The sequence below is a fragment of the Silicimonas lutimaris genome (genome assembly GCF_047314965.1).
In the GTDB taxonomy this organism is placed as follows: domain Bacteria; phylum Pseudomonadota; class Alphaproteobacteria; order Rhodobacterales; family Rhodobacteraceae; genus JAVJUV01.
Genome location: NZ_JBLBVK010000037.1, coordinates 1 through 52,807, shown reverse-complemented (window position 1 = coordinate 52,807; position 52,807 = coordinate 1). Strand labels below are relative to the sequence as shown.

46 protein-coding genes and 1 pseudogene are annotated in these 52,807 nt (G+C 60.2%); 24 read left to right on the top strand and 23 right to left on the bottom strand.

The features are described 5' to 3' along the window. The first annotated feature begins 6 nt into the window (after window positions 1-6). Complete coding sequence (locus ACKLNI_RS04245; protein ID WP_413716991.1) at window positions 7-135, top strand: integrase core domain-containing protein; 129 nt, start codon at window positions 7-9, stop codon at window positions 133-135. Here the strand turns inward: ACKLNI_RS04245 and ACKLNI_RS04240 are convergent. Further along, complete coding sequence (locus ACKLNI_RS04240; RefSeq protein ID WP_413717783.1) at window positions 94-327, bottom strand: hypothetical protein; 234 nt, start codon at window positions 325-327, stop codon at window positions 94-96. The two genes, ACKLNI_RS04245 and ACKLNI_RS04240, sit on opposite strands and share 42 nt — an antisense overlap. 34 nt (window positions 328-361) lie before the next feature. Next, the gene (locus tag ACKLNI_RS04235; RefSeq protein WP_413717780.1) at window positions 362-730 is read right to left on the bottom strand and encodes a putative quinol monooxygenase; all 369 of its coding nucleotides are present in this window, start codon (window positions 728-730) and stop codon (window positions 362-364) included. A 117-nt stretch (window positions 731-847) separates the two neighbouring features. Here ACKLNI_RS04235 and ACKLNI_RS04230 point away from each other — a divergent pair, with 117 nt between their 5' ends. The 8 genes from ACKLNI_RS04230 to ACKLNI_RS04195 all read left to right on the top strand — a co-directional run bounded on the left by ACKLNI_RS04230 (window position 848) and on the right by ACKLNI_RS04195 (window position 9,463). Continuing rightward, window positions 848-1,435 carry a TetR/AcrR family transcriptional regulator gene (locus tag ACKLNI_RS04230; RefSeq protein ID WP_413717779.1) on the top strand — a complete coding sequence of 196 codons (588 nt, stop codon included), beginning with the start codon at window positions 848-850 and terminating at the stop codon, window positions 1,433-1,435. Window positions 1,436-1,828: 393 nt separating this feature from the next. Continuing rightward, a complete protein-coding gene (locus ACKLNI_RS04225) occupies window positions 1,829-3,409 on the top strand; it encodes an ABC transporter substrate-binding protein (protein ID WP_413717778.1) in 1,581 nt (526 codons plus the stop codon). Window positions 3,410-3,535: 126 nt separating this feature from the next. After that, window positions 3,536-5,104 (top strand): ABC transporter substrate-binding protein, encoded by a 1,569-nt coding sequence (locus ACKLNI_RS04220; protein WP_413717777.1) that lies wholly within the window; start codon window positions 3,536-3,538, stop codon window positions 5,102-5,104. A gap of 23 nt (window positions 5,105-5,127) precedes the next feature. Next, entirely contained in the window at window positions 5,128-6,111 is a 984-nt protein-coding gene (locus ACKLNI_RS04215; protein ID WP_413717776.1) for an ABC transporter permease, read from the top strand. Next, on the top strand, window positions 6,111-7,067 hold the full coding sequence (locus tag ACKLNI_RS04210; protein WP_413717774.1) for an ABC transporter permease: 957 nt from the start codon (window positions 6,111-6,113) through the stop codon (window positions 7,065-7,067). Before ACKLNI_RS04215 ends, ACKLNI_RS04210 begins: the two co-directional genes overlap by 1 nt. After that, window positions 7,064-8,038, top strand: coding sequence for an ABC transporter ATP-binding protein (locus ACKLNI_RS04205; RefSeq protein ID WP_413717773.1), 975 nt, complete (start codon window positions 7,064-7,066; stop codon window positions 8,036-8,038). Before ACKLNI_RS04210 ends, ACKLNI_RS04205 begins: the two co-directional genes overlap by 4 nt. Continuing rightward, on the top strand, window positions 8,035-9,000 hold the full coding sequence (locus ACKLNI_RS04200; protein WP_413717772.1) for an ABC transporter ATP-binding protein: 966 nt from the start codon (window positions 8,035-8,037) through the stop codon (window positions 8,998-9,000). Before ACKLNI_RS04205 ends, ACKLNI_RS04200 begins: the two co-directional genes overlap by 4 nt. 97 nt (window positions 9,001-9,097) lie before the next feature. Beyond that, complete coding sequence (locus tag ACKLNI_RS04195; RefSeq protein WP_413717782.1) at window positions 9,098-9,463, top strand: hypothetical protein; 366 nt, start codon at window positions 9,098-9,100, stop codon at window positions 9,461-9,463. A 300-nt stretch (window positions 9,464-9,763) separates the two neighbouring features. Here the strand turns inward: ACKLNI_RS04195 and ACKLNI_RS04190 are convergent, their stop codons facing one another. The 4 genes from ACKLNI_RS04190 to ACKLNI_RS04175 all read right to left on the bottom strand — a co-directional run bounded on the left by ACKLNI_RS04190 (window position 9,764) and on the right by ACKLNI_RS04175 (window position 14,928). Further along, a complete protein-coding gene (locus tag ACKLNI_RS04190; RefSeq protein WP_413717771.1) occupies window positions 9,764-11,404 on the bottom strand; it encodes a winged helix-turn-helix domain-containing tetratricopeptide repeat protein in 1,641 nt (546 codons plus the stop codon). Window positions 11,405-12,099: 695 nt separating this feature from the next. After that, window positions 12,100-13,404 (bottom strand): TRAP transporter large permease, encoded by a 1,305-nt coding sequence (locus ACKLNI_RS04185; RefSeq protein WP_413717770.1) that lies wholly within the window; start codon window positions 13,402-13,404, stop codon window positions 12,100-12,102. Beyond that, window positions 13,391-13,885, bottom strand: coding sequence for a TRAP transporter small permease (locus ACKLNI_RS04180; protein ID WP_413717768.1), 495 nt, complete (start codon window positions 13,883-13,885; stop codon window positions 13,391-13,393). Before ACKLNI_RS04180 ends, ACKLNI_RS04185 begins: the two co-directional genes overlap by 14 nt. A 68-nt stretch (window positions 13,886-13,953) precedes the next feature. Further along, a complete protein-coding gene (locus ACKLNI_RS04175) occupies window positions 13,954-14,928 on the bottom strand; it encodes a TRAP transporter substrate-binding protein (RefSeq protein WP_413717767.1) in 975 nt (324 codons plus the stop codon). Window positions 14,929-15,067: 139 nt separating this feature from the next. Here ACKLNI_RS04175 and ACKLNI_RS04170 point away from each other — a divergent pair, with 139 nt between their 5' ends. Beyond that, on the top strand, window positions 15,068-15,847 hold the full coding sequence (locus ACKLNI_RS04170) for an SDR family NAD(P)-dependent oxidoreductase (protein ID WP_413717766.1): 780 nt from the start codon (window positions 15,068-15,070) through the stop codon (window positions 15,845-15,847). A 557-nt stretch (window positions 15,848-16,404) separates the two neighbouring features. Further along, window positions 16,405-18,126, top strand: a complete 1,722-nt coding sequence (locus tag ACKLNI_RS04165) for a dihydroxy-acid dehydratase (protein ID WP_413717765.1) — start codon at window positions 16,405-16,407, stop codon at window positions 18,124-18,126. Between the two features lie 66 nt (window positions 18,127-18,192). On the opposite strand, the gene ACKLNI_RS04160 is transcribed toward ACKLNI_RS04165, so the two are convergent. Together ACKLNI_RS04160 and ACKLNI_RS04155 are read right to left on the bottom strand one after the other, a co-directional pair. Then, window positions 18,193-19,194, bottom strand: coding sequence for a LuxR C-terminal-related transcriptional regulator (locus ACKLNI_RS04160; protein ID WP_413717764.1), 1,002 nt, complete (start codon window positions 19,192-19,194; stop codon window positions 18,193-18,195). Continuing rightward, complete coding sequence (locus ACKLNI_RS04155) at window positions 19,116-19,925, bottom strand: DUF1194 domain-containing protein (RefSeq protein ID WP_413717763.1); 810 nt, start codon at window positions 19,923-19,925, stop codon at window positions 19,116-19,118. Before ACKLNI_RS04155 ends, ACKLNI_RS04160 begins: the two co-directional genes overlap by 79 nt. Window positions 19,926-20,402: 477 nt before the next feature. Here ACKLNI_RS04155 and ACKLNI_RS04150 point away from each other — a divergent pair, with 477 nt between their 5' ends. After that, entirely contained in the window at window positions 20,403-21,596 is a 1,194-nt protein-coding gene (locus tag ACKLNI_RS04150) for a cytochrome P450 (RefSeq protein ID WP_413717762.1), read from the top strand. Window positions 21,597-21,849: 253 nt separating this feature from the next. On the opposite strand, the gene ACKLNI_RS04145 is transcribed toward ACKLNI_RS04150, so the two are convergent. The 5 genes from ACKLNI_RS04145 to ACKLNI_RS04125 all read right to left on the bottom strand — a co-directional run bounded on the left by ACKLNI_RS04145 (window position 21,850) and on the right by ACKLNI_RS04125 (window position 24,502). Further along, window positions 21,850-22,464, bottom strand: a complete 615-nt coding sequence (locus ACKLNI_RS04145; protein WP_413717761.1) for a hypothetical protein — start codon at window positions 22,462-22,464, stop codon at window positions 21,850-21,852. Between the two features lie 97 nt (window positions 22,465-22,561). Then, complete coding sequence (locus tag ACKLNI_RS04140; RefSeq protein ID WP_413717781.1) at window positions 22,562-22,735, bottom strand: hypothetical protein; 174 nt, start codon at window positions 22,733-22,735, stop codon at window positions 22,562-22,564. Between the two features lie 121 nt (window positions 22,736-22,856). Continuing rightward, entirely contained in the window at window positions 22,857-23,363 is a 507-nt protein-coding gene (locus ACKLNI_RS04135) for a GFA family protein (protein WP_413717760.1), read from the bottom strand. A 23-nt stretch (window positions 23,364-23,386) separates the two neighbouring features. Then, window positions 23,387-23,902: an OsmC family protein gene (locus tag ACKLNI_RS04130; protein WP_413717759.1), complete on the bottom strand. Its 516-nt coding sequence runs from the start codon at window positions 23,900-23,902 to the stop codon at window positions 23,387-23,389. A gap of 27 nt (window positions 23,903-23,929) precedes the next feature. After that, the gene (locus ACKLNI_RS04125; protein ID WP_413717758.1) at window positions 23,930-24,502 is read right to left on the bottom strand and encodes a hypothetical protein; all 573 of its coding nucleotides are present in this window, start codon (window positions 24,500-24,502) and stop codon (window positions 23,930-23,932) included. 242 nt (window positions 24,503-24,744) lie between these two features. On the opposite strand from ACKLNI_RS04125, the gene ACKLNI_RS04120 reads away from it, so the two are divergent. From ACKLNI_RS04120 to ACKLNI_RS04110, 3 genes are all read left to right on the top strand, one after another. Next, on the top strand, window positions 24,745-25,680 hold the full coding sequence (locus ACKLNI_RS04120; RefSeq protein WP_413717757.1) for a LysR substrate-binding domain-containing protein: 936 nt from the start codon (window positions 24,745-24,747) through the stop codon (window positions 25,678-25,680). Window positions 25,681-25,775: 95 nt separating this feature from the next. Further along, window positions 25,776-27,086 (top strand): MFS transporter, encoded by a 1,311-nt coding sequence (locus ACKLNI_RS04115; RefSeq protein WP_413717756.1) that lies wholly within the window; start codon window positions 25,776-25,778, stop codon window positions 27,084-27,086. A gap of 405 nt (window positions 27,087-27,491) precedes the next feature. Continuing rightward, window positions 27,492-27,944: a hypothetical protein gene (locus tag ACKLNI_RS04110; protein WP_413717755.1), complete on the top strand. Its 453-nt coding sequence runs from the start codon at window positions 27,492-27,494 to the stop codon at window positions 27,942-27,944. A 354-nt stretch (window positions 27,945-28,298) separates the two neighbouring features. On the opposite strand, the gene ACKLNI_RS04105 is transcribed toward ACKLNI_RS04110, so the two are convergent. Then, entirely contained in the window at window positions 28,299-30,977 is a 2,679-nt protein-coding gene (locus ACKLNI_RS04105; RefSeq protein ID WP_413717754.1) for a DUF3131 domain-containing protein, read from the bottom strand. A gap of 186 nt (window positions 30,978-31,163) precedes the next feature. On the opposite strand from ACKLNI_RS04105, the gene ACKLNI_RS04100 reads away from it, so the two are divergent. Further along, complete coding sequence (locus ACKLNI_RS04100) at window positions 31,164-34,661, top strand: trifunctional glycoside hydrolase family 18/polysaccharide deacetylase/glycosyltransferase family 2 protein (protein WP_413717753.1); 3,498 nt, start codon at window positions 31,164-31,166, stop codon at window positions 34,659-34,661. A 151-nt stretch (window positions 34,662-34,812) separates the two neighbouring features. On the opposite strand, the gene ACKLNI_RS04095 is transcribed toward ACKLNI_RS04100, so the two are convergent. The 7 genes from ACKLNI_RS04095 to ACKLNI_RS04065 form a co-directional block, all read right to left on the bottom strand. Continuing rightward, the gene (locus ACKLNI_RS04095; protein WP_413717752.1) at window positions 34,813-35,469 is read right to left on the bottom strand and encodes a hypothetical protein; all 657 of its coding nucleotides are present in this window, start codon (window positions 35,467-35,469) and stop codon (window positions 34,813-34,815) included. 1,256 nt (window positions 35,470-36,725) lie between these two features. Beyond that, complete coding sequence (locus tag ACKLNI_RS04090) at window positions 36,726-37,721, bottom strand: ABC transporter ATP-binding protein (RefSeq protein WP_413717750.1); 996 nt, start codon at window positions 37,719-37,721, stop codon at window positions 36,726-36,728. Beyond that, window positions 37,718-38,749 (bottom strand): Gfo/Idh/MocA family protein, encoded by a 1,032-nt coding sequence (locus ACKLNI_RS04085; protein ID WP_413717748.1) that lies wholly within the window; start codon window positions 38,747-38,749, stop codon window positions 37,718-37,720. Before ACKLNI_RS04085 ends, ACKLNI_RS04090 begins: the two co-directional genes overlap by 4 nt. Next, on the bottom strand, window positions 38,746-39,585 hold the full coding sequence (locus tag ACKLNI_RS04080) for a carbohydrate ABC transporter permease (protein WP_413717747.1): 840 nt from the start codon (window positions 39,583-39,585) through the stop codon (window positions 38,746-38,748). The genes ACKLNI_RS04085 and ACKLNI_RS04080 overlap by 4 nt, the downstream gene beginning before the upstream one ends. 10 nt (window positions 39,586-39,595) lie before the next feature. Beyond that, complete coding sequence (locus ACKLNI_RS04075; RefSeq protein ID WP_413717746.1) at window positions 39,596-40,510, bottom strand: carbohydrate ABC transporter permease; 915 nt, start codon at window positions 40,508-40,510, stop codon at window positions 39,596-39,598. Between the two features lie 69 nt (window positions 40,511-40,579). Beyond that, complete coding sequence (locus tag ACKLNI_RS04070; protein WP_413717745.1) at window positions 40,580-41,833, bottom strand: ABC transporter substrate-binding protein; 1,254 nt, start codon at window positions 41,831-41,833, stop codon at window positions 40,580-40,582. Window positions 41,834-41,859: 26 nt separating this feature from the next. Next, on the bottom strand, window positions 41,860-42,747 hold the full coding sequence (locus ACKLNI_RS04065) for an N-acetylmuramic acid 6-phosphate etherase (RefSeq protein ID WP_413717744.1): 888 nt from the start codon (window positions 42,745-42,747) through the stop codon (window positions 41,860-41,862). Window positions 42,748-42,905: 158 nt separating this feature from the next. Here ACKLNI_RS04065 and ACKLNI_RS04060 point away from each other — a divergent pair, with 158 nt between their 5' ends. The 7 genes from ACKLNI_RS04060 to ACKLNI_RS04030 all read left to right on the top strand — a co-directional run bounded on the left by ACKLNI_RS04060 (window position 42,906) and on the right by ACKLNI_RS04030 (window position 50,821). Continuing rightward, a complete protein-coding gene (locus tag ACKLNI_RS04060; protein ID WP_413717743.1) occupies window positions 42,906-43,784 on the top strand; it encodes a glucosamine kinase nucleotide-binding domain-containing protein in 879 nt (292 codons plus the stop codon). Beyond that, on the top strand, window positions 43,781-44,530 hold the full coding sequence (locus tag ACKLNI_RS04055) for a GntR family transcriptional regulator (protein WP_413717742.1): 750 nt from the start codon (window positions 43,781-43,783) through the stop codon (window positions 44,528-44,530). Before ACKLNI_RS04060 ends, ACKLNI_RS04055 begins: the two co-directional genes overlap by 4 nt. A 19-nt stretch (window positions 44,531-44,549) precedes the next feature. Then, window positions 44,550-45,578 carry an SIS domain-containing protein gene (locus tag ACKLNI_RS04050; RefSeq protein ID WP_413717741.1) on the top strand — a complete coding sequence of 343 codons (1,029 nt, stop codon included), beginning with the start codon at window positions 44,550-44,552 and terminating at the stop codon, window positions 45,576-45,578. Further along, on the top strand, window positions 45,575-46,714 hold the full coding sequence (nagA, locus tag ACKLNI_RS04045; RefSeq protein ID WP_413717740.1) for an N-acetylglucosamine-6-phosphate deacetylase: 1,140 nt from the start codon (window positions 45,575-45,577) through the stop codon (window positions 46,712-46,714). The genes ACKLNI_RS04050 and nagA overlap by 4 nt, the downstream gene beginning before the upstream one ends. Window positions 46,715-47,291: 577 nt before the next feature. Then, window positions 47,292-47,705, top strand: coding sequence for a DUF2924 domain-containing protein (locus ACKLNI_RS04040; protein WP_413717739.1), 414 nt, complete (start codon window positions 47,292-47,294; stop codon window positions 47,703-47,705). Continuing rightward, entirely contained in the window at window positions 47,705-49,357 is a 1,653-nt protein-coding gene (locus tag ACKLNI_RS04035; RefSeq protein WP_413717738.1) for a recombinase family protein, read from the top strand. The genes ACKLNI_RS04040 and ACKLNI_RS04035 overlap by 1 nt, the downstream gene beginning before the upstream one ends. A 636-nt stretch (window positions 49,358-49,993) precedes the next feature. Beyond that, on the top strand, window positions 49,994-50,821 hold the full coding sequence (locus ACKLNI_RS04030) for an ankyrin repeat domain-containing protein (protein WP_413717737.1): 828 nt from the start codon (window positions 49,994-49,996) through the stop codon (window positions 50,819-50,821). 195 nt (window positions 50,822-51,016) lie between these two features. Here ACKLNI_RS04030 and ACKLNI_RS04025 read toward each other — a convergent pair whose 3' ends face one another. Next, the gene (locus ACKLNI_RS04025) at window positions 51,017-51,430 is read right to left on the bottom strand and encodes an FMN-binding negative transcriptional regulator (RefSeq protein WP_488199638.1); all 414 of its coding nucleotides are present in this window, start codon (window positions 51,428-51,430) and stop codon (window positions 51,017-51,019) included. A gap of 415 nt (window positions 51,431-51,845) precedes the next feature. Here ACKLNI_RS04025 and ACKLNI_RS04020 point away from each other — a divergent pair, with 415 nt between their 5' ends. Continuing rightward, window positions 51,846-52,265 carry an ester cyclase gene (locus ACKLNI_RS04020; protein WP_413717736.1) on the top strand — a complete coding sequence of 140 codons (420 nt, stop codon included), beginning with the start codon at window positions 51,846-51,848 and terminating at the stop codon, window positions 52,263-52,265. 250 nt (window positions 52,266-52,515) lie between these two features. On the opposite strand, the pseudogene ACKLNI_RS04015 reads toward ACKLNI_RS04020, so the two are convergent. Beyond that, window positions 52,516-52,807 (bottom strand): annotated as a pseudogene (locus ACKLNI_RS04015) (mechanosensitive ion channel domain-containing protein); the annotation flags it as partial.

The window sequence follows — 52,807 nt, the reverse complement described above, 5'->3', positions numbered from 1 at the left end:
GCTCAGATCGTCATCAATCACTGGCTCAGGCAGTACAATCACACCCGGCCGCATCAGGCACTCAACATGCGCCCGCCCGTTCCTGAAACCCTATTAGAGAAACCCCTGATCAGTGGCCCATACACAGGGGGCTAGACAGCCGGGCTCATTGGCTTCAAGTATCTCGCCGACGGCTCCATAGGTGGCGACAAGCCGCTCCTCTTGCCCTTCGTGCGCTGTCCAAACGTAGGTGAGTGCGATTTCAGAACCGTTTTCGGCCATTGCAGGCGCACCCATCACAGCGATTATTGCAGCGGCGGCGGTCAATTTCAGGTTTGGGAAGGTCATTGGTCTATCCTTTTGGGTTTGGTCGTCGTTTGGTTCAGCGGTTGAAGCCAACTCTGTGGCAGGCGAATTCGGCAGCGAGCCCCATGGCTTTGGCCGCCTGCTGCATCTCTGCCGGGACATCGCCGAAGAAGAGAAAGGCACCCGGCGTTGCGACTTCGAGAAGGCTTGGGAAATGCGGGCCCGCCGTTTCGCTCAGGTGAAAGCCCAGTGCACCCGCATCAGCAAAGACGTCGCGCACATAAAGCGCGTTTTCATCTTCCGACACATAGATCTGCACTTCCAGAGCGCCGGGCTCATTCGCCTGCATGGCGTCGGTTACGCCGTCATAGATGCCTTTGAGCACGTCAAGCTGCCCCGGCTTTGCGGTCCATTTGTAGACGACTGTGATTGCGTTCGTGTCCATGATCTCTCTCCGGTTTTGGTTCCTAGTGGTCAGTTCCAGTATGGTAACTGATCGATTACCTTGACATAGGTAACTGATCGATTACCATGGAGTCAATAAGCATTCTTGAGGACGCCGATGCCCAGCCCAAAAGGATACAATCGCGAAGAGGTTCTTGACCGCGCCATCGAACTGTTTCGGCGGCAGGGGTATTCGGCGACCAGCACCGCTGAACTCGTTGATGAACTGGGGATGAACCGAAAAAGCATGTATGCTGAGTTCGGGTCCAAGCAGGAACTCTTCGAAGCCGCTCTTGATCGCTACAGCGAGATCAACTTGTCCCGCGTGCTGGCGCCAATTGAAGCGCCTGAAGCCAACGCGCAGACCATCCGTGATGCCTTCCTCGGCTATGCATCTGCCAGTGAGTCGAAGTTCCGTGGTCTTGGCTGTCTCATGGCTAATACAGCCGTTGAACGGGCCGCACTGGACCCGGGGAGTGCGAAGTATGTCGATGCCTATCTCAACAGACTAACTAAGGGGTTTCGAAACGCTTTAGAGAATGCCCGAAGAGATGGTGATGTCACCGAAGACGCGAGTCTTGATGACCTTGCCGCTCATTTTGTGAACGCGGTGGTGGGTATCTCAGCGCTGCTCCGGGCAAGGGCAACGCCAGAGCAAATGTATGCGGCGGGCCGTGGTGCGACCTGCATGCTGAGAGCGCACTGAACCACCGAAACTCAATAGCAGCCGTTCGCTCGAGCAGTTTCAACGGCAGCAAAGTCCCGCAACTCGGTCATTACCCAAATTTCTGCGAACGTCCGCTACTGTGAGAAGCAGCCATTAGGCGACGTCGAGCCGGACTGGGTGGTCGACCTGACCGTCCGGTTGTTCCGGAACAAGGGGCGTTCGAACGGGCGACGCGTGCGATCTGGGCTTTTCTGGAAGTTCGGGAATCGGTGCCGCTTCTGGCCGAGGCATAGAAGGTTCCGCTTGAGCATGGCTCAGGGAGCCTGGGGCATTTCTTGACGTTTATTGTCGGGAAAGCGCTTGTCGGCCTTGTGGTTTGTCCCGGTTTGTCGAAAAGTGGTGCATCACAAAAAAAGCCGACTGGGAGAATTCATGAGCATCGTAAAGAAAGTCGCATTGGCGTCTGTGGCCGCATTGATTGCGGTTCCGTCTTATGCCGAGACATTGCGCTGGGCGCGGGCCGGCGACGCCCTGACCCTTGACCCTCATTCGCAGAACGAGGGTCCGAGTCACACGATCCGCCACCAGATGTATGAGCCTCTGATCATCCGTGACACGACGGGCGCTTTCGAGCCTGCACTGGCGACGGACTGGGCGCCGAGCGCAGAGGATCCGAATGTCTGGGTCTTCAATCTGCGCCAGGGTGTGAAGTTCCACGATGGAGCTGACTTCACGGCGGAAGACGTGGTCTTCAGCTTCGAGCGTGCGAAACAGCCGAACTCGGACATGAAAGAGCTGATCGGCTCGATCACCGAGGTGCGCGCGGTAGACGACCACACGATCGAGATCGTCACCGACGGGCCGAACCCGATTCTGCCCTCGAACCTGACCAACCTCTTCATCATGGACAAGGGCTGGACCGAGGCGAACAACACGGTCAACGTGCAGGATTTCGAGGGTGGCGAGATCACCTTCGCGACCACGAATGCTAACGGCACCGGCCCCTACAAGCTGGTCAGCCGCGAGCCCGACGTGAAGACCGTGATGACGCGGAACGACGGCTATTGGGGACGCGACATGTTCCCGATGGAAGTGACCGAGATCGTCTACACGCCCATCCAGAACGCGGCGACGCGGGTGGCGGCGCTGTTGTCGGGCGAGGTGAACTTCCTGCAGGACATGCCGGTTCAGGATCTTGCCCGCGTCGATGCCGCCGATGGTCTGGTCGTCAAGCAAGCGCCGCAGAACCGGGTCATCTTCTTCGGGATGAACCAGGGCGCCGAGGATCTCGAAGCCGACAATGTCGACGGCAAGAACCCGCTGGCGGATGTGCGCGTCCGCAAGGCCATGTCGATGGCGATCAACCGCGACGCCATCCAGCAGGTCGTCATGCGCGGTCAGTCGCAGCCTGCGGGCATGATCGCGCCGCCTTTCGTCAACGGCTGGACCGAAGCGATGGATAGCGAGAGCACGACCGACATCGAGGGCGCCAAGGCGCTGATGGCCGAAGCCGGCTACGGTGACGGGTTCTCGATCCGGCTGGATTGCCCGAACGATCGCTATATCAACGATGAGGCGATCTGCCAGGCAGCTGTCGGCATGCTGGGCCAGATCGGCGTTACGGTGAACCTAGACGCCAAATCCAAGGCGCAGCATTTCCCGCTGATCACCGACGGGAAGACCGATTTCTACTTGCTGGGCTGGGGCGTGCCGACGTACGATTCCGAGTACATCTTCAACTTCCTGGTGCATGGCCGCGAGAGCGATATCGGCACCTGGAATGGCACCGGTTTCGACAACGACGAGCTGGACGCGAAGATCAAGTCGCTGGCGTCGAACACGGACCTTGAGTCACGGAGAGCGGATATCGCGGATATCTGGCGCGTCGTGCAGGACGAGGTTCTCTATATCCCGATCCATCACCAGGTCCTGAACTGGGGGATGGCGGACGGTGTCGGGATCGACGTCGATCCCGAGGATCAACCGAAGGTGAAGTATTTCACCATGAACTGACTGGCATTGCCGGTGTCAGGCCGGTCCCGCGCGGGGCCGGCCTGTTTCATGTTCCAGCCTCATGGCTTCATACCTTGCCCAACGTTGCGTGAGGTGAACTGCAACCCTGCCGGGGAGATTATCCAGATGCTTAGACTGACATGCGCAATCGCGATGAGTGCGGCACTTGCTGTGCCTGCCGTCGCCGAGGAATTCCGCTGGGCGGGCCAGACCGATCCGCAGACCATGGATCCGCATGCCGTCAGTTCGGCCCCGGTTCTGGGCTTTCTGAGCAATGTCTATGACGGGCTTGTGCGCATGTCGAAGGACATGAAGATCGAGCCCTCGCTGGCCGAAAGCTGGGAACCGATCGGCGCTGGCGATGGCTGGCGTTTCAAGCTGCGCCAGGGCGTGACCTTCCATGACGGCGCTGTTTTCGACGCCGATGACGTGCTGTTCTCCTACGAGCGCGCCTCCGACGAAAGCTCGGATGTTCGAAGCTGGTTTTCTCCGGTCACGGAAATTCGGGTCGTGGACGATTACACGGTTGAATTCTACACCAACGCGCCCAACCCGCTGTTCCCCGCTTCGATCGCGAATTGGATGATCATGGACAGGGGCTGGGCCGAGGCGAACAATGCCGAGCGGCCCGACAAGGAAACCGGGAATTTCGCGACGCTGAACGTGAATGGAACGGGCGCGTTCAGGCTGGAGGATCGCCAGCCGGGACTGACCACGACGCTTGTGCCGAACGAGGCATGGTGGGGCGAAGCGGAGCACAACATCACGCGCGCGATCTTCACGCCGATCCAGAACCCGGCGACGGCGGTTGCGGCCTTGCTTTCGGGGGATGTCGATTTCGTAGAGCCGGTTCCGATCCAGGATGCAGCGCGTCTGTCGGCGACGGACGGCGTGCGTGTGATCCAGGGCGTGGAGACCCGGATCATCATGCTTGGCTTCTCGCATGAGGCGGAAACCCTAAAGTATGGTGCCAGCGCTGGTGCGCCGAACCCGTTCCGCGATGTGCGCGTGCGCGAAGCGGTGGCGAAGGCGATCAATGTCGACGCGATCTTGCAGACGATCTGGCGCGGCAGCGCCGAGCCAGCGAGCCAGCTTGTGCCGCCGGCGCTGAGCGGGTTTTCAGCGGCCAACGCGGAGCGCCCGGCCCATGATCCCGATGCGGCCCGCGCGCTGCTGGCCGAGGCGGGCTATGCCGACGGTTTCGGGTTCGGGCTGAAATGCACCAACGACCGCTATCCAAACGACGAATCCGTTTGCCAGGCGATCACGGGGATGCTGGCTCAGGTGAGGATCACTGCCGATCTGGACGCGATGCCGGTCGCCAATTACTGGCCGGAGCTGCGCGCGGACAATTTCGACATGTATCTTCTTGGCTGGTCTCCCGGCGGATCGCTGGATCACGAGCATCCGCTGCGTTTCCTGGCCTCCACGCCAAACGAGGAAAAGCGCCTGGGCTCGTGGAACTTCGGCGGTTATTCCAACGCGCGGCTGGACGAGCTTTTGCCGATGATCCTGGCCGAGATCGATGCCGGCAAGCGGCAGGCGATGCTGGACGAGGTCACCGCGCTTTATCAGGCGGACGTGGCCTATGTTCCGCTTTACGTCCAGCCCTTGGTCTGGGGCACGCGCGACAATATCGAGCTGACGCAGCGGCCGGATAACTTCTTCATCCTGCGCTGGGTGACGGTGAACTGATCAAATTACAACGGTTGTCGTAGATGCTTGCCTTCATCATCCGACGGATCGGGCAGTCTATCCTCGTCCTACTGGTCGTGGGGCTGGTTGCCTTTTCCATGTTCCGTTTCGTCGGCGACCCGATCGACAACCTTCTGGGGCAGGAGCGGACGATGGAGGATGTGGAGCGCCTGCGCGCCCAGCTTGGCCTCGATCAGCCGTTTCCCATCCAGTATTTCAAGTTCTTGGAAGGCGCCTTGCAGGGCAATTTCGGGGTAAGCTATCGACAGGGCCGGCCGGTGGCGGAGATCCTGTTGGAGCGCGCTCCGGCGACGCTGGAACTTGCGGCTGTCTCCGGAATTCTGGCGATTCTGTTCGGCATCGCGCTTGGGGTATTCACCGCGATCCGGCGCAATGGTGCGACGGCACATATCATCATGGCGACCTCGCTGATCGGCGTGTCGCTGCCGACCTTCCTGATCGGGATTTTGCTGATCTACCTGTTCTCGGTCGAACTTGGCTGGCTGCCATCGTTCGGGAGGGGCGAGACGGTAGCGCTAGGCGGGTGGTGGACGACCGGCTTCCTGACCGAGAGCGGGCTGAAGGCGCTGATCCTGCCGTCGATCACGCTTGGGCTGTACCAGATGACGCTGATCATGCGGTTGGTCAGGTCGGAGATGCTGGAGGTGCTGCGGCAGGACTATATCCGCTTCGCCCGCGCGCGCGGACTGCGGGACAGGGTGGTGCATTTCCGGCATGCGTTGAAGAACACGATGGTGCCGGTGGTCACCGTGATCGGGTTGCAGTTGGGCGCGATCATCGCCTTTGCGATCATCACCGAAACGGTGTTTCAGTGGCCCGGGGTGGGGCTGTTGTTCATCAACGCGATCCAGTTCGTCGATATCCCGGTCATGGCGGCCTACCTGATGCTGATCTCGGTCATGTTCGTGGGCATCAACCTGATCGTCGATATCCTATATGTCCTTATTGATCCGAGGCTTCGAGTCGACCGGGCGGGAGGTCACTGATGAGCGATGCATCGAGGCCGATCGACTCGAAGCCCGTCGAAAAAGGGCGCTGGGCGCGGTTCCGGGACAGCGATTTCTACTACTCTTTCCGGCGGTCTCCGGTGGCCATGGTGTCGTTCGCGGTCGTCTGTCTTTTGGTTCTGTCATCGGTTCTTGCGCCGCTGATCGCGCCCACGAACCCGTTCGATCCGGCGAGCCTGAACCTGATGGACGGGTTCACTCCGCCGATGGAGCCGAACGCGTTCACCGGCAGCACCTTCCTGATGGGTACCGACGACCAGGGGCGGGACGTGTTCTCGACCATTCTCTACGGCATGCGGGTTTCTCTGTTTGTCGGGTTCTCGGCGGTTCTGTTCGCGATGGTGCTGGGGATCGTGCTGGGGTTGTTGTCGGGCTATTTCGGAGGCTGGACCGAGACCATCATCATGCGGATCGCCGATGTGCAGCTGACCTTTCCGTCGATCCTGGTGGCGATGCTGATCTTCGGCGTGGCCAAGGGCTTTACGCCGGTCGAGTACCGGGACCAGATGGCGATATGGGTGCTGATCCTGGCGATCGGGCTTAGCGACTGGGTCCAGTTCGCACGCGTGGTGCGTGGGGCGACACTGGTCGAGAAGAGCAAGGATTACGTCGCAGCCGCGCAGCTGATCGGGCGCAGCCCGTGGGCGATCATGATCCGGCACATTCTGCCCAATGCGCTGTCACCGGTACTGGTCATCGCGACGATCTCGCTTGCGCTGGCGATCATCGCTGAGGCGACGCTGAGCTTCCTCGGCGTGGGTGCGCCGCCCACCCAGCCTTCGCTTGGGACGCTGATCCGGATCGGGCAGGGTTTCCTGTTCTCGGGCGAGTGGTGGATCCTGTTCTTCCCGGCCTGCACGCTTCTGGCATTGGCTCTGTCTGTGAACCTGCTGGGGGATTGGTTGCGGGATGCTTTGAATCCGAGGCTGAGATGACCGGACCCGTCCTCTCCATTCGAGGCCTTACGGTCGAGATTCCGACGCGGCAAGGCATCGTGAAACCCGTGGACGGCGTAACCTACGACATCGGAAGGGGGGAAACCCTGGGCGTTGTCGGCGAGAGCGGCGCGGGCAAGTCGATGGCCGGGAATGCGGTGATCGGGCTCTTGAACCCGCCTGCGCATATCTCGGGCGGTGAGATCTGGCTGAACGGCAAACGCATCGATCCGCTGGAAGGCGAGGCGATGCGGCGGCTTCGTGGCAAGGAGATCGGCATGATCTTTCAGGATCCGCTGACCTCGCTCAACCCTCTTTTGACCATCGGGGATCAACTGGCGGAGACGATGCTGACGCATCTCCCCATTTCCCAGAAGGAGGCAGAGCGCCGGGCGGTTGCAGCTCTGGAAGAGGTCGGGATTCCGGGCGCGGCGGAGAGGATCGACAGCTATCCGCACGAGTTCTCGGGTGGCATGCGGCAGCGGGTTGTGATCGCGCTGGCGCTTTGCGCGGAGCCCAGCCTTGTGATCGCGGATGAGCCGACCACGGCGCTGGATGTCTCGGTGCAGGCGCAGATCATCGCGCTTCTGAAACGACTCTGCCGCGATCGGGGAACGGCGGTGATGCTGATCACCCACGACATGGGCGTCATCGCCGAGGCGGCGGACAGGGTGGCGGTGATGTATGCCGGGCGGCTGGCGGAACTTGGTCCGGTTCGCGAGGTTCTGACGGCGCCGGAGCATCCTTATACTCATGGGCTGATGGCCTCGACGCCGCTGGCATCGCTTGGGCAACGGCGGCTGCACCAAATTCCCGGCTCGATGCCCCGCCTTACGCAGCTGCCGGAGGGGTGCGCGTTTCATCCGCGCTGCCCGCGCGCCCAGGACAAGTGCCGGCATGCGCCGTGCCCCGTGAAGGGCGAGGGGCGGGCGGCCTGTTGGTTCCCGATGGTGGCGGAGGCGGCAGGGTGAGTTCTTACGTTTCGATCAAGGGGCTGACGCGTGTGTTCGATGTCTCGAAACCCTGGCTCAACCGGGTTCTGGAGCGGCGCGGCAAGGCATTGCTGACAGCCGTTTCGGATGTGAGTTTCGAGATCGAGGAGCGCACGACCTATGCGCTTGTGGGCGAAAGCGGGTCTGGCAAGTCGACGATAGGGCGGATGGTCGTTGGACTGCTGCGACCGACCGGAGGCGCGATCGAGGTCCAGGGCGTCAATATCGCGACCGAAGCGGATTCCGGGCGGGTCGCCGATGTGCGCTCGAACATCCAGATGATCTTCCAGGACCCTTATGCCTCGCTGAACCCGCGCTGGCGCGTCCGGGACATCATCGTCGAGCCGGTCGCGTTCCGGGGTGGCGACACGGAGGGTCTGGCCGAGCGGCTGCTGCAGCAGGTCGGCTTGCATCCAGCGGATGCCGGCAAGTTCCCGCACGAGTTCTCGGGCGGCCAGCGGCAGCGAATTTGCATTGCCCGAGCGCTGGCGTCGCGGCCGCGGCTGATCGTCTGCGATGAGCCGACATCGGCACTGGATGTCTCGGTTCAGGCGCAGGTTCTGAACCTGATGAGCGACCTGAAGGATGAGTTGGGCCTGACCTATCTGCTGATCACCCATGATCTGACCGTTGTGCGGCACATGGCGGACCGCATCGGCGTTCTGTACCTGGGGCGCCTTGTCGAGGAGGCGGATCCGGCCGCGCTGTTCGAGGCGCCCAAGCATCCCTATACGCGCATGCTTCTGGACGCCGCGCCGCGCATGGACGCTTTCGGTCGTGAGGTGGACCCGCCGAAGGGCGAGATTCCGGACCCGATCAATCCGCCTTCGGGATGCGCGTTTCATCCAAGGTGCCCGCTGGCCACCGATATCTGCCGGAGCGAAAGGCCAAAGACCCGCCGGATCGATGGGACGGTGGTGGCCTGCCACCTGGCTGAATGAGGCCGCCCAACGGCTTTAATGCTGTCCCGCGCCATCCAATACCATCCGCACAGCACGTTCGCGCACTTCTGGCGAATACTTGTTCGTTGTCTTTGTCATGATGCTCAATCCTAATCATGAGTTGGAGCCTCCGGCAAACTCGACGCGGTTCAGAGGCTTATCGGGCCGGCAGCGGACATTCGGGCGGGACGCAGCGAACGACAGCCTCGAGCCCAACTTGACGGGTTTCTGTCTCGCGGCGAATGCACGGTTTCGAGCAACTGACCACATCGCGGCCGAAACTTCTGCCCTGTTCCGCTTTAGAAAAAGGAGGGCTTTTGGCAGTGCCTCGCTGCTTCGATTGCAACAACCTTCCGATAGCAGCAATTGGCGCGGCATCATTTCAACGACGCAGGCCGATATCTCGAAGGAAATACTCATTGGCGTGGCGAAGGTCGACATCGGAGTCGGGGCGCCGTCCTAAGAGAGACTTCATGAGCGTCAATGGAAGACGGAGGGCGCGTGCTAGCAGCGACTTTGGTGCGCGGGTCCGCAGCGGTGCCGAAAGATCGGTCATGTCTGGATTCCTTCTGAAGAACCTGCCGGAATGGTCGGTTGGTGAAGCCAGGCTGGCAGTCAGAAGGGTGAATGTCCTGAAACGGCCCGAACTGTTCCAAAAACTTCGGAAAGGTTCCCAATGGCCGGCAGATTCTTTGAGGACGTCTATGGTTTGAAGGCAGCCACACGCCGCGATGCCCCGAACACAAAGGGCTGGGTCGCGCGGTCACGCCATTGCGGCGGCCGCACGCGCATCAAGGTCGCGAACGAGGCACTGGAAGCGACGAAGATCGCGCAGGGCGTCGAGGTCGTTGTCCTGTTTAATCCAGACTGAGAATGTGACGGGGTCGACCTGCGGCAGGCAGGCTTCGAGCGCATCGAGTGCGGCCTCCGTTTCACCGAGCAGTGCCATGGCGCAAGCGATGTTGTAGTCGATGCTTGGATCATCGGGATCAACGGCCTTGACCCGCAGGGACCATTGCTTGGTGCGTTCGGCTTCGCCCAGTTTTGCAAGCGCACTGACACCGGTGATCAATGCATAGGAATCCGATGAGTTCTCTGCAAGCACGCGTTCCGCTCGCACGAGCGTACGGCGGGCTGTGTCCAGCACCTTTTCATGCTGGCCTGTTGCTTTGTAGCACATGGCGATGTGGGAGGTTGCCGCCAAATCCGCTTCCGAAAGTTCGGCTGCGCGTTCCCAGTGCAAAATGGCTTCTTCGTGCCGTCCTTTCTGAAAACAGGTTCGCCCATAGAGAAAGCGAACATCGTAGGAATTCGGGTCCAGTTGAAGCGAGCGTTCATGAAGCTCGAAAGCCTCGTCGAAGCGACCAAGACCGGCCAGAACGAAGGCCTTTGCCGCAAGCGCCTCTGCCAAGTCGGGATTCAGTGCGAGCGCACGCTCGGCCGCCTCACGGCCATGTTCGGTCGAGCCTGAAAGGCCATAGAGCCCCGTCAGACTGATAGCCAAAAGCGCCCATGCGAGGCCGAAATCGGGGTCGATATCAAGCGCCTTTTGAGCGAGGCGGCTAGCAATCTCAAAGTTGCGCCTGTCAAGACGCGTGTGATGGTAGCGCGCCTGGAGATAGAGTTCGTAGGCTTCGGGGTTGTCGGTTGGGCGCGACTGGATTGCCACGCGCTCGGCCGGGACAAGCCTTACCTTGAGCGCGGCGACGATGGCTTCGGTGATCTGATCCTGAAGATCGAAGATGTCGGCCAGATCGCGATCGAAGCGCTCCGCCCAGACCGGACGCCCCGTCGCGCCATCTACAAGCTGGGCATTGATGCGAATCCTATTGCCTGATTTCCGGACGCTGCCCTCGACCACATGGGTCAGCTTCATGTCCTGCGCTGTTTGCGCGACATTGACGGCGCGACCCTTGAAAGTGAAGGCCGTGTTGCGGGCGACAACAGACAGTGCCGCGACCTTGGAGAGGTCGGTGATGATATCCTCGGTGATCCCGTCGGCGAAATACTCCTGATCGGGATCGTTCGAGCTGTTGGTGAAGGGGAGTACAAGGACCTCGGAGAAGACGGTATCGCGATTGTCGGAGCCAGGAACAGGGGCAAGCGTTTTCTCCGCTACAGAGAGGACGAACTGATAGCCCCGGCCAGGTATCGTTGCCAGCGCCTTGGGTCCGAGCACCTTTCGCAGTGCCGAGACTTGAACGGTCAGGTTGCTTTCCTCAACCGCGATATCCGGCCAAACGGCGTCGAGTATCTCTGCCTTGGTCAGGACGCGATGTCGGTTCTCGACCATGAAGCGGAGCATGTCGAAAGCCCTGGCGCCCAGAGGCAATTCGATGCCGTTGCGCGACAGCTTGCGTTCTTCCGTCGACAGGAGGAAATCGCCGAAGCGGAAGGATGACAACGAATTCTACCCTGATTTGGCTTTCAATGACCCGGAGCTTTATTGTGGCAGCAGAGAAATGACAGCACCAGAAAATACTAACAGAATTCGAAAGTCTTATGTTTTTTTCAAGAAAAATGGCCACCGGTGCCAACTGCAGTGTCCGTCCGCAAAAACGAGCGTTGGCACACGGAACAGCGAACGCATCTTCTCCTACGCGGGGCTCTTGGCCGCACCTACTGCAAGCCGAAAGCTGCCATCGATCATTCGGGCCGAAATGGCCGCTTGGTCCGCACACCTGACCTTGCCAATGGCCACGCTGGTGTCGACTAACCACGCCAAAGTGGACATCTGACAAGAAGCCTCGGATGACCGCCTAGAGCCCGGAAGCGACCTCTTTGGTCGCTTCCCTGCCGTAGTGAAAAAGGGCGGATTCCCGTCATTCACCGCTGGCGCAAGCAGAAACCGTCGCGACTGCAAAAGCGGACGTTTATGACGGACAGAAACCCAGAATTTCACTGCTCAATCCCTGGGCTGTTCCGAAACCTTTCGGATCGGGAGAGACATGAGTGCCGTCGACCGACTGGAGCAAAATCCCTATTCTTTTGTGGTTAGAATGCGTGCCAAAGAACGCACAGATGTCATATCCGCATTGAGGGAGTGCGTCCCGAAATCGGTTCGCCACGCCCATCAAAAAAATGCTACTCGAGCGGTCGTTAGCGCACGAAATTCGGCATAAGCCAACGCGGCAGCGCCAGGATCAGGTCTGGAAAGACGATTATGATCAGAAGGACCACAAGCATCGGCAGCAATATCACGGCCACGTCACGCAATGCATCTATCAGCCGTATCCCCCCGATCGCCGAGGCAATCAGCAGACACAGCCCATAAGGTGGGGTCACCAGACCGAAAGCCAAGCTGATCACGCCGATGATCGCGAAGTGGATGGGGTGCATACCCACGTGCTGTGTGACGGGGAAAAGAACTGTGCCCAGGATGATGATTGCCGGAATGGCATCGATAAACATTCCGATCAGCAGGAAAGCCAGCGCCGCCATGATGCCGGTTCCGATGATGCCGAGGCCCATCTGGTCGATCTGATCCACCAGGGCGGCGGGAATCTTGAAATAGGCCAGGCACCAGCCAAAGGCCGAGGCGGTGCCGATGCAGAACAGCGTGATCGCCGCGAAGCGCGCGCTGTCGTACAGCACTTGCGGCAGTTGCGCCGGCGTAATCGAACGGTAGACGAAGACGCCCAAGAACAGCGAATAGATGACTGCGACGACCGATGCCTCGGTCGGGGTGAAGAACCCGCCGACGATACCACCCACTATAATGATAGGCGTCATCAGGGCCAACGAGGCCCCGGCTGCCGCGATCAACAGAGCCATCAAGGTCGAGCGGGCGTGCAGCGGATAGCCACGCCGCTTGGCGTAGATATAGACGGTGATCATCTGTGACCCGGCGATCAGGATGCCGGGTACCACGCCTGCCAGGAACAGGCCGCCAATGGAGACCGACATCAATCCACCCCAGACCACCATAAGGATTGAGGGCGGGATGATGACGCCCATGACGCTCGAACAGGCCGTGATGGCGACAGCGAAGGAGGAATCGTATCCTTCCTTTTTCATCTGAGGGATCAGAAGAGACCCGATGCCCGCGGCATCTGCAGTGGATGACCCCGAGATACCCGCGAACAGCATCGACACGACGACATTGACGTGCCCCAACCCGCCGGGAAGGTGACCGACCAGGGAACGGGCTAGGCGGATCAGGCGGTCGGTGATCCCGGCGGAATTCATCAGGTTCGCGGCGAGCAGGAAGAACGGTACTGCCAGAAGCACGAACGCGTTGTAACTCTTAAACATTTCGCGCATCAGCAGGACCGGCGTTAACCTATCATCAATGAAGAAGACAGGCACGACCGCAAGACCCAAGGCAAAGGCGACCGGAACCCGTAGGAAAACCAAGATGCCAAACGTGCCGAAGAGGATCGCCGCGACTTCAACCGGTCCCATCGGCGTCTCCCTTTCTCAATTCTCGGATGTCGTCGTAGATGCGTTCGATGATGAAAAGCGTCCAGGTCGCCCCCGCCAATGGCCAAGCGACGTAGATCATCCACATCGGAAGCCCGAATATCTCGGACCTCTGGCGTGAACCCAGGATGTAGAAATCCCACCCCCACCACATGAACGACAGCGCCATGATAAGGACGGCGAGATTCACGAAAAACTTGAAGCCGAACTCGACGTGCCGATCGGCACTGTGCGGAAGAACGTCCACATCGAAATGCGTCCCGTCTCGGACGGCGATCATCGCGCCGATCAGGATGATCCAGACGAAACAGAACCGCGCGATCTCCTCCGTCCAGATGTACCGCGGGATCAGGCCGGTATATCGGCTCAGGATCTGCATCGTGACAGGCACGATCAAGGCACCCATCAACACAGTCAGAAGTATTTTCAGAAGGCGATAATAACCTTCTAGAAGGCCGCGCATGGCGTCTCTCGCAGTAAGTTGCGGAAAACGGGGCTTCGGCACCTGGCGCGCGGAAGCCCCGTCTTGATTTACTTGACCGCTTCGATCGACTGAAGCACGTCCGTCGCGCCCAGTTCCTCGGCATAAGCGGCCTTCACCGGCCCGGCGAGCTCCAGAAGCTTGTCACGCTCGGTGAACTCGTGAGTCTTCAGAAGCCCCTCGGATTCCATCCGCATCAGCTTCTCGGTGTCCTGACCGCTTTCGATGTCGCGGCCCAGCTTGCCACCGGCTTTTCCCGCTTCAAGAACACAGGCCTGCTCTTCGGGCGTGAGACGCTCGAAGGTCGCGTTCGAGAAGGCGATGGGTCGCACGGTGATCGCATGCTTTGTCAGCGAGATTTCCGGCCCGACCTCATAGAACTTCATCTGCTCGATACCAGCAGCCTCGTTCTCGGCAGCGTCGATCACGCCGGTCTGGATCGCGTTGTAGACCTCGTCATAAGCGATGACCGATGGGGCGGCCTTGATCGCCTCGAAGATGCGCGTCTGGATCGGCGCGCCCATGACACGCATCGGCAGGCCTTCCAGCTCGGCCATGTTGGTAATGGGCTTGTTGACGATTAGGTTCCGCGTCCCGCCGCCGGCATATCCGATCAGCCGCACGTTGGCTTGTTGAAGCACGTCCTCGGCCAAGGGAGCAAGGGCGTCCTGCTCCATCACCGCGTTCCAATGATCCAGATCGCGAAACAGGAACGGCATGTCCATCAGCGGCGCCTTTTGGCTGAAGGTCGACATGTGGGACGGGCTTACAATGGCATAATCCACCGCGATGCCCTGGCTCATGTTTTCGAAATAGTCCTTCTCCAGGCCAAGCTCCGAATTCAGGTGCAGGTCGAATGTCAGCGACCCACCCGAGCATTCTCCTGCGACACGTTCGAACTCGCGCAGAGCTTTCGTGAAGGCGTGGTTTTCGTCGAATTGAACGGCACCGACGAGCTCGGTGGCCGATGCGCAGGACACACCAGAGATGAGCGCGGCACATACCGCGGCAGCAAATTTCTTCATATCATCCTCCCATGAACCGGCGTTTGTTCTCGTCCGGTTACTTGTTGAATATGAAGCCAAGTTGAAATGTCACGCAACTCCTGAGTAAAAGAACGCTTGAAAAATCGGCCGATCCCGGCGGATCAAGGGGAAGAAGAGCGTGACTCAATCATTTGGCAACCTGACCGACCTCAATGGAAAACGTGTCTTGATCACCGGCGCATCGACTGGAATCGGCGCGGCGCTCGCCCGAGCCTTCGCCGCGCAGGGTGCAAAAGTCGGGGTACACTACAATTGCAGCAAGGACGCCGCCCAGAAGGTGGTGCAGGACATCGAGGACGCGGGCGGTGCGGCGATTCTGATCCGCGCCGACGCGTCCAACAGCTCCGCCCTGGCCGCCGCGGTCGAGGAAGCGGCTCAGACGTTGGGCGGTCTAGACGGGCTCATCAACAACGCCGGCGGCATGATCAAGCGCGTGCCTTATGCCGAAGCGACCGACGAGGATTATGACCGCGTGATGGACCTAAACGCCCGCTCCATCGTCGTGGCGTCAAAGGCGGCATTTCCGCACCTTAAAAAACAGGGCGGCTTCATCATCAACACGACATCGATCGCCGCGCGAAACGGCGCAGGCAATGGCGCCGGGCTTTACGGCTCATCGAAGGCGTTCGTCTCGAATGTCACGCGAGGGATGGCGAAGGAGTGGATCGGTCACCGCATCCGCGTGAACGCTGTGGCCCCCGGCGTTATCGCGACGCCCTTCCACGAGCGCTATTCGACCAATGAGCAGATGAAGGCGATGGTCGCGACGATCCCGCAAGGCCGCGCCGGCGTCGCCGAGGATTGCGTCGGCGCCTACCTGTTCCTCGCGTCCGAGGCATTGTCGGGATACGTGATCGGTCAGGTCATCGAAGTGAATGGCGGACAGCTGATGCCCTGAAGAACCTGCGGCGGGTTCGAGACGCCTGCCGCTAGCGGTGTCTGAGAAATCCGTTGGGAAGACTTCCACGTCAGATCAGGGCAGCAGGAGCAAGCAACGTTTGCATTGCAGAATCTGCGTTGCAGCCGGCCCGACGACCCTGAATGTCCGGTTTGGGCCGTCTCAAAGATCGCCAATGTCAGCAATCAGCGCTTCGTGGTTACTGGTGCAAGCGCGAGTATCGAGGCAGCTCGCGCGGCTTCTTACTGGAGGGAGCGGTATTATCGGAATCAGCCCGGCATTGTAGTGCTCCAGCGGGCTGGCGACGTGGCGACTCTGCTTGAAATGGTTGCGAAGCGGGTGGCACAGGAACGAAGCGCCGGCCGCGGCAAGTTTTATACAAATGGTCAGTCCAACCTGCACAAGCGCAGGAGCGCTGGCTGCGAGGTGCCCGTCGAGGTTGGGCACGAAGGCCCGCATTTCTACGCCGGCCTGCACCTGAAACTATCATACCAATGGAAACCAAGCCGCCGATCCACTAACAATCAAACCGGAACCGTCAGAATAGGCCAGCCATCATGACAGATGAAAAAATACAGGGTCTGGCCAAAGGACTGACCAATTACGGGGACCGCGATTTCTCGGTCTATCTCCGAAATTCATTCGCGGCCTCAATGGGCTATTCTCGAGAAGTCCTGAGGAAGCCGATCGTGGGGATCGCCAACAGCTTCTCGGGTTTCAACAATTGTCACCGGCATTTCCCAGAACTCGTTGATGCTGTGAAGCGGGGCGTCCTTCTCGGGGGCGGCTTGCCCATCGAGTTTCCGACGATTTCGCTTGGCGAGGTATTCCTGAACCCCACCAGCCTGAAGTTTCGCAACCTAATGTCCATGGACACTGAAGAAATGATTCGCGCGCAGCCGATGGACGCCGTTGTCCTCATCGGTGGCTGCGACAAGACTGTTCCGGCGCAATTGATGGGGGCTACTTCGGCGGATTTACCTGCAGTTCAACTTGTGGCCGGCCCGATGATGACTTCACGCTACGGTGAGGAACGCCTGGGCGCCTGCACGGACTGTCGCAGGTTTTGGGGCAAGTACCGAGCCGGCGAAATATCGACCGACAAGATCAATGAAATCGAAGGCCGGCTCGCCACCACTGCTGGAACCTGTGCGGTGATGGGCACGGCATCAACGATGGCCTGCATTGCCGAGACCCTCGGAATGGCGCTTCCAGGAACGGCGGCGATTCCCGCCGTTCATGCCGACCGGCTTCGCGCGGCCGAAGCTTCGGGGCTTGCCGCGGCCCGAATGATCGACGCGCCAATTCGACCGAGCGAGGTAATCACCGAAAAGTCGATAGAGAACGCCCTGAGGGTGTTGCTCGCTCTCAGCGGTTCGACCAATGCCATCATTCACTTGATGGCGATAGCCGGAAGGGCCGGTGTAAACGTGTCCCTTGAACGGTTGAACGAACTCTCCGACACGACGCCTGTGCTCGTCAATCTGAAGCCCGTCGGCGCGCATTACATGGAGGACTTCTACTTCGCCGGCGGTGTCGGCGCGGTTTTGCGCGAACTGAGGCCTCTCCTACACCTAGATACCATTGGTGTCTCAGGCGAGACACTTGGCGACCGTCTGGAGAAGGATCCTGGATTTATCGACAGACGAGTCATTGCTAGCGCGGACGCACCTCTCGACAATGAAGGGGGGCTGGTCGCTCTCTTCGGAAATCTAGCGCCGCGTGGAGCGATTCTGAAACGCGCCGCAGCTGATCCACAGCTCTTCGAGAAGGAAGGTCGTGCTGTCGTATTCTCCTCTTTGGAGGACTTGGCAACTCGAATTGACGACCCGGACCTCGATATCAAGGGTGACGATTTTATGATCCTACAGAACGCAGGACCGCGAAGCGCGTCTGGCATGCCGGAGGCCGGCTATCTCCCCATTCCAAAAAAGCTCAGTTCAACTGGCGTCAAGGACATGGTGCGGATCTCGGACGCCCGCATGTCCGGCACTGCCTTCGGAACGATCGTCCTGCATGTCGCGCCAGAGGCTGCCGTGGGCGGTCCGCTGGCGCTGGTGCGGACAGGGGATCGAATCCGCCTTTCGGTGAAGGAGAAGAGTATCGAATTGCTGGTCGACGCGTCCGAGCTCGAGAGAAGGAAAAAGGACTGGGTTTCCCCTGTCGTGCCGCCGAATGAGCGTCGCGGATACGACCGGTTATATGCGTCTGAAGTCACCCAGGCAGACGAAGGATGCGATTTTACTTTTCTGCAGGCCCTAAAATCATTTGGCGAATGAATAGGTTCTATAGAACTGGAACTTGAGGGCGAAACGGACTGACCAGACATTTGTTTGGGTTATGTCCTACGGATGAGGAGGACGGGTGCTGAGGAGGGTTCGGATCAGCGCAGGCTGACTGGTCACGTTCAAGCGCTCAAACATGCGACGTACGTGTGTTCGGACCGTATTCGGCCGGACGCCAAGGAACTCCGCGGCGCTGCTCAAGTCCATCCCTCGTGCTATCGCTTCCGCTACCTGAAGCTGTTTCGGGCTGAGCCCATAGACCTCGCCAGCACGACGTATCGTGGAGGTCAGCAACCGGTCGTCGCCGAGAAGAACAACTGTCATCATGTCTGCGACGGTAATCCAGCAAATCGAAAGCGATGTCAGGTCTTCGCCTTGTAGCATCAGTGCTACCGGTGGTCTCCCAGTCCTATTTCGTATCAGATCATCCGCCTCGGCCAGAGCATCCCGGAGTTTCTCCGAATCCGCAGAATTCCGGGCGCATAATCTCGATCCGACCCGCTGTAGCGATGCGTGGCTACGTAGCGCTTCGTCGGCTTGCGCGCCCACCTCCAGAATGACTCCGCTCTGATCCACGCGGACCCAGGGCGTCGTGTAGTATCCGATGCGATTGGGAATGTGGAATATCGCAGCGATCTTCCATTTGCCGTCGTGTTTTTCAAGAATCCTCAAATGATTGTGGCGGCCCGGCGCGGCGTTTGGGCCTGCATCCATCGGGACAAGCTGGTCGAAGGTGGCCCAAGCCATGTCTTTTCCGATGGTGATACGCCAATCCTCGCGCTGGACTGTCGGGGCGACACCAACTTCTTGGGCACGATCTTCGATAAATGGGACCATGTAGGTTGCGATGGCGTCAAAGCCGCGAAGCATCCTCGCGCCGACCGATGGGCGTGCATTGATGTGTTGCGCATGGTTATCCTGGACCCAGCATGCTTTCCAGGCCGCGACGTCCCCACGTATCCAGGCTGACGATTCCTCCTCGATCACCGAAATGATGGCGTTTCGGTCGTCATCATGGTTGCGGGCTTCCTTCCATGGAAGTCGTTCGTGCTTCCGTTCCATGCCACCTCCAGAACCAGCTTGCGCAGGATCTCATCGGCAAAACCGTTGTCAGGATCGACAACGATCGCGAATGCGCCGGGTCCGCCGATGACTTCGCGCCGGTAGTAGTCTTCTATGGGACCATCGAAGCCAGTGAAAAGCTTATCATAGGGCCCCGCGTTTCCATACGTCGTCTCTGGCAATGCAAGACCGTTGACCGTCGCACCCACTGCACGCAGCGCGCGCAGACCGATTTCAACCGGCTGACCGCTGCTGTTGCGCCCGTTTCCCGAAATGTCGACGACCCGACGATACGAGGAAAACCTGTTGGTCTCCAGTTCTTCGACCGCGAACATCATTGCAGCCGAGATCGAAGTCTCCCCACCGTCTGACGCAATGGCCGCATGTTGCAGAGTATTCGCGAATGCATTCATGTCCTCAGCGGACGCGAGCACGGTCCAGGGAATGATCACTTCCTGATCAGCCCGATCCGACCATTCGAAGTACAGAACGGCGATTTTGCCGATGGGTCCGGAAACTATGGCGCGCTGAAGTTCGCGATCGCGGAAGGCAGCAGCAAACCCAAGTCGCTGACTCGAGCGAAGGTCGGCCGACATCGAGCCGGATCGATCCGCGGCGAGTACCAATTCCAGATCTACTTCCAACGGGTCCAATTCTGTTGATTGGCTTGAGGCAGCTGAGCCAACCAGCGCTAGAACGCATCCGGCAGAGCAGGAAAGGATATTGTTCATAACAGGCTTCCGTTTCTATGGATGCACAGAAGCATCCTGGAAGCCCTCGTGTTTGTATGTCCTTCAAATGTGGGACACCGACCGAGCGCGGCCATCTGACAAAAGGGTTACGGTGGTCAGGATTATGACCATCGCCAAAGTCGCCTTTGTCCCGCAACTCGGTCACTACCCTGATTTCTGCGAATGTACGCAGCTGTAAGAAGCCGCCATTGGCCGATCGCGATCCGTCCGTTCGTAAGCGAAAGTCAGCTTGAGCGGGCAGAGCAGACCTTCGTCAGAATGAGCTCGATGACCGCATCGCGGACGAAGGAGCCGTTCACTACTCCAGTAGAGAGTCAAAGCATTCGGTTTTGTCCGCTGTGAATTGCGGAGTGCGGCATCTGATCGGCTATAATTGCTCTTTGATCATTGAGCCGACAAATGGGACGCTGGCTTTCTAGCAATTTCTGGGATGCCAATGTCACGTGCTAGACTTTAGTGCATCAGAAAAAAGGAGTTCCAAGGATGGGGGAACTGTTTGAGCTCTATTCGCATGAAATCGACGCGGATCCGTTTCCCGGATACGCGAAGTTGCGGGAAAAAGCGCCCTGCTATTGGAGCGACAGCGCCGGCCTTTGGATCTTGTCGCGATACGAGGACGTAGCCAAAGCCGCCCAGGATTGGGAGACATTCTCGTCCCTTCGCGGGAACCTTATCGACGAGATACCAGGGCGCTCGGGTGGTACGCTTGGAACGACCGATCCGCCGCACCATGATCGTCTGAGATCGCTTGCGCAGAGTGCATTCACCCGCAAAGCGGTAGAAGAGCTTGCCCCGCGAACGGAGGCGATCGTGGATGCGACGATCAACCTACTCGCAGGCATGGATGGCTTCGACTTCGTCGCCGATTTCTCGAGCCAAGTGACTGTGAAAACGATTTTCGCTCTTCTGGGTTTGCCAGAACGCGATCCTGCAGAGACCCGTCACAAGGTGGTGCTTTCAATATCCACGGACAAAGAGGCGCGGGGCAGAAACCCTCAGCTCAACGAGGCTTTCGCTGAGTTGACAGATTTCCTGGCAGACGAGATCGCGGAGCGACGCAGGCGCCCGGCCAATGACCTGATCACTGCGCTTGCCGAAGCCGAAGTTGACGGAGAAAAACTGACGGACCGGGAAGTGATGCTTTCCACAACGATGTTCGTGGTGGCCGGTGTCGAGTCCCTCTCCAGCTTCATGAGCATCTTCGCGCTTAACCTGGCAGATCACGCCGACAGTCGGCGTCGCATTGCCTCGGACCTCAGCCTTCTGCCGCAAGCCATCGAGGAGTCGCTAAGGTTCAACACTTCAGCCCAGCGCTTCAGGCGCACGGCAACGAAGAGCGTTGAACTCCACGGACAGCTGATCCACCCAGGTGAAACGGTGGTATTGGCCTATGGGTCGACAAATCGTGATGAGCGAAAGTTTCCGAATGCCGATGTCTTCGATATCGATCGAAACCCGCGTGGGCACCTCGGGTTTGGGACCGGAAAGCACTTTTGCATCGGAAGCGGATTTGCCCGGATGGTAACGGGAATCGCCGTAAGCCGACTGCTTGCCCGTATCCCGGATTTCGAACTTGGCAGTCGAGATTTCGACTGGGTCCCTTCATCGAATTTCCGAAGTCCTGTGTCCCTTCCGCTTGTGTGTACCTGAAATCTCCACAGGTCTCTTTCCGGCAGACAGTCTAAAGGTCGACTGAAGAAACCTAGGGTTAGCTATGCCTTGGTTCAGCCACAGCTCTTGGCAGACGTGGTAATCATTTCTCTCAACCATACGTTCAATGGCGAGCGGTTTAGCCCGTCGACGGTCCAGCGGTATGCGCTTTGGCGAGGTCGGTGGTGAGTTGGACGGAGCCAACATACTTGTCGTGTTTAGAACTCAGACCGTTGATAAGGGTACAGCAGCCTTAGCGTTCGGCGTACCAGTCGCCGTCTGAAATATCTGTACCAACTCGACCGAACGTCCAATCGAAGTCAGATTCTTGGCTACCTTCAAGGGCAGAGCCATCGCTTCCCAAGAAGTTGCCGCTTGTTGTAGACATGGTGTAGTCCGCTTCAACACCAGTTCCGATCAGGGCGCCGGAGCCGCTGAAGTTGATGACTGCCACCGGTGCCCCGTCAGAGACAGTGCCTGTAATATCGATGGTGCCTGTTGGATTCTCAAAACCGACCACATCCGTAGTGAAATTGGTCACCGAACCAGTCACATCGTTGAAGTCAGTGCTCAAACTCAAATCTGCATAGTGAGTAAAGTCACCAGTGCCGTCAGCTCCCGGTCCACCGCTAATGATCCCCCGATACCCGACAGTTTCTGTCGGAAGATTCGTGTATTGCGTATTGCCTTCGGTCAACTTGACGTCAAGGACACGAGTCTCAAGTTCGGTGAATGCCGTTTCTGCCTCTGCAAGAGTCGCTCCGGGACCAATCAGCCTTTGCGTTCCAAAACCCGCGTTTCCAGGCCCGTCACAGCCCGCAAGCAAAGCGAAAACAGCCGTCAAGGCAGAGAATTTCACCGCATTCATTGGCACTTCCCCCATATTCTAGCTATTGACTGTGTACGATCTTTCTCAAGTTGCATTGATACAAATCAAGAATGGATGTTGAGGTCGTCGCAAAGGGTCAGGGGCTCAGTAAGCCCCCGGTTAAGCCAGCTGAAGTACCCTTGCTGCTGAGGGCATCACCGAGATCGACGAACCGGTCCATGGTTCTCAACAGATGATCCGGCGGCACGTGATCCTCGATCGAGAACTCGTAGAACAGCGCGCCCTGTGCTAACTGCCTCGGTCCCATCATCGCCACTTCTCCCTTGCCTCAGGAGAAGTGAATCAGCCGAAGACGCGCCGCTCAAGTAGAGTTTTTCATCACAATCAGCCCCGAGCGGACATTGGTTCCGACTGCAGTATAGTCTGCTTATTCAGGAAATCTTGATTCCAGCTGTCGCTTCAATCTTAGAAAGACGCTCCAGACTCGCTGGCGACCAAGTCTCCGCGAACTCATAGAATTCGCTTACCCTACGATCGGCCGATGGCAAAATGACCCAGGGCTGTTTCGAGGAGGTATATATGTGCACATCCGGCGGGAACTGGTCAGGATCATCAAGGGTGCCGACACGAATGAAACGAATATGTTTACGCAGACCGCCCATGTTGTAGTTGCTCCAAACAGCAACTTTGCATTTAGTGCAGCGGGTAATATCTTGACCGGTTCCACTCGGCGTCGGAACCGCAATTTCCTCTACTGTACCTGAAACAACCGTAACGCGATCGGCCTCAAAGAGCGCATTTACTGCGAAGGCAGAGCCGGAGTTCTTTTGGCAACCTCGGCAATGACATCCATGAACAATCATCGGTTCTGAAACCACCTGATAGCGCACATGACCACATGTGCAGCCCCCTTCACGGGTATGAGTTTGGGTGTTCATGGGGCTGCACTCCTTATTAGCTGTCAGGTGATTTTGACTTCTAAAGTTGAGGGCGTTTCACGCCGGCATGCGTCAGCGACTGGGGAATGACTGACCGCGTAGTCAACGATTTCCCACAGAACCTTTTCGCTAACTCCCGCGGCGCCAATTTTCACCCTTGTCCGCAGGCTCAGAGAGCCAGCACGAACTGAGGGGTCCACACCAAAGAGTCCACGGTCGTCATCCACGCTATCAGTTGTGACCTCGAGCGTGTCCAACTCTATGCCCAGTTCAGCCGCGCGCAGAGCAATTCTGGTGGCGTCACAGGTTGCCAGAGCTGCGCGAGATAACCAGCCCGGCGACGGTGCTGAGCCGCCACCGCCGACCGCCTGCGGCATATCAGTGACTACGGACTGACCCTTGTCTCCCGTGGCTCTGCAACGCAACCCACTCTCCATGACCGCTGTGATGGGTGGGCTGGTGCTCACTGCCTCATCGGGGTTCTCTTTGAGGTAGGCGATAACGCCATTCACTGAATCCTGGATGTGTTTGATCGACATAGTGTTCTCCCGTCCAGTAGCAAAGCGTCAGTTGGTGTTTTCTTTGGCCTCGACGGGGACCATGACATGCCACAATGGGGTGTCGCCCCACATGACATAGGAGCCGCCGACGAAGGGATCGCGTGGCAGGTTCGCAACCAAGTCCCTGTTGGGAAACAACATCATCAAGTGTGGACCGTCCTGTACCCACACGCCTCCATCATTTGGATCTGTTGCCATAGGGTTGTCGTTGTTCACCATCGCATCGCCCTGAAGCATGTACGAAACGCCCACGACATCAGTGGAGAATTCAGTTCCAGACCCGACGGCGGCCATCCACTTCATCCAGACAGGATCATTGCACATTGGATGCTTGTCGCCAGGGATAAGCCCGACACCTGGCAGGCATACCCACTCGTTGCTGCCTTCTCTGAGGATCGTCCCATCCACGTCCATGATGGTCGCATTCTCGCTGATGTCCGAGGGTGCGGCCGACATAGCTCTGGCGATTTTTTCTTCGTTCGACTCCGCAAAAGCCGAAGTTGCCATTCCGCCCGCAACAATAAAGGCAGCGGCTGCGCCGACAGCTTTTCCAGCTCTGGCTATAAAACGAATTCCCATGGTTCTTACTCCCTTTCTCAATTGATCTCTCGTCGCTTCTCAAACGGAACACGAAGTGGAAGACCCAGAGCTTGGGCGGGGTCCGTGCTCCTGCGCCACACTAGGTCGAACGCATACAGCATGTAGAAAACCTATCACCCTGGCAGCGTGTCCATCGTCGACAGATATAAGCTCAATTGATTTTCGCCCGGTGTCATGTCATTTGTTCTTTGCATGCATAAAGTGGAACTTTAGGCTAGACGGTGAGAACCTCACATCTCAGCGCCTTGCGCGCATTAGAGGCGGCATTACGGACTGGCAGCTTTCGCTTGGCCGCAGATGATCTTGGGGTCACAACTGCAGCCGTCGGGCAGCAAATCCGTGGGCTTGAAGAATACGTTGGTTGCCAGTTGTTCGTTCGCAAACCTTCCGGAGCGCTACCTACCGAGGCCGCCGTTGGCGTGGCAACGGAGCTAACGGCCGGTTTTGGGTCCATCAGCACCGTTCTTAAGAGGCTAAAAGAGCCCGTTCTGGACAACCGTCTTTCGATCTCGACGAGCTTGGCAATCGCAGAGTACTGGCTGACGCCGCGCCTGCCGAGCTTTTACGCTATTTGCGATCAGTTTGATTTACGGATCGACACAACACACCGTCTCGTCGACTTGCGATCAGAGGAGTTCGATTTTGTCATCCGTTTTGGTCCGGAGCCTGATGACACACACGAGAGTGTGTTCCTTTTTGACGGATGCGTGGTGCCGATTTGTACTCCGGAGTTTGCAGCTCAATACTGCCTTTCGGAGAGCACCACGTCGCTCGACGGCGTTCCACTCATTCACGTCAAGGAAGAGACCACCGATCCCGGTTGGCTGAACTGGGCGCGTTGGAGCAAGAAGTTCGGTCTTGAGTACGAAGAGAGAGGGACCATTCCGGAGTTTCCTCGCCTCAGTTCCGGTCTGAAGGGCGCAAGGGAAGGACTGGGAATCGTGCTTTGCGGAATGGTTGAGTCTTTTTCCGCTCTTGCCGACGGTTCGATGATCATGCCCTTTGGAGGCAAGTCTGCGGTGCGGTCGGAGTTCTCGTACCGGCTTGTCTCGTTACGGGGTCGGGCTCGTTCCAAGACGCAAAACGATTTCAGAGATTGGATGGCTGCCGAATCTGAGACTTACCGCGATGAGGTTGAGGGCCTGCTGGGTCGCTGACCTTGAATCATTTGGTTTCAGGCTTTGAGGTGTGACGTGTGGGAAGTAAGGCTATTGGCAGGCTATCCCTGAATGACGCCTAAGGAACCCCTGGAATGAATAAAGGCGATCTTCGGCACGGCATCCGCCCGAACATCGAACAGGTCGTACACCAGCTGATCCAGGTGATGCTGGTGGGGTTCGCCATCGGCATGACACGCACGGTCGTCCCGGCCTTGGCGGAAAGCGAATTCGGGCTCGACCGAGGATCTTTCCTGCTGCTCACTTCCTTCGTCGTAGCGTTCGGAGTGGTGAAGGCGGTGATGAACTTCGTCGCTGGGAGCTGGTCTGAGCGGATTGGCCGCAAACGCGTGCTGTTCTTGGGTTGGGTCGTGGCGCTGCCAATCCCCGTGATGATCTGGGCGGCACAAGGCTGGGTCTGGATCGTGGCCGCGACGATGCTCCTAGGCGTGAATCAGGGACTCTGCTGGTCGATGACTCAGACCGCGAAGCTGGATATCACCCGGGCCGAGGAGCGCGGGCTGACGATGGGTCTCAATGAGTTCTCTGGCTACGTCGGTGTGGCGCTGGCCGGCATCCTCACCGCCTATGCGGCGGAATGGCTGGGTGCGCGGACTGGCCTCCTAGCCTTCGGCATGGCCGTGGTGCTGTCGGCGCTGGTGCTGACGGTTGTCTGGGTTAAGGACACGTTGCCATGGGCCCGGGCTGAGAGTGCCGCTTACAAGGCTGCGCCGCCGAAGAACCCACCGCGCTACCCCCGAGGCGTCTCCGAGCATCCCAAGACAGGTGAGGTCTTCGCGACGATGAGCTGGCGCGACAGGCGTCTATTCGCGATCAGCCAGGCCGGACTTGTCGAGAAGTTCGTCGATGCGCTGGTCTGGGCGCTGTTCCCTGTCTTCCTCGTGAGTCGAGGCGCCAGCCTGACCGAGGTGGGCTGGATTGTCGGCGTCTACGGCTTCGTCTGGGGCGGTTCGCAGCTCTTGACCGGGCGGCTTTCAGATCATGTCGGTCGGTTCTGGCCCAACGTGCTCGGCATGTGGATCTGCGGCGCTGGCGTGGCCATGGTGGTGATGGGCTCGGGCGCGTTCTGGTGGTCGGTCTCTGCCGGGGTTGCAGGCTTCGGCATGGCCCTTCTCTATCCGAATCTCTCGGCGGCGGTTGCCGACATAACACCGCCGGCCTGGCGCGGATCGGCCATTGGCATCTACCGCTTCTGGCGCGACCTCGGCTATGCGATCGGTGCGCTTGGGCTTGGCCTCGCCGCCAGCCTGACGGGTGCTGCAGAACCAGCATTCTGGTTTGTTGCGATATCAATGTTCGTATCCGGCTTCATTCTTTTCTGGCTGGCCGAGGAAACCCACCCGCGCCTCAATCCTTCGGACAATACCGAGCGAGCGAGCGCCTGATAGGGCCGCTGGCGATCTGGGTCAGGTCCTCCGTCCCGTGCCCGCACGCTCAAGATACTTCCACGAACTCTGGACGCACGCGGCGTTTGAAGAGTTGACCGCGTTCCCTGGAATGGCGGCTTCGTCCGCAACTCGGTCATCGAGCCCATTCTGACGAAGGTCTGCTCTGCCCGCTTAAGCCGACTTTCGCTTACGAACGGACGGATCGCGATCGGCCAATGGCTGCTTCTTACAGCTGCGGACATTCGCAGAAATCAGGGTAATGACCGAGTTGCGGACTCCTTTGCCATTGGCAACTAGAGCTTTCTCCTAGCCCCACACGAGGCTCCGTTTTGACTTCGATCAACGAAAACATCGCGTTTTCGGAATACTTGACCTAACAAGGGAGTTTAGGGAGGGGACGTCATGACGGTCAAAATTGCGAGTCGGTGGCTGTCCAAAAAGCAACTCCGGTCGCCCGTGGATCTTCTGCAACGCTTCTTCGTGATCTTCGCGATCACCTTGGCGCTTCCTGTGGCCGCCAACACTCTTGAACAGCAACTCAAAGAGATCGACGAGGTTCTGCCGGGTAATTCGTACACCAAGTACTCTCCCGCGCTGGCTGTGCAGGCTTGGGAGATGGCGGCGACGGTGGCGTTCATTCAGAAACCCACTTCCTGCCAGAAGACCAAACTCATCAACACCAAGGTTACCGATGTAGACGAAAAAGTGGTCTTCACATCGAAAAGGCTCTTAAAGCAGGGCCGTTGGTCCGAGATTTGGACCTTTGATAAATGCGGAACAAGAATTCAGGTGAGGGCAGCTTTCCAGGCTGACGGGAAAGGGGCTGCTGACGGAGAATTCTCTCTTCTCAAATAGTGCTCAGGTGCCAATGCAATCGGAGTGGGCGTACAGTTCGGTGCTTAGCGCTACTGTCGGTGCCCTTCGATGGTCCACGACCGATGAGAGCTTTTGACGGGCGCAGGATCAAATAGACAAGGCTCTCTCTACCGGGGTGACGCAGAAGCTCTGGAGCAGAGATCTTGTGTACAGCATTGTACCTCGGCGCTACGGACCCGGTTCGCAGGTCAACGATCATGATCACGATACACCGAAGGCCCGAGCCGAGAATTCGCGACGGACAGTAAACGCGCTGTTCAGATCACGCCACATATGCTGGATTACGGCAAATCAGTCGCCGGAACGTCGAAGGGAGAAACCGCTCGCGTATCGTCAGGTCTTCGAATTCCAGTCAACGCAAGGTGTGCCGCGGTGCAGCCGATATGCAATGGCCTGAAGAATGACGCCGTTCGTATTGATATCGCTGTAGGCTTGGTCCGGTGTTCCCGTGACCGAGAAGACCCCCGGACTGAATCCCAGCGACTCGGTCTTTGCCTTTTCGCGGACTTGCTCGATCAGCAGGTCGCTGTATTCGCCAGGTCGGTATGCATTCCAAAGGAAAGCAGCCTTGCTGTTCAGCATGTCTATCGCCCGGAGGAACCCCTTGGTCCGAAAACGCGGCGATGAATCCAGAGTCTCGACGGTCCAACGCCCGCCATCCGGTCCGATCTGAAAGCCCTGGTACACGAACCAGGGCGCACGGTTGATGGGACCTTCGGATACGCAGACGAGTTTGCCAGTCGACAGGTATTCTTCGACCTGCGCGGTGAACAGCGCCTCCGAGGCGGCCCTTGCCAAGTCGGAGGCGCCCAGTTCGACGGCTTCCAGAAGGTGCGGCTCGGTCCCGACCGGGCCGAACTCGGCGACATCATGAAGGATGTGAACGCCGCGATCGAAGGACGATCCCGGTGGCGGCTCCGAATAGGGCGACCTGACCGGATAGCCCCAGAGACCGAAGCCCCTTGCGATGTATCCCGCGTAGTTCGAGCGGTACGCCGACACCAGCCGGCCTCCGCCGACGGTCAGGGGAACGCCGTCCCGTATGGTCTTTCCAAGGTCCCAACTCTTGAGAATGGCGGCGATCCCCAGGTCCGACTTGGTATAGGTCTTGAGCAGATGAAGCGCGGTCAGAAGGCGTGACGTGTCGCTTGCATTGTAATCGTCGCCACCGCGGGCCTTGCCATCCGTAGAGGCCAGTCCTTTCGGCAGCCGCAGCCCGTCAAAGACACCGGTTGCCAAACCGCCCAGTACCGCGCGGATCCGTTCGTCGAACTGGGCGTCGGTCAAAAGACCGATGCTGTGCGCGCTCAGGATGCCCAAGATCAACGACCCGGTGTCCCACATGGTGCTGAACTGATAGGCTTGAAGCGTGTCGCCCTCCATCCAAGCCGTCGCTGGCACGAGGCCGGTATTCGGGTCGGTCATTCGCTCGATGTATGACCATGCCCGCGCGGCGTCCTCCATCAGCATATCCCGTACCGCGACGCCGACGCCGTTCGCATCCGGCCGGGCCGGCCAGCGCCGGGCCGTTCGCAACAGACGCGCCGGCTCGCTCGTGACAGAGATAGCCGACATGAACTGTGGCACGTCCAGAAGGTCGAATTCATCGGACGCTCCAAGCGCGCGCAGCGCCTCGGCGAGGGCGCTTGCATCGTTGGCTTCCCCGAAGCCACCCGCGTCGATCACGAGGAGGGCATCGGCGCTGGCAGCCGTTGCGGCCTGGATACGCTGACGCAGCGTCTGCGCCGAAAGTCCGGGATAGGGCCCGCCCAGCACCAGGGACGCGTTTATCCGCAGGGCCCCGTGCGCATCGAACCCCGCAAAGCCTCCATCTCCTGTCGAAACATCGACCAGGACATCGAAGCCCGACTGGCGCCCGTCTGGATCGGAGTTGTTCTGCAAGTGCTCCGCGGCCGCGCAGGCGGTCATACCGCCTGTGAAGATCCCTGTTCCCTTCGAAACGCTGCCGAACGCCAGGCGTCTTGCCTCTTGCCAGCTGCTGCCGTCCGTCCCGGCGACAACTACGCACCCGGTTGCCGTCTCAGTGGCGGTGTCGGCGGTCTGCTGTCGTGTGCCAGCCGGGGAATTCCCGATTTCCGTAAATGGTATGCCGGCAGCGGTGAACCTTGCCTGCAGCGAGCCGGGCGTGGCGCCGGTGTTATCAGACCGAATGCAAACCACCAGATTGCGCGCGAACGCTTCACCGGACCTGACCCGCAACTCCGACGGCAAGATCAGATAGTTGCGGCTGGCGACCAGGTTTTTGCGGAAGGCATCACCGATGACCGAGCCGCGCGCGAAAAGGTCCCCGTCGCCCGTCGACGGATCGCCCGGAAACGCGGCCGCAAAGACAACCGGCCCGTCATGTACTGCCGCTTCGGCGAATACCGCCGAAAGATCATCGCCGGTGGGCGACGGCGGCAGGCGCCACCCACCGTTGATCTGCTGGGTTCCATCGCTGTTGCGCCAGATTTCCGGCGCCGTTCCGCTGTCCGGAAGCAGTATGGTATTCAGGATTCCCGCCGTCCGCAGTCCTTCGATGACAGGGACTTCGCCCTGCTGCAGCCCGGTGACGATTGTCTGCGGTACCGCCGCCGGAGTGTCCCGGCCGAGAGCCGCCGTCAGGAATTCCCCGAACTGGTTCCGCGCTTCGCTCGCTGCGCGCATTTGAAGGTAGGGATGCCGCGCGGCGAGGTTCGGCAGATCGAGCGCCAGGTCGACCAGACCCGGATAGTCGGCGACCAACCTTGCCAAGAGCCTCGTCAACTCAGCGCCCCCGTCCAAAGCAGAAGCGTCCTCGCCATCGACCTTGACCGCGATACCGACCGGGATGTTCTGCGAGATGATCGGATCGAGGTAAGAGAACAGCAACGATGGTGAGGTGCCTGGGGTCACGCCATCAATCAGCAGGATCCCCGGGAAGGTCGACGACGCCTCGGCGGGTCGCCAGCCCGGGGACATTGCAGCCGTTCCGCCGATCAAGAGGCGGAATAGAAAGGTCCGGCGATCCATGATCTTAGCCCCTACACAAAAAGACGCCCGCGCTCTGATAGCATTGCAGCTTTGCGCGGCGCAGCCAACGGTTCAAATCAACACACCTATCCGGCCTGCGACCCGGTGCCGGTATCCTCGCACACGCGAATATGCCATACTTGTTGAAAACGATATGCGAATGAGCCACGAGGCAGGTCGTCGAAGTTGAGCAACACGGATAAAGACGGGGAAGAGGACGCCGAAGCGCCCAACCCGATCTTCTTTGACCCCACATCCCGCCGGCTGGTGTTCTTCACCGTCTTGTCGGTGCTTTTCGTCGTGTTCACCGTGGTTTGGTTCGTGCTGTTCATTGTCCACCTTCACGGCACCGAACTGCCGCTGCGGCCCGCGGATGCCGAAGCGCCACAGGTCGAGCAAGGCCTGGCGGCCACGCCCAGCGACAGCACCGCCGGCCTGGACCGTTCGGCCGGCGATCGGAGCTTCGACCCGATGGCCGATGCGTCAGGTCTGGACGGGACGGCCAGGTATGCCGGCACCGCGCCACAGCCTCTCGGGCCCGACCTCGACGTGCATGCCTTTGTTCCACACTGGTCCTCGGCGGGCGTGGTCGAGCTGCGCGCCAACATTGACACCATCGACGTCCTCCTGCCGGAGTGGTTCAGGGTAGACGGTCTGACTGCCGAGATCACTGAGCTGCCCGCAGCCCAGCGTGACGATCTTCGCGATCTCTGGGGTCGGAACCGTGACCGCATCAAACTTCTTCCCGTGGCACGTGCCGACCTCGACGGCGGCGATCAGGGCGCCGAGTGGCTGACCTCGCGCGCCCGGCGGATGGACCTCGTGTCAGAGATATCATCGCTGATCCGGGACCAGGCATTCGACGGCCTCTGCCTCGACGTAGCCGGAGCGGGGGCGGAAAAAGTCGAGGCCGTCGCGGCTCTCGCTCTTGCGGCGAAGACCCGACTTGAAAGGGAGGGCAAGGAAAGCTGTCTCATCGCGAAGATGGACGATGCGCTTCTGAGTCATCCGAGGGCCGGAGAACTGGTCGACCGGCTGATCGTGCTCGCTTTCCGGGAACCCGGGCCATTCAGCCTTCCCGCTCCGCTTTCCGGGCAGGACTGGTACGAACAACGCCTGTCCGCGCTTTTGTCTGCGATCCCACCCGACAAGCTGGTGATCGCTTTTGGCAACTTCGGCATGGACTGGACCAGCGGGCAGGCCGACGCCGAATACCTGGGGTTTTTCGAAATCATGGACGCTGTGGCGCGTCACGGCGGCTCGATCAGCCTGGACCCGGACAGCCTGAACTCGATGGCGTCGTTTTCGGATGCCGAGGGACGAAGGCACCAAATCTGGTTCCTCGACACGCTCAGCGCACACAACCAATTGGCGCGAGTTCCGCTGGATCGGATCAGCGGGGTCGCGGTCTGGCCCGTGTCCGGAGGCGACCCGGGGATATGGGACCTGCTGTTCTCGGGACTGGCCATTCCCAGTGTCACTCCGAACCTTTTACAGGAGATCCGGCCTGCCTATCACGTCCGGTATACGGGCAAGGGCCCCTTGCTGACTGTTCGCAACAGGGAGGCTCCCGGCTGGCGGGACCTGACGGTGAATTCGGAAAGCGGCCTGATCACCGAAGCGGACTACCGGGACTTACCGCGCGCTTTTACCGTCGAGTTGAGCGGCAACCTGCCTGAAAACGCTGTCGTATTCACCTTCGATGACGGGCCAAGCCAGACCTATACACCGCAGATCCTGGACACCCTGCGCGACTACGGCGTGCCGGCGGTCTTCTTCGTTGTCGGCAACCGCGTCCAGAGCGCGCCCGACGTCGTGCGTCGGATCGTCGACGAGGGCCATGAATTGGGCGTGCACACCTACTCCCACCCCAATATCGCGAACATATCCGATTTCCGCCTCAGGTTGGAGCTTCACGCATCGCAGGAACTGATCAAAAGCGTCTCGGGACTGAACACCAACCTGTTTCGCGCGCCATACGGATTCGACGAAAACCCCCAGACCCCCGAAGAGGCGCGTGTTCTGACCCTGCTCTCCAACGAACGCTATGTCGTGGTCGGTATCGAAATCGACTCCTCGGACTGGATGCGCCCCGGCGCGGAGCAGATCGTGGAGACCGTTACCTCCATTGTCCAGGCCAACAGGGGCAACGTGATCCTTTTCCATGATGCCGGGGGGGACCGTACGCAGACGGTCATGGCCTTGCCCCGGATCATCGCCGCGCTGTGGGACATGGGTGTCGAGATCGTGCCCCTCACAAGCGTCATCGGACAGGGCGATGCCCCGGATCCGGCCGGCGTGCTGCCGGGCGCAAGTCCGGTCAGCGATTATTCTTTCTGGGCCATGCGTACGCTCATGTCCGCGATGACGGCGATTTTCTTCATCATGATTTCGGTGGGCATCCTGCGCTCGCTGGTGATCCTGATCCTGGCGCTGATCAAGGAGCGCCGGACCCACGCAGGGGGCGAAGGTGATCTGCCGGTTACCGTGCTGATCCCGGCCTATTGCGAGGAAACCGTCATCGTGAAATCGGTGAGGTCGGTTCTGCGGTCCAGCTACCCCATCGAAAAGGTGATCGTCATCGACGACGGCTCGGCCGACGAGACCGCCCGGGTCGTCAGCGAGGCATTCGGCTCGGACCCGAGGGTTCGTCTGGTCAGACAGAAGAACCGGGGCAAGGCCGAGGCGTTGAACCACGGGATTCGTTTGATCGACACGCCCGTCTTCGTCGCCATTGACGCCGACACCATCATTTCGCCCGATGCCATCGGTCTTCTGGCCAGACATTTCAACGACGACGGCGTCGGGGCGGTGGCCGGCAACGTCAAGGTCGGCAACCGCCGCAATCTGCTGACTCGGCTTCAGGCGATCGAATACATCACCGCGCAGAACCTGGACCGCAGGGCCTTCGAGGTGCTGAATGGAATCATGGTCGTTCCAGGCTCGATCGGAGCCTGGCGGACCGAGGCGGTGCGGTCATCGGGCGGCTACACCAATGAGACCATCGTCGAGGACGCCGACCTGACGGTTTCGATCATTCGCCACGGCCACAAGGTCGTCTACGAACCCAGAGCCCATGCTTTTACCGAAGCCCCGGAATCGATCCGGCAATGGATGCGGCAGCGGTTGCGCTGGCACTTCGGGATGTTGCAGATCGCGTGGAAGCACAAGGCCGCCTTTCGCGAGCGCCGCGCCGTCGGGTTGGTCTCGATTCCAGACCTGGTCCTGTTCGGCGCCGTGTTCTCGGTGTTCGCGCCTATCGCGGATATCGTGATGCTGGCAAACCTGTTCTCCTTGGCGGGACAATTGACCAGTGACACTCCGGCCTCATGGGAAACCACCTCTATCGTCGCCGCGGTCGCGTACCTCGCCTACCTGCTGTCGGACCTCGTTCTGGCCACCATTGCCTTCAGTCTCGAACCCGACGAGAACAAGCGGCTTTTGCCCTGGGTCCTGACCCAGAGGTTCTTCTATCGCCAGATCTACTGGATGGTCGCCCTGCGGTCAGTCGGCCGGGCCCTTACCGGGCAATTCACCGGTTGGCGCAAGATCACGCGGATGTCGTCGATAGACCCGTCGATGACCCTTGGGGCGTCGAGATATCACGAACGAACCGTTTCCACCGACAAGATGAACCTTCCGGAAAACCACAAAACGTCGATTGCTCCGCGTGACGGAGTGTGAGCGGACCATTCGCTGCCAAGCGCCTTTGGCGTCGCAGTCCCCTCTCCCCGGCGCAACTGAACGCCGTCATCGAACGTCCATGCTGGCCACGCAGGAACATGGTCCGGCCTCGACGCACATGACTAGGTCAGAGTGCGATGGTCCGTGCGACCTACCTGCTGCAAACCTGGAATTCCACAACACCAGATCCGGAACCGAAACGTTGCATGGCGTGTCTTTCGATGTCGACCAGAAAACCGTCACCTCCCAGGTTTCGGGAGCAACATCCCGCACAATCCGAGTCGGAACACAAATCGAGCACCTGAACGACGATTTCCCGTCCGCCCTGTCTCAGCCGCAGGTGCTTTCCTCCGAACTTGCGCCAGTGCTTTTGATGGACCGCCGCGATGTTCCGACGCGCGATCCAATCCTTCGACTTCTTGCCCTGCACGCCGTAGAACTGCCCGGCCCACTTGCAGCCGTTGTACTTGACGCACTCGGCGCTGCCCGGATCAGGATAGCTCTCGTAATTGGTCAATGCCGCGCTTTGCCACTCACCTTGGCAGCTCACATCAGCCACCGCAGCGGGTGCGAAGAACATCAGGCCAAGGAACAACACCCTCTTGAGCAGTTTCGGGATCGCCATACTCATCTCCTCGATCTGGGAGATCTGCATGCTCCCGTTGTTGCTTTTCGCCTTTGCCATTTCGACCTCCGACATCTCTCGAGACCGGTTCGCAGGATGCCCGCAGCGCATATGGTGGTCACGTGATCGACGATGCGGCAGTTCGAAAAGCTGTCGACCGCCAAGCACCAGGCGTGTTGCCATTGCCCGGTTTCATCCATGCGCCCTACTTGTCGCACCGCGGACCCTGCCGATGTCCAGCCAAGAACTTGGCGAGAATTTTATGAACGAAAGTGATCAATATTGTGTTCACATTGTGATTTCCATATGGAACTCCTGCCTCAGCGAATTCCCGCTCACATGCCGTTCAGCCCGCGGCTTCCGGCCATTGCTGACCCGCGAACGGTGACCGCAAAACGGCATGTTGGCCGCACCAATTCACAACTACGGTATGTGCCAGCTTGTAGAATTAGTGGGTGTGTCTCTCTAAGGTCCGCTTGCGAAAGCATCATGGCGTCAACATTCAGCCAGAATTGCCAATGGGCCTTCAATTGGACAGCCCTGAGCTTTTTGGCAGGATGCAGATGATCCCTTCGTCGTTGAATCTCGTTCGTTTCATTGTCCGTACACGCCTTGGGCCGGACTATAACCGGCGGGGGTGAAGAATCTCTTGGCAGGTGGTCCTTACCTTGAGATCTGGGCCGTCACATTCGCCGCGAGGCGTGGACTGGCATGACGATGCGGCGAGACAGCAAACGGCGGCCAAGTCCGCAACTCGGTCGTTGGCCCCATTTCGTCGGATGTCAGATCGTAATCGAAAGAGGTCATTGAAGGTCTCAAAGTGCGGCGTACCTTGGAGTCAAACTCGACGATGCGCTTAGCATCGCCGAGAAGATTGACATTTGAGAGTTTGGCGGACGGCAGAAGCCGTCCGCCTTTCCATCTTAAACGGGATGTCAGAACGTCCACACGCTAACGGCCGCTCGTCTGGATAGCAGACCTTGGTCCAATTGTGTTCGATGACCGAGCTGCGGACGAAGCTGCCGGATGCAGTTGCAGCGAACCATGATGGCCCGAAGCTTTCAGTTCGTTGGGCCGTTCGCGGGGATGCGGCACTATTTCACCAATGCGCTCTTTCGATGCGGCCACAAACTCCTAAAAGCCAAACCGGCTTTTCGCTGTGCCTATGTCGGATGTCTCACATGCTGATCAAGCCGACCTTCGCTGGATTTTTCAGACAGCGCCGAGTGGCAAAAATGAGGTCGGCAATTGTGTGCGGCCTCAAGAGATTTCAGTTGGGAACTCACATCCTAATTGGGTCTTCGACCTCGAGCTCGCCAGGGCTCGCGACCAGTATCCGAGCCGACCAAACATCACCAGTCACCCGCAGTCGCTTGCGTCCATTGGGCCATGTCGGCCAGTGCCAAGAGACCGGACGCATCGCGTTGCTAGCTCTGCTTTCAGAAAAGTCGTAAGCCTGCGTCATCGAAGTGGTAGGCGCTCTGCGGCTTGAAGCCGAAGCGCAGCTCCTGTCCCTCTTCGACCGTGTGCTGGCCAAACAGCCGCGCGGTGATCTGGTGGTCGTTCACATGCGCGATCACGTTGGTATCGCCGCCGAGTTTCTCGACATGGCTGACACGGGCCGAAAGCGGGCCGTCGCCGGATATGAAGAGATCCTCGGGTCGGACGCCCATGGTGCGGGGGTCGCCTTCGTGGATCAGTCCCGCCGGGAAGAAGTTCATCGAAGGCGAGCCGAGGAATCCGGCCACGAACTGGTTCGCGGGGTTGTTGTAGAGGTCCATCGGGCTGCCGATCTGCTCGACCCGTCCGTCGCGCAGGACGACGATCTTGTCGGCGAGCGTCATCGCCTCGGTCTGGTCGTGGGTAACGTAGATCATCGATGCCCCGAGCTGGCGGTGGAGGTTCGCAATCTCGATCCGGGTGTTCATGCGGAGCGCGGCATCGAGGTTGGAGAGCGGTTCGTCGAAGAGAAAGAGCTTGGGCTCGCGCACAATGGCGCGTCCGATGGCGACGCGCTGGCGTTGACCGCCGGAGAGCTCGGACGGGTGGCGCTCGAGGTAGGGGTCGAGGTTGAGCATCTTCGAGGCTTTCTGAACCCGCTCCTCGATCACCGCCTTGGGCTGGCCCTCTTGCTTGAGCGCGAGGGTCATGTTGCCGCGAACGTTCAAGTGGGGGTAGAGCGCATAGCTTTGGAACACCATGGCGATGCCGCGCTTCGAGGGCGGGGTCAGGTTGATCACGTCGCCGCCGATCCGGATCTCGCCAGAGGTCGCGTCCTCGAGCCCGGCGATCACGCGCAGGAGCGTGGACTTGCCGCAGCCGGAGGGGCCGACGAAGACGACGAATTCACCATCCTCGACTTCCAGGTTGATGTCCTTGAGAACATGCACGTCACCGAAGGACTTGTTCACGTTTTTCAGGGTCAGGGCGGTCATTGCTGGGTCTCCTTCAGTGAAACGGACTGGCTGGTGCGGATACTTTCGTCGGCCGCGAGACAGATCGCGAGCGAGCTGATCGCGTCGCTCATGTGGCGGCGAAGGTCGATGTCTTCGGCGATCGCGCGCAGCACGAAGGCCTGTTCGGCGTCGCAGAGCGCCTGATGGCCAGGTTCGTCCGGCATTTTGATCCTGCGGTCGCCCCGAGGTGTATGGACCAGGATGCCGCCAACTTTCGTATGTCCGTCGATGTCGGACGAGGCGCCCGTGTTGCCTTCGGTGATCGAGACCGAGCCGTTCGGGCTGACGATGTCCTTCACGAAGAAGGCGGTTTCCGACATCATCGGCCCCCATCCGGCCTCGTACCAGCCGACCGAGCCGTCGGCGAACATTACCTGGAACTGGCCATAATTGTACATGTCGGGCGCGATTTCGTCGGTCAGCCGCAGGCCCATGCCGTGCACCCGGACCGGTGCGGCATCGGTGATCTGGCACATGACGTCGACGTAATGGACACCGCAGTCGACGATGGGCGAGGTCGTCTGCATGAGCGCCTTGTGCGTCTCCCACTCGGCCCCCGAGGACTGCTGGTTCAGGTTCAGCCGAAAGACGAAGGGACCGCCGAGCGCGCGCGCCTCCTCGATCAGCCGTATCCACGAGGGGTGGTGACGCAGGATGTAGCCTACCACCAGCTTGCGGCCGGTGCGTTCGGCCGTCGCCACCACGCGGCGGGCGTCGGCAACGGTCGTGGCCAGCGGCTTCTCGACGAAGACATGGGCCCCGGCCTCCATCGCCGCGCAGGCGTAGTCCGCGTGGCTGTCCGAGTAAGTGGCGATCACGACCAGGTCGGGAACGGTGGCCATTCCCTCTTCGAAAGTGGCGAAGCGGGGGTAGCCGGCCAACGCCTCGGGAAGCTCCACCGGCGAGCGATTGACCAGCCCGACGATCTCGGCTTCAGGATGGGCATGGTGGGCGAGCGCGTGGCTGAGCCCCATGTTGCCCAGGCCTGCGATCAACACGCGGATCATTTGACCGCTCCCGAGGTAAGGCCGCGGATCAGCTGGCGCGAGAAGATCACGTAGAGGATCAGCACTGGCAGGATCGCCATGGAGAGCGCGGAGAGAACCGCGTTCCAGTCGGTCACGAACTGCCCGATGAAGACCTGGCTGCCGAGCGTGAGCGTCTTGGTCTGCTCCGCGGGCGCGAGGATCAGCGGGAACCAGAGGTCGTTCCAAATCGGGATCATGTTGAACACCGCGACCGTCGCCATCACGGGCCGCACCAGCGGCAACACGAGGCGGAAGAAGATCGTGTACTCGCTCAGCCCGTCGATCCGTCCCGCGTTCTTCAGGTCGTCCGAGACCTGGCGCATGAACTCGGACAGGATGAAGACCGCCAGCGGCAAGCCTTGCGCCGTGTAGACCAGGATCAGCGCCCAGAGCGTATTGACCAGCCCGGTCGCCACCATCATCTCGAGGATCGCGACGGTGCCGATCCGGATCGGGATCATGATCCCGAGCGCGAGGTAGAGCCCCATCAGCAGGTTACCCCGGAACCGGTATTCGCTGAGCGCATAGGCCGCCATGGCGCCGAAGAGCAGCACGAAGAACAGCGAGGCGACCGTGACGATCATCGAGTTCTGGAAGTAGAGGAAGAAATCCCCCTGCTTCATCACCGTCTCGTAGCCGATCGTCGAGAAGCTGGTGGCGTCGGGCAGCGCCAGCGGCTCGCGGAAGATCGACCGGCGATCCTTGAAGCTGTTGATCAGGATGATGAAGACCGGGAAGAGGGCGATCAGCGTGTAGAAGATCAGCGCCCCGTGCATCATCGCGGCATTGAGCGGGTTCGAGCGTGCCTTGTTCATCGGTCCGTCCTCAGAGCTGGTAGCGGCGCATCCGGGTCTGGATGCCGAAGAGATAGATGCAGACACCGATCAGGATGATCGCGAACATCGCCCCCGCGATGGCCGAGCCCATGTGCGGGTCGCCGAGCTGGAGTTGGAAGCCGAAGAACGTGCGATACATGAAAGTGCCCAGGATGTCGGTCGAGAAATCCGGCCCCGCCAGCGCGCCCTGGGCGGCATAGATCAGGTCGAAGGCGTTGAAGTTGCCGACGAAGGTGAGGATCGAGATGATCCCGATCGAGGGCAGGATGAGCGGAAGCTTGATCTTCCAGAAAGCGGCCATGCCGGTGATGCCGTCGACTTCGCCGGCTTCGAGGATTTCCTCGGGGATGGTCAGCAGCGCGGCGTAGATCAGCATCATCGGGATGCCGACGAACTGCCAGACCGAGACCAGCGCCAGCGTCGTGAGCGCGTACTCCTCCTTGCCCAGCCAGGGCGCGTAGAGCGCCTTCAAGCCGATGGCGTCCAGCATCGAGGGCGCGATGCCCCAGATCGGCGAGAGGATCAGTTTCCAGGCGAAGCCCACGATCACGAAGCTGAGGATCGTCGGGAGGAAGATCGCGGAGCGGTAGAGCGCCGCGAACCGCAGGCGCGGATGGCTGAGAAGGGCTGCCAGTGCCACACCGATCGGGTTCTGCACCAGCATGTGGATCAGGAAGAACCAGAAGTTGTTGCCGAGCGCGTTCCAGAACTGCTCGGCCCAGATCGGGTCGAAGAACAGCGTGCGGAAGTTGTCGAAGCCCACGAAGACGCGCTCCTGGTCGACCCGGCTGTAGAGCGCGAGGCGAAGCGTATTGAAGAGCGGGAAAATCATCACGGCGGTGTAGACGGTGACGGCTGGCGCAAGGAACACGAGAATGTGCCAGCGGACGCGGGCGAGGTTCATGGCTCTCTCCGGATCAGGGGACATGTCCCGGGCGCGATGCGCCCGGGACGAATGTGCAGCAGCGGGAGGTTACTGCTGCGGGGCGTACCAGCTTGCCAGGCCTTCCTGGAGCTTCTGGCCAAGTTCCTCTGGCGTGGATGTGCCCTTGATCGCCGCGACGGAAGCGCCCCAGGTCTCGTTTTCGAGGTTAGGCGTGCCGCGCGAAAGGACCTGGTAGGTCGAGCGGATGGTGCTTTCGCATTCCCCGCGCCAGCTAACGAACTCGGCGGCCAGCGGATCGGCGATCTCGACCGGGGCCGAGGACAGCGGGAAGAAGCCGGGCAGCGCGTTGGCGAAGATCTCGGCGAACTCGGGACTGGCGACCCAGGCCAGGAAGGTCTGTGCTGCCTCGGGGTTGGCGGTCTTGGCGTTCATGCCGATCCCGATGTCGGTGTGATCCGAGATATAGCAGGTGTCGCCCGCATTCTTGACCGGCGGCTTGAAGGCGCCCATTTCGAAATCTGCCAGCGCGTTGAAGCCCGAGACCTCCCACGACCCGGCGGGATAGATCGCGGCGCGGCCCAGCGTGAAGATGTTCTGGCTGTCGGGATAGGTCTGCGCCTCGTAGCCGTCGCCCAGGTACGCGCCCCAGCGCGCGAGCGTCGCGTATGGCGCGACCCACTGCGGGTCGGTCAGCTTCTGCGTGCCCGCGATTAGCGCCTGGCGGCCTTCCTCGCCGTTCCAGTAGTTCGGGCCGATGTTGTTGTAGCCCATGGTGGCCGCTTCCCACTGGTCGTTGGTGCCCATGGCCATCGGGATGTACGTGCCGTCTTCCTTGATCTTGTCGAGTGCGGCGAAGAACTCGTCCTCTGTCGTCGGAACGTCGAGGCCAAGCTCGGCGAAGGCATCCTTGTTGTAGATGAAGCCGTGGATGACGGCGGCCATAGGGACGCAGAAGGTGGCCGAGCCGTCGTCGGTCTGCCATGCGGACTTGGCGACGTCAGAGAAGTTCGTCATCGCGTCGAGGCCGCTCAGGTCGGTCAGGTGGCCCGCCTGGTAGAGCGCCAGCGAGGCGTCGAAGGGACGGCAGGTGATGAGGTCGCCCGCCGAACCGGCGTCGAGCTTGGAGTTCAGCACCGCGTTGTACTCGGCCGGGGCCGACGGCGTGAACTGGACCTTTATGCCGGGGTTTTGCGCCTCGAAGGCCGGAATGATCTTGTCCTGCCAGAGCGTCAGGTCGTCGTTGCGCCAGCTTTCGATCGTCAGCGTGACGTCCTGCGCCTGCGCGCCCGTCGCCACGAGCGCCGTTGTCACGAGCGCGAGTTTCAGAGTGTTGCGTGTCATGTTTGACCTCCCAGTTGAATCAAGTGTCAGGTGTTCCGCGCCAGGGCGGCGCGAAGGTTTCCTTCGGTTTCTCGAAGAATTTCGTTGGCCCGGCTTGCCGGCATGCCTTTCGCGGCGATCAGGACGGCCGGTTTCACCCTGCCTCCACAGGCCTCGAGCGCCGACGCGGCCGTGTCCGCGTCAACGCCGGCAACCTCGCACACGATGGCGACCGCCCGAGCGCGAAGCTTGATGTTGTCGGCGTGCAGGTTAACCATCATTCCATCGTGGACGTGACCGAGCCGGACCGCCATCAGCGTGGACAGCATGTTGAGCGCGATCTTCTGCGCCGTTCCCGCTCCCATCCGGGTGGAGCCGGAGAGGACTTCGGGCGGCGTGGCGATGCAGATGGGGTGGTCTGCGGCGTCCAGAAGCGCCGTCCCAGGATTGTTGGCGATCGCGACGACGGTCGCTCCGGAAGCGCTTGCGATCCGCGCGGCGGCGAGCGTGAAGGGCGTGGTTCCGCTGGCCGAGACCGCGATGACCGTGTCATGCGGGGACAGGCCGGTCAGCGCGGCGTCAAGGCTGGCAGTGTCGTCTTCGGTCCCGCCGGGCATTTCGACACCGGTCGGCAGCCCCCCGGCCATATGGATACGGATCTGTGCGGGCAGGATTGAGAAGGTACCGCCCAGCTCCTGAGCATCCGCGGCGGCCATCAGCCCCGACGACCCGGCGGCGGCATAGTGGAGCACGCCGCCGCTTCGGATCGTTGCCGCCATTGCCTCGGCGGCCCGCGCGATCGCCGGCGCGGCATCGCGGACCGAGGCCGCTGCCGCGATCTGGCTCTCCGCCAGGATCGCCGCGACATCGGCCGCCGGGCGTTCGTCGAGCCCCTTCGCCGATACGTGCAGCGCTTCTGTCCCTGATGTGGTCATGCGAATCCCCCCAATTATGATTAGTATAATACCTTTCTAATACCTATTGTCCAGATTTTTATTGAAGGTTCGAGATTCTCCCTAAATATGCGATAATTCGATTTATTGGTTTTATTTAGTACTTCCATTTCTCACAAAGGTACTATAAAGGTATTACTATGAACAAGCATCTCCATACACTTGTCCTTGCCATAGACGGCGGCGGAACGCGTTGCCGTATCGCGGCTTCCAGGGGCGATGACGTCATCGCCGTCGAGACCGGATCCGCCAACCTCTCGACCGATTTCGACCAGGCGGTCCACCAGATTGCGGAAGGACTGGAGGCACTTGCGGCAGGCACGGGGTGCACGGTCGAGGCGCTGTCGGCGGCGCCCGCATTCGTCGGACTTGCCGGTGTGACCGGACCGGAAATCGCCAACCGGCTCCGCGGCGCGTTGCCGTTCCGGCATGTGCGAATCGAGGATGATCGGGTCGCAGCCGTGCGCGGCGTCCTCGGTCGCCGCGACGGCGCGATCGGCCACTGCGGCACCGGTTCGTTCTACGCCGTGCAGATTGGCGACAATGTGCGTCTTGCGGGCGGCTGGGGGCCGGTTCTCGGGGACGAGGCCTCGGCCCAGTGGGTCGGTCGCCGCGCACTTTCCCTGACGCTCGAGGCCCTCGACGGGCGGCAGCGCCCGACTCCGCTAAGCGATCGGCTGGCCGAAAGGTTCGGCGGCACTGCTGGTATCGTTCGGTTCGCGGGGTCGGCGCAGCCGTCGGAATTGGGCGCGCTTGCGCCTCTCGTGACCGAGTCCGCGGGCCAGGGAGACGCCATCGGCATCGCGATCATGCGCATGGGGGGCGGAGAAATCGCCCGTGCGCTGCATGTGCTCGGTTGGCGGCCGGGACAGGCGGTTTGCCTCACCGGCGGCATCGGCCCGCATTACCTTTCCTATCTTCCGGATGACCTGCGCGCCGGTCTGGCCGAGCCTGAGGGCCAACCCCTCGAGGGCGCAATTGCGCTTGCGCAGGACCTTGCACAGGAGATCACCCCTTGAGCGCAGTCGAGTTTCTCCGACCCAACGGGTGGCTTTCCGAGAGCGGAGGCCCACGGTACGTGCAGCTGAAACGGCGGCTGGAAGAGGGCATCGGCTCCGGGGTCCTGCCGCCGAATTCCTCGCTCCCGCCGGAACGCGAGCTGGCCGGTATAACCAAGCTTTCCCGCGTCACCGTGCGCAAGGCGATCCACGAACTGGTCCGCGACGGGCTGGTCGAGCAGCGCCAGGGCTCGGGAACCTTCGTCCGCGATGCCGTCGCCCGAATGGAGCAATCACTTACGCAACTGACGTCTTTTACCGAGGACATGGCCCGGCGCGGCATGGAGACGAGGTCGAAGTGGCTGGAGCGCGGCGTATTCGCACCGACCGAGAAGGAGGCCCGCACGCTCGATCTTGCCGAGGGAGACGAGGTCGCACGCATCTACCGCCTGCGAGAGGCCGGCGGCCGCCCCATGGCGCTCGAGCGTGCGTCGCTGCCGCTGGATATCCTGCCGAACCCGCTGGAGATCAAGACGTCGCTCTACGAGGTGCTGGCCGCCCGTGGACTGCGCCCGGTCCGGGCCGTCCAGAGGATCTCGGCCGTCAACATCGAAGCCCGCGAGGCGGAACTTCTCGGCGTGGTCGAGGGGGCCGCGGGGCTGAGCATCGAGCGAATTTCCTACCTTGAAAGCGGACGCGTCGCGGAACTCACCCGCTCGCTCTACCGCGGTGACGCCTACGACTTCGTGGCCGACCTGCAGCTCTGACACAGAAAGGCTATCCGAGATGCCCACCAAGACCACACAGATGCGCGAGGAGGTCCTCGAGATCCCGGCCGCTGTCGAACGGCTTCTGTCGCAGGGCGAGCCGGCGATCGCCGTGGCCGCTGCGAGGGCGCGCGAATTCGATCCGCGTTTCCTGATTTCCGTCGCCCGGGGATCGTCGGACCATGCTTGCACCTTCCTCAAGTACGCCAGCGAGCTGATCCTCAGGCGCCCAATGGCGTCCGTCGGACCCTCGGTGAGCTCGATCTACGGGGTCGACCTGATTGCGCCCGACGCGCTATGCATCTCGATCTCCCAATCGGGGCAGAGCCCGGACATCGTGCGCATGACCGAAAGCCTTCGCGCGGGGGGGGCGCTGACGGTGGCGATCACCAACAACTACACCTCGCGGCTTGCGATTGCCGCGGACACCACGCTGCCGATCCACGCCGGACCCGAACTGAGCGTGGCCGCGACGAAGACCTTCGTGACCTCGCTGGTCGCGGGGCTTTGGCTCATCGCCGAGATCAAGCGCGACGACGCGCTCATCGCGGCCATCCGCGCCTTGCCCGAACACCTGCTGGCTGCCACGCGCTGCGACTGGTCCGCGGCTGCGGATGCCATCGATGGGACGTCGCTTTTCACGCTTGGACGCGGGCCGTCCTGGGCGATCTCGAACGAGGCTGCGCTAAAGTTCAAGGAAACCTGCATGATCCATGCAGAAAGCTACTCCTCCGCCGAAGTGCTTCACGGTCCCGTCTCGATCGTCGGGCAGAGCTTTCCGGTTATTGCCTTTGCCGCGGGAGATGCCGCGGAGGAAAGCGTGGCGCAGACGTCGGACGCGCTGGCCCGGAAGGGCGCGCGGGTTTTCACGCTGGCGAATGGCGCGACCGAGGCGATCGGGCTGCCGCAGATCCGGACCGGACACTGGCTGACCGATCCGGTCGCCGCCATCACGTCCTTCTACGCGATGGTCGAATCGGTTGCCGTGCGCCGCGGCATCAACCCGGACGTCCCGCGCCACCTCAACAAGGTGACCGAAACGTTATGACACAGGCTGCAATCACTTTCCGCAACGGACGGATCTTCGATGGCCACGGCCTTCGGGACGGCCATGCCGCCCGCTTCGAGAACGGGCGTCTCGCGGCGCTTGGCCCGGAGGCCGAGGTCGCCAGCGATGGCAAGGTGGTCGATCTGGCCGGGGACATCCTGAGCCCCGGCTACGTCGACCTTCAGGTGAACGGCGGCGACGGCATCATGTTCAACGACGATCCATCACCGCAGACGCTCGCCAGGATTGCCGGCGCGCATCGGCGTCTTGGGGTCAGGACACTGCTGCCCACTCTGATAACCGACACCGCCGAGAAATCGCGCGCCGCGATCGAGGCCGCCATCGGCGCCGTGCGCAGCGGAGTGCAGGGGATCGCAGGGCTGCACCTCGAAGGGCCGCACCTGTCGATTGCGCGCAAGGGCGCGCATGATCCGGCGCTGATCCGCCCGATGGAGCGGAGCGATCTGGACATGCTGCTGGACGCGGCGCGGAGGCTGCCTGTTCTCAAGGTGACGGTCGCCCCCGAAAACGTCACGGAAGACCAGGTCGCGGCACTGGCACGGGCCGGAGTGCTGGTCTCGCTGGGACACACCGATGCCAATTTCGACACCTGTAGCCGCTATTTCGCCGCGGGCGCGCGCTGCGTCACGCATCTGTTCAACGCGATGAGCCAGCTTGGCAACCGTGAGCCGGGGCTGGTGGGTGCGGCGCTTGCGCATGGCTCGGCCCACGCGGGCCTGATAGCTGATACCATCCACGTGCATCCCGAAGCGATGCGAACCGCTTGGGCCGCCAAGACCGGTCCGGGCCGGATATTCCTTGTCAGCGATGCCATGGCCATTGCCGGGACCGATCGCACGTCCTTCGAATTGGGCGGGCGCCGGATATTCCGCGAGGCCGGGAGACTGACGCTCGAGAACGGAACGCTGGCCGGCGCCGACCTCGATCTGACCACGGCAATTCGGGTCATGGTCGAAGAGGTTGGCGTTCCGACGGCCGCTGCGCTCGAGGCGGCCAGCACCATTCCGACGGGGCTGATCGGCGCCTCCGTGAGTGGGCTTAATAAAGGACGTCCATATTTGTCGGGGCTAATCCGGATCTCAAAGGATCTACGAGCTGTGTCCGCAATAGTTTGAGTGCTATGCAATTGCCATGACTTGTGGTGGCGTGCGTTCCGATCGTATCCGTTACTTTGGGAGCTTCTTTGCAGGGAAGTGCGGACGGGCGGCCCTTGATCCGCGTTGCATCGTCATGGCTAGCGAAGTTTGCGAGGGCGGTCGCAGAACATCTCTATTCAAATTTGCGCGCTGTCTTGACCGGCAACTTCCCGTCTTTGACGATAATCATTGAGAGATGCGCAGCATTCTCAGAAGGGCTCTGAATATCCTTGAGCCCCAGTTCGGCCATCCGTCGTCTTGATCGATTGAATTATCGCATCTGCGAAACTTCGCACCGGAGCGCTTACGCTTTGGGCTCTGAGCCGTCATCTGACCGATTTACTCAGATGTCCTTTACTCCGCGCTAAGCAGACATCCGACCCCACGGGCCTTCCCGGGCGGACGCATTTCGTCACCGATCCGACTGGACTTCCGGCCCCGTCCGAGCGTCCCTGACCTGCCCCGTTCTCACGCCCCGGCCTGTCCGGGGTTGCGCCAGTAGCGGCCGCGCGCGTCGCGTCGCCGCCTTCGGCATAGGAGAAGGGAGAGTGCCGACATGACGGACACCAAAACGGATCAACAAGACCTGCAGAGTCTACGCGAGGCCTGGAGGGCGGCTTTTGGAACCGCGCCGGACAAATACCTGTCCCGCAGGTTGATGGCGAAGGCCCTGGCCTGGCATCAGCAATGCGAGGGTGCAGGCGGCTTTCCAGCCCCATTGAAGCGGCGCCTGCGGAGTATTGATCTCGGAGGTGGGCGAGTCAGTAGCTCTTCGCCAACGCTCTCGCCCGGCAGTATGCTCGCCCGCGAGTGGAACGGCCGGGTCTACCATGTCGAGGTCACGCCCGACGGCTTCCGCTTTGATGGCCGTGACTTCGCCTCCCTCACCGCCATCGCCCGGCGGATCACCGGGACGAACTGGTCGGGGCCGCGGTTCTTCGGATTGAAGACAGAGCGCAGGGCCAGCTGATGCAAAAGATCCGCTGCGCCATCTACACGCGAAAGAGTTCCGAGGACGGTCTGGAGCAGGAGTTCAACTCGCTCCATGCGCAGCGCGAGGCTTGCGCAGCCTATGTCCTCAGCCAGAAGGCAGAGGGTTGGGTGCTTCTTGACGAGCCCTACGATGATGGTGGGCTCTCGGGCGGCACTCTCGACCGCCCTGCCCTGCAGAGGTTGCTGACCGAGGTCGACGAAGGTCGGGTCGACCGGATCGTTGTCTATAAGATCGACAGGCTCACCCGGTCTCTCGCGGACTTCGCCAGGATCGTCGACCGGCTCGACACCGCCGGTGCGTCTTTTGTCTCGGTCACCCAGTCCTTCAATACCGCCACCAGCATGGGGCGTTTGACGCTCAACATGCTCCTGAGCTTCGCCCAGTTCGAACGTGAGGTCACCGCCGAACGGATCAGGGACAAGATTGCCGCCTCGAAGAAGAAGGGGCTCTGGATGGGCGGCAATGTGCCCATGGGCTACGAGCCTGATGGTCGAACCCTGAAAGTACGCGAGGATGAAGCCGAGACAATCCGAACACTGTACGCTCGCTACCAGGACCTTGGTACCGTCAGGGCCGTCCGAGACGAAGCGGAACGGCTTCGGCTCAGGACACGACAACGGGTCGCACCAAATGGTCGGCGCAGCGGCGGCGGCCTCTTCGACCGGGGCCATATCCATCACATCCTGACCAACCCGGTCTATGCCGGACGGATCAGACACCGGACGCGGGTCTACGACGGACAGCATCCGCCGATCATCGATCCCGAAACATGGGACGCTGTTCAACGCCAGCTCAAGGACAAAGCAGCACGGAGGCGCAGTGGACGGGGTGGGATTGATCGGCGTCATGCAGTGACCTCGCCACTGGCCGGAAAGACCTTCGATGAGACCGGGGACCGGCTTACGCCCAGCCATACGAAGACGTCTTCGGGCAAGAGGCTCAGATACTACGTCTCGAAGCGGCCGATCCGGACGTCTGGAGAAAAACCGTCAAACGGTTGGAGCTTGCCCGCCGCTCAGCTCGAAGAGCTCGTCGCCGAAAAGGTCAGGGACCGCCTCAGCGACCCCAGGTGGAGGGCAGAACTGAGACGTGAGCAAGACAGCGTAGCAATGACGCATGCCCCGCGCGAGGATGGAGTAATCGCTTCGGACCAACGGGCCCTGCTCGATCTGGTTCAGCGGATTGAGCTCGCACAGGGTCAGGTAACGCTCTCTGTGGATGCCGACGCGATCAGTGATTGGGCTGGCGTCGATCGCGCTCACATCGATCCCGAAGCCCTCATTCTTCAAATACCGTTCCGCCAGCGACGGCGCGGGGTGGAAACGAAGCTCATCATCGACAATCCCTCCTCCCGACACGACGACAAGCTGATCCGGAATGTCGCATTGGCACACGCCTGGTTTACACAACTCCGCGCAGGTGCCAGCTTCGGCGAGGTCGCCGATCGGGCCGGGACGTCGAAGCGGCGCGTCATGCAACTCGTCGACCTCGCGTTCCTCGCACCCGACCTCACTGCTGAGATCCTCGACGGTCGGCAGCCCGCGGCCCTCACCTCGGACCTGCTGATCAAGCAAGGCATCCCGTCCAACTGGGATGCCCAGCGCCAGGTCTTCGACTCGCTGCGCTGACCCAGACCAGCGCGACATTCAAACCTGCTACCGGAACAAAGCGGAACAGAGACTGGGGCCATTCTGCCGCCGGAAATCGGCTCCCGGAGACGCACAGAAAACACTGCCGCGCCCCTAAGCCCCCGGAATGTCGGGAGAAGTTGTGTGGTACCCAGAAATGTCTCGGAGCGGATGCCTGCCTGGCTGTGCACGTAGTCCTGAGCCATCCAGTCTCGGCCAGAAATTCCCTGTTAACAGGGAAAATACAGGGAAATTTTGCGAATTTGGGCCGGACTCGACGGATTTGGGGAACATTGGCGCCTATTAGAGGAGCGATTACAAAGAGTTACAGGCGTTTCCCTGTTATCAATTTAACAGGGAATTAATTCGCCTTATCAGGGAAAGAAATCGGAAGAACAGGGAAGGGAAGCGGGCGAACAGGGAAGTGCGTGTACGGCGGAAATCACATTGGTGCTGAGCTCTTAATCGCTTGGCGGAAGGGCTGCTAGTGCAGTGAGAGCAGTCATTTAAACACAACGCAGCGAACGGCCGATCAGAGCCCGAAACGGACGTTTGGTTCGTTTCTGAGATTTTCTTGAGCATAAGAATTTGCGTTGATCTGCTTGAATGCGTTACCATTTTCGAGAGGTCTCTAGGATGGTTCAACAAACCGCTTTCGCCTTTATGTTTGCGACGCTGGCTTTCCTTGTGCAGCCAACGTCGGCCGAAATCATCCACGTCCATGCTAAACGCGGAAACCTAGAAGGAGTTTTGGCTGAACTGGACAAAGGCGTGCCCTTGGAAATCCGCAGCACCAACATGACCAGCGATCCAGGCGTAACGCCTCTGTTTGTCGCCGCGAAATTCGGAAAGATCGAAGTTGTCGAAGAGCTTTTGGCCCGTGGCGCTGATCCAACAATATTCTTTACCGTGCCCGACGGCCTCTACCAAACAGGCACCGCACTGCATCACGCTTCTCGCTTTGGCTATCTCGATGTCGTCGAGGCGTTGTTAGACGCTGGCGCAGATCCAAAGAGCTATGATCGATATATTGCAACGCCTTTGCATCAGGCTCTGCGTGGTGGTCACGAGCAAGTTGCCGAGCGTCTCATAGCAGCTGGCGCGCCTGTACAGGTATTGGCCCCTTCGATCGCCTCAAGTCTTTCGGAAGCGGACGTTGAGCGCGGCCAAGTCATCGCCACTGGTTGCGAAATCTGTCATGGCAAGCCGTCAAGCGTCCGGCAGGCAGGAGACAACGGTCCGAATCTGTGGGGCATATTCGGAAAAGCTGCTGCATCCGATCCGACTTTCGAATATTCGAGCTATCTGCGTGAGGCTGAATTGATCTGGGACGCCGAGACCCTCAACCATTACCTCTACAGCCCCTATCAATTCCTGCCTGGCACGTCGAAGATCATGATGGGTTTGGAGAGTGACGCCGATCGCGCAGCTGTCATTGCGTTTCTGGCCACTCTCGCCGACTGAGGTTTGGCGAGGCACTTTATGTTCGGTCTCTCCGCTTCTCGGACATCCAGCTCGATGTGACGGACGTCCGCTACCACCGAAAGCAGACTTTTCGGCAGAAAACCGCGCCGCGACGACCGTCGATGACCGGTTTTAGGCGCAGAGCAGTCATCTGACGAAAAGCCTCGGATGTCTCCTGCAGCCCGAGGTGGACGTTCAACGATTACCGTTTAGGCGGGATTTCATCCTTTCTGCCATATCAGCATGGCCGGAAGCTTTGAGGCCATCGACAGCGCCAAGGTAATCGCGAAGCTCTCTGTTCTGGCTCAACTTTGCCTTTGCAACGACTTTGGCTGTCGTCAACCGGAACGCGACAATACCGTCCAGCATCTTTTCCATGTAGTCAGTAGGTGCGTCCGCCATTCGCCATGCGTTGCGGCCATTCAGTCGCCGTTCGTGATGGCGGGTCAATAGTCCAACAGCCGCACGTTTCGAATGGCTGTCATGCTGAAAAGTGATCTCGCCATAGACGTGAACAACCTCATAATTCCAAGTCGGCACATGACGATGATGTTCCTTCTTGGTCGGGTAGAAATTTGGGGAAACATAGGCGTCATCGCGCCGAAAGATCGCAAGTACCTCTTGCCCTTAGGGAACCAAATTATGCATTTCGTTTGCCAGGGCGATGTGGCCTATCAGGTGGCCTTGCGACGACCTCAGAAGCGGCAAGTGGTTGGCAATGAGGCCACGACTGGTTTGAGCAACGATACATGCAAGTGGCGCATCATCAAGGATCGCGGATATTGCATCTTCACTCACCTCTTCAAAGTGCGGAGGAACGTACATGGGCGGCTCATCGCTTTATTTGCTTCCAGAGGCAGGGCTATGTCTTTCTGAATGCCGAAGCAACGGCAGTTTAGTCCCGCCTTGCAGACTTTGGGCGAGTTTCGCTCTGTGCTGCTCCGAGCCCGATTGAGACTTTCCATTGGACTGACGAAAACTGATAGTTGCTCACAGACAACACAGATTCAAAAGGGTACTGGCAATGCATCCCACTGAAAAAATCGTCCGACAATTCCACGAATCCTGGGACTTGCGCGATCCCGAACGCGGCGTTGCTGTAATTGCGGATGACTGCCAGTTCGAGGACGTTGCCAGAGGCGAGAGCCAGATCGGACCTGAGGGATACAGAATGGATTACGAGCGCTGGCGACGAGCGTTTCCCGATGGCGAGGTAAAGGTCACAAATGTAGTCGTAGATGGGGACCGCGCAGTGGTCGAGTTTGTCAATCGCGGCACCCATACCGGACCGCTTGAATCCTCGCTCGGGACGTTTGAGCCGAGTGGTAGGCGGCAAGAGACACGTTATTGCAGTGTGATGCGGGTCAAGGATGGAAAAGTGGTCGAAGGTAGAGACTACTACGATGCAGCGACGATCGCTCGTCAGCTAGGGCTAGTGCCATAACTCCGCTTTCAAGATGTTCATGGCCTATATCGTTTGGAGGAGGGCACGTCCTAGTGCGGCCCAGCAGCGCCAAGCGGACATCCGACAGAAATGATCAGATGTCTCTTCCGAGCCCGAACCGGACCTGTTGGATTTTCGCTAAGTGCGCACGCCGAGAATATATCGCGGCAACGCCGCGACAACAGTTGCTATTCTGCTGCGAGAAAGGCCGCCATTCGGACAAGCTGTATAGCAATACATTTCCCAGGTCTTAGCTTTCGGCCCCTATATTGGCCCCTTTGGACACATCTTCAATCATGAACTTCTGGGTGCTGCCATCCTTGGCTTCACCGAGCCAGATAGTTTGCTGTGGGAACGGGATCTCGATTTTGCGTTCGTCGAAGACCGTCTTGAGGTACCCATTGTAGGCACGCCCGATGGCCCATTGCTTGCCGGGCACGGTCTTGATGCGCGCACGCAGCATGACGGCGCTGTCTCCGAAGGCGGTGATGCCCAACCACTCCAGCGGGGCGATGACGGACACGGCCGTTTCCGGGTCCTCC

Bases quoted from the DNA above. Each gene is read 5' to 3' on its own strand.
- ACKLNI_RS04155 (WP_413717763.1), bottom strand. From the start codon at position 19,925: ATGAACAATATCCTTTCCTGCTCTGCCGGATGCGTTCTAGCGCTGGTT.
- ACKLNI_RS04195 (WP_413717782.1), top strand. From the start codon at position 9,098: ATGATGCTCAATCCTAATCATGAGTTGGAGCCTCCGGCAAACTCGACG.
- ACKLNI_RS04240 (WP_413717783.1), bottom strand. From the start codon at position 327: ATGACCTTCCCAAACCTGAAATTGACCGCCGCCGCTGCAATAATCGCT.
- ACKLNI_RS04030 (WP_413717737.1), top strand. From the start codon at position 49,994: ATGGTTCAACAAACCGCTTTCGCCTTTATGTTTGCGACGCTGGCTTTC.
- ACKLNI_RS04140 (WP_413717781.1), bottom strand. From the start codon at position 22,735: ATGATGGGACCGAGGCAGTTAGCACAGGGCGCGCTGTTCTACGAGTTC.
- ACKLNI_RS04235 (WP_413717780.1), bottom strand. From the start codon at position 730: ATGGACACGAACGCAATCACAGTCGTCTACAAATGGACCGCAAAGCCG.
- ACKLNI_RS04090 (WP_413717750.1), bottom strand. From the start codon at position 37,721: ATGACCGCCCTGACCCTGAAAAACGTGAACAAGTCCTTCGGTGACGTG.
- ACKLNI_RS04040 (WP_413717739.1), top strand. From the start codon at position 47,292: ATGACGGACACCAAAACGGATCAACAAGACCTGCAGAGTCTACGCGAG.
- ACKLNI_RS04115 (WP_413717756.1), top strand. From the start codon at position 25,776: ATGAATAAAGGCGATCTTCGGCACGGCATCCGCCCGAACATCGAACAG.
- ACKLNI_RS04065 (WP_413717744.1), bottom strand. From the start codon at position 42,747: ATGACCACATCAGGGACAGAAGCGCTGCACGTATCGGCGAAGGGGCTC.
- ACKLNI_RS04165 (WP_413717765.1), top strand. From the start codon at position 16,405: ATGACAGATGAAAAAATACAGGGTCTGGCCAAAGGACTGACCAATTAC.
- ACKLNI_RS04070 (WP_413717745.1), bottom strand. From the start codon at position 41,833: ATGACACGCAACACTCTGAAACTCGCGCTCGTGACAACGGCGCTCGTG.
- ACKLNI_RS04060 (WP_413717743.1), top strand. From the start codon at position 42,906: ATGAACAAGCATCTCCATACACTTGTCCTTGCCATAGACGGCGGCGGA.
- ACKLNI_RS04215 (WP_413717776.1), top strand. From the start codon at position 5,128: ATGCTTGCCTTCATCATCCGACGGATCGGGCAGTCTATCCTCGTCCTA.
- ACKLNI_RS04135 (WP_413717760.1), bottom strand. From the start codon at position 23,363: ATGAACACCCAAACTCATACCCGTGAAGGGGGCTGCACATGTGGTCAT.
- ACKLNI_RS04230 (WP_413717779.1), top strand. From the start codon at position 848: ATGCCCAGCCCAAAAGGATACAATCGCGAAGAGGTTCTTGACCGCGCC.
- ACKLNI_RS04050 (WP_413717741.1), top strand. From the start codon at position 44,550: ATGCCCACCAAGACCACACAGATGCGCGAGGAGGTCCTCGAGATCCCG.
- ACKLNI_RS04145 (WP_413717761.1), bottom strand. From the start codon at position 22,464: ATGAATGCGGTGAAATTCTCTGCCTTGACGGCTGTTTTCGCTTTGCTT.
- ACKLNI_RS04105 (WP_413717754.1), bottom strand. From the start codon at position 30,977: ATGGATCGCCGGACCTTTCTATTCCGCCTCTTGATCGGCGGAACGGCT.
- ACKLNI_RS04095 (WP_413717752.1), bottom strand. From the start codon at position 35,469: ATGGCAACACGCCTGGTGCTTGGCGGTCGACAGCTTTTCGAACTGCCG.
- nagA (WP_413717740.1), top strand. From the start codon at position 45,575: ATGACACAGGCTGCAATCACTTTCCGCAACGGACGGATCTTCGATGGC.
- ACKLNI_RS04110 (WP_413717755.1), top strand. From the start codon at position 27,492: ATGACGGTCAAAATTGCGAGTCGGTGGCTGTCCAAAAAGCAACTCCGG.
- ACKLNI_RS04220 (WP_413717777.1), top strand. From the start codon at position 3,536: ATGCTTAGACTGACATGCGCAATCGCGATGAGTGCGGCACTTGCTGTG.
- ACKLNI_RS04020 (WP_413717736.1), top strand. From the start codon at position 51,846: ATGCATCCCACTGAAAAAATCGTCCGACAATTCCACGAATCCTGGGAC.
- ACKLNI_RS04080 (WP_413717747.1), bottom strand. From the start codon at position 39,585: ATGAACAAGGCACGCTCGAACCCGCTCAATGCCGCGATGATGCACGGG.
- ACKLNI_RS04160 (WP_413717764.1), bottom strand. From the start codon at position 19,194: ATGGAACGGAAGCACGAACGACTTCCATGGAAGGAAGCCCGCAACCAT.
- ACKLNI_RS04180 (WP_413717768.1), bottom strand. From the start codon at position 13,885: ATGCGCGGCCTTCTAGAAGGTTATTATCGCCTTCTGAAAATACTTCTG.
- ACKLNI_RS04185 (WP_413717770.1), bottom strand. From the start codon at position 13,404: ATGGGACCGGTTGAAGTCGCGGCGATCCTCTTCGGCACGTTTGGCATC.
- ACKLNI_RS04225 (WP_413717778.1), top strand. From the start codon at position 1,829: ATGAGCATCGTAAAGAAAGTCGCATTGGCGTCTGTGGCCGCATTGATT.
- ACKLNI_RS04075 (WP_413717746.1), bottom strand. From the start codon at position 40,510: ATGAACCTCGCCCGCGTCCGCTGGCACATTCTCGTGTTCCTTGCGCCA.
- ACKLNI_RS04210 (WP_413717774.1), top strand. From the start codon at position 6,111: ATGAGCGATGCATCGAGGCCGATCGACTCGAAGCCCGTCGAAAAAGGG.
- ACKLNI_RS04085 (WP_413717748.1), bottom strand. From the start codon at position 38,749: ATGATCCGCGTGTTGATCGCAGGCCTGGGCAACATGGGGCTCAGCCAC.
- ACKLNI_RS04130 (WP_413717759.1), bottom strand. From the start codon at position 23,902: ATGTCGATCAAACACATCCAGGATTCAGTGAATGGCGTTATCGCCTAC.
- ACKLNI_RS04125 (WP_413717758.1), bottom strand. From the start codon at position 24,502: ATGGGAATTCGTTTTATAGCCAGAGCTGGAAAAGCTGTCGGCGCAGCC.
- ACKLNI_RS04035 (WP_413717738.1), top strand. From the start codon at position 47,705: ATGCAAAAGATCCGCTGCGCCATCTACACGCGAAAGAGTTCCGAGGAC.
- ACKLNI_RS04175 (WP_413717767.1), bottom strand. From the start codon at position 14,928: ATGAAGAAATTTGCTGCCGCGGTATGTGCCGCGCTCATCTCTGGTGTG.
- ACKLNI_RS04205 (WP_413717773.1), top strand. From the start codon at position 7,064: ATGACCGGACCCGTCCTCTCCATTCGAGGCCTTACGGTCGAGATTCCG.